This window comes from Mycobacterium sp. GA-1841, from assembly GCF_001954135.1.
Taxonomy (GTDB): Bacteria; Actinomycetota; Actinomycetes; order Mycobacteriales; family Mycobacteriaceae; genus Mycobacterium.
The window spans coordinates 1-57164 of the sequence record NZ_MBEQ01000099.1 but is presented as its reverse complement, the minus strand read 5'-3'; the positions used below and the strand labels follow the sequence as shown (position 1 = coordinate 57164).

52 protein-coding genes, 1 pseudogene and 2 riboswitches (1 of these 55 running past the window's edge) are annotated in these 57164 nt (G+C 66.7%); of the genes and pseudogenes, 30 read left to right on the top strand and 23 right to left on the bottom strand.

Annotated features, from left to right (window positions below; genetic code table 11):
- A protein-coding gene (locus A5740_RS23405; protein ID WP_076198086.1) for a universal stress protein crosses the window boundary here: on the top strand, positions 1 to 293 show its final stretch. The gene continues 598 nt to the left of window position 1, outside the view; 293 of the gene's 891 nt are visible here — the last part of the coding sequence; its start codon lies off the left edge, out of view; its stop codon occupies positions 291 to 293.
- Positions 290 to 1846, top strand: a complete 1557-nt coding sequence (locus tag A5740_RS23400; protein WP_076198064.1) for an APC family permease — start codon at positions 290 to 292, stop codon at positions 1844 to 1846. Before A5740_RS23405 ends, A5740_RS23400 begins: the two co-directional genes overlap by 4 nt.
- Before the next feature lie 130 nt (positions 1847 to 1976).
- On the opposite strand, the gene A5740_RS23395 is transcribed toward A5740_RS23400, so the two are convergent.
- Positions 1977 to 3017, bottom strand: a complete 1041-nt coding sequence (locus A5740_RS23395; protein WP_076198063.1) for a hypothetical protein — start codon at positions 3015 to 3017, stop codon at positions 1977 to 1979.
- 140 nt (positions 3018 to 3157) lie between these two features.
- On the opposite strand from A5740_RS23395, the gene A5740_RS23390 reads away from it, so the two are divergent.
- Positions 3158 to 6445, top strand: coding sequence for an error-prone DNA polymerase (locus tag A5740_RS23390; protein ID WP_076198062.1), 3288 nt, complete (start codon positions 3158 to 3160; stop codon positions 6443 to 6445).
- Here the strand turns inward: A5740_RS23390 and A5740_RS23385 are convergent.
- Positions 6405 to 7409 carry a hypothetical protein gene (locus A5740_RS23385; protein WP_254849312.1) on the bottom strand — a complete coding sequence of 335 codons (1005 nt, stop codon included), beginning with the start codon at positions 7407 to 7409 and terminating at the stop codon, positions 6405 to 6407. The two genes, A5740_RS23390 and A5740_RS23385, sit on opposite strands and share 41 nt — an antisense overlap.
- Before the next feature lie 205 nt (positions 7410 to 7614).
- Between A5740_RS23385 and A5740_RS23380 the strand changes: the two genes are divergently transcribed.
- Both A5740_RS23380 and A5740_RS23375 read left to right on the top strand, forming a co-directional pair.
- Positions 7615 to 8187, top strand: a complete 573-nt coding sequence (locus A5740_RS23380; protein WP_076198061.1) for a forkhead-associated protein — start codon at positions 7615 to 7617, stop codon at positions 8185 to 8187.
- Between the two features lie 149 nt (positions 8188 to 8336).
- Positions 8337 to 8990: a nitroreductase family protein gene (locus A5740_RS23375; RefSeq protein ID WP_076198060.1), complete on the top strand. Its 654-nt coding sequence runs from the start codon at positions 8337 to 8339 to the stop codon at positions 8988 to 8990.
- 114 nt (positions 8991 to 9104) lie between these two features.
- Here A5740_RS23375 and A5740_RS23370 read toward each other — a convergent pair whose 3' ends face one another.
- Complete coding sequence (locus A5740_RS23370; RefSeq protein ID WP_076198059.1) at positions 9105 to 9569, bottom strand: tRNA (cytidine(34)-2'-O)-methyltransferase; 465 nt, start codon at positions 9567 to 9569, stop codon at positions 9105 to 9107.
- 332 nt (positions 9570 to 9901) lie between these two features.
- Between A5740_RS23370 and A5740_RS23365 the strand changes: the two genes are divergently transcribed.
- The 5 genes from A5740_RS23365 to A5740_RS23345 all read left to right on the top strand — a co-directional run bounded on the left by A5740_RS23365 (position 9902) and on the right by A5740_RS23345 (position 14921).
- Positions 9902 to 12898 (top strand): sensor histidine kinase, encoded by a 2997-nt coding sequence (locus A5740_RS23365; RefSeq protein WP_076198058.1) that lies wholly within the window; start codon positions 9902 to 9904, stop codon positions 12896 to 12898.
- Positions 12895 to 13302 carry a roadblock/LC7 domain-containing protein gene (locus A5740_RS23360; RefSeq protein ID WP_076198056.1) on the top strand — a complete coding sequence of 136 codons (408 nt, stop codon included), beginning with the start codon at positions 12895 to 12897 and terminating at the stop codon, positions 13300 to 13302. The genes A5740_RS23365 and A5740_RS23360 overlap by 4 nt, the downstream gene beginning before the upstream one ends.
- 34 nt (positions 13303 to 13336) lie before the next feature.
- Positions 13337 to 13702, top strand: coding sequence for a DUF742 domain-containing protein (locus tag A5740_RS23355; protein WP_067767682.1), 366 nt, complete (start codon positions 13337 to 13339; stop codon positions 13700 to 13702).
- Positions 13703 to 13817: 115 nt separating this feature from the next.
- Complete coding sequence (locus tag A5740_RS23350; RefSeq protein WP_076198084.1) at positions 13818 to 14354, top strand: ATP/GTP-binding protein; 537 nt, start codon at positions 13818 to 13820, stop codon at positions 14352 to 14354.
- Between the two features lie 3 nt (positions 14355 to 14357).
- The gene (locus tag A5740_RS23345; RefSeq protein WP_076198054.1) at positions 14358 to 14921 is read left to right on the top strand and encodes a pentapeptide repeat-containing protein; all 564 of its coding nucleotides are present in this window, start codon (positions 14358 to 14360) and stop codon (positions 14919 to 14921) included.
- A 1-nt stretch (position 14922) separates the two neighbouring features.
- On the opposite strand, the gene A5740_RS23340 is transcribed toward A5740_RS23345, so the two are convergent.
- A complete protein-coding gene (locus A5740_RS23340) occupies positions 14923 to 17565 on the bottom strand; it encodes an FHA domain-containing protein (protein ID WP_076198052.1) in 2643 nt (880 codons plus the stop codon).
- A gap of 76 nt (positions 17566 to 17641) precedes the next feature.
- Between A5740_RS23340 and A5740_RS23335 the strand changes: the two genes are divergently transcribed.
- On the top strand, positions 17642 to 19393 hold the full coding sequence (locus A5740_RS23335) for a PQQ-binding-like beta-propeller repeat protein (RefSeq protein ID WP_076198050.1): 1752 nt from the start codon (positions 17642 to 17644) through the stop codon (positions 19391 to 19393).
- Here A5740_RS23335 and A5740_RS23330 read toward each other — a convergent pair.
- Together A5740_RS23330 and A5740_RS23325 are read right to left on the bottom strand one after the other, a co-directional pair.
- Complete coding sequence (locus tag A5740_RS23330; RefSeq protein WP_076198048.1) at positions 19390 to 20298, bottom strand: diphosphate--fructose-6-phosphate 1-phosphotransferase; 909 nt, start codon at positions 20296 to 20298, stop codon at positions 19390 to 19392. The genes A5740_RS23335 and A5740_RS23330 overlap by 4 nt on opposite strands.
- 24 nt (positions 20299 to 20322) lie before the next feature.
- The gene (locus tag A5740_RS23325) at positions 20323 to 21546 is read right to left on the bottom strand and encodes an NADH:flavin oxidoreductase (protein WP_076198046.1); all 1224 of its coding nucleotides are present in this window, start codon (positions 21544 to 21546) and stop codon (positions 20323 to 20325) included.
- A 38-nt stretch (positions 21547 to 21584) separates the two neighbouring features.
- Here A5740_RS23325 and A5740_RS23320 point away from each other — a divergent pair, with 38 nt between their 5' ends.
- The 4 genes from A5740_RS23320 to A5740_RS23305 all read left to right on the top strand — a co-directional run bounded on the left by A5740_RS23320 (position 21585) and on the right by A5740_RS23305 (position 25034).
- Positions 21585 to 22436 (top strand): bifunctional methylenetetrahydrofolate dehydrogenase/methenyltetrahydrofolate cyclohydrolase, encoded by an 852-nt coding sequence (locus A5740_RS23320; RefSeq protein WP_076198082.1) that lies wholly within the window; start codon positions 21585 to 21587, stop codon positions 22434 to 22436.
- Positions 22433 to 22726, top strand: a complete 294-nt coding sequence (locus A5740_RS23315; protein ID WP_067767664.1) for a DUF3017 domain-containing protein — start codon at positions 22433 to 22435, stop codon at positions 22724 to 22726. Before A5740_RS23320 ends, A5740_RS23315 begins: the two co-directional genes overlap by 4 nt.
- A gap of 74 nt (positions 22727 to 22800) precedes the next feature.
- On the top strand, positions 22801 to 23430 hold the full coding sequence (locus A5740_RS23310; protein WP_076198044.1) for a TetR/AcrR family transcriptional regulator: 630 nt from the start codon (positions 22801 to 22803) through the stop codon (positions 23428 to 23430).
- Between the two features lie 68 nt (positions 23431 to 23498).
- The gene (locus A5740_RS23305; RefSeq protein WP_076198042.1) at positions 23499 to 25034 is read left to right on the top strand and encodes an FAD-dependent monooxygenase; all 1536 of its coding nucleotides are present in this window, start codon (positions 23499 to 23501) and stop codon (positions 25032 to 25034) included.
- Between the two features lie 18 nt (positions 25035 to 25052).
- On the opposite strand, the gene A5740_RS23300 is transcribed toward A5740_RS23305, so the two are convergent.
- Genes A5740_RS23300 through A5740_RS23290 form a run of 3 tightly spaced genes read right to left on the bottom strand, consistent with a single transcriptional unit; the run spans position 25053 to position 28253 of the window.
- On the bottom strand, positions 25053 to 25781 hold the full coding sequence (locus A5740_RS23300; RefSeq protein WP_076198040.1) for a class I SAM-dependent methyltransferase: 729 nt from the start codon (positions 25779 to 25781) through the stop codon (positions 25053 to 25055).
- A complete protein-coding gene (locus tag A5740_RS23295) occupies positions 25778 to 26908 on the bottom strand; it encodes a homoserine O-acetyltransferase (RefSeq protein WP_076198038.1) in 1131 nt (376 codons plus the stop codon). Before A5740_RS23295 ends, A5740_RS23300 begins: the two co-directional genes overlap by 4 nt.
- A gap of 19 nt (positions 26909 to 26927) precedes the next feature.
- A complete protein-coding gene (locus tag A5740_RS23290) occupies positions 26928 to 28253 on the bottom strand; it encodes a bifunctional o-acetylhomoserine/o-acetylserine sulfhydrylase (RefSeq protein WP_076198036.1) in 1326 nt (441 codons plus the stop codon).
- 164 nt (positions 28254 to 28417) lie between these two features.
- Positions 28418 to 28537, bottom strand: a riboswitch (SAM riboswitch).
- A gap of 277 nt (positions 28538 to 28814) precedes the next feature.
- Between A5740_RS23290 and A5740_RS23285 the strand changes: the two genes are divergently transcribed.
- Entirely contained in the window at positions 28815 to 31055 is a 2241-nt protein-coding gene (locus tag A5740_RS23285; RefSeq protein WP_076198034.1) for an NADP-dependent isocitrate dehydrogenase, read from the top strand.
- Between the two features lie 25 nt (positions 31056 to 31080).
- On the opposite strand, the gene A5740_RS23280 is transcribed toward A5740_RS23285, so the two are convergent.
- On the bottom strand, positions 31081 to 31908 hold the full coding sequence (locus A5740_RS23280; RefSeq protein WP_076198080.1) for an alpha/beta fold hydrolase: 828 nt from the start codon (positions 31906 to 31908) through the stop codon (positions 31081 to 31083).
- 71 nt (positions 31909 to 31979) lie between these two features.
- On the opposite strand from A5740_RS23280, the gene A5740_RS23275 reads away from it, so the two are divergent.
- Together A5740_RS23275 and A5740_RS23270 are read left to right on the top strand one after the other, a co-directional pair.
- Positions 31980 to 32789, top strand: coding sequence for an exodeoxyribonuclease III (locus tag A5740_RS23275; RefSeq protein ID WP_254849311.1), 810 nt, complete (start codon positions 31980 to 31982; stop codon positions 32787 to 32789).
- A gap of 344 nt (positions 32790 to 33133) precedes the next feature.
- Positions 33134 to 33370 (top strand): DUF86 domain-containing protein, encoded by a 237-nt coding sequence (locus A5740_RS23270; protein WP_217696709.1) that lies wholly within the window; start codon positions 33134 to 33136, stop codon positions 33368 to 33370.
- Between the two features lie 64 nt (positions 33371 to 33434).
- On the opposite strand, the gene A5740_RS23265 is transcribed toward A5740_RS23270, so the two are convergent.
- The gene (locus A5740_RS23265) at positions 33435 to 34052 is read right to left on the bottom strand and encodes a TIGR03086 family metal-binding protein (RefSeq protein ID WP_371454793.1); all 618 of its coding nucleotides are present in this window, start codon (positions 34050 to 34052) and stop codon (positions 33435 to 33437) included.
- A gap of 78 nt (positions 34053 to 34130) precedes the next feature.
- Between A5740_RS23265 and A5740_RS23260 the strand changes: the two genes are divergently transcribed.
- Genes A5740_RS23260 through yhjD form a run of 3 tightly spaced genes read left to right on the top strand, consistent with a single transcriptional unit; the run spans position 34131 to position 36605 of the window.
- A complete protein-coding gene (locus A5740_RS23260; RefSeq protein WP_076198028.1) occupies positions 34131 to 34526 on the top strand; it encodes a MarR family winged helix-turn-helix transcriptional regulator in 396 nt (131 codons plus the stop codon).
- A 24-nt stretch (positions 34527 to 34550) separates the two neighbouring features.
- The gene (gene trpS / locus A5740_RS23255; RefSeq protein ID WP_076198026.1) at positions 34551 to 35567 is read left to right on the top strand and encodes a tryptophan--tRNA ligase; all 1017 of its coding nucleotides are present in this window, start codon (positions 34551 to 34553) and stop codon (positions 35565 to 35567) included.
- Between the two features lie 21 nt (positions 35568 to 35588).
- Complete coding sequence (gene yhjD / locus A5740_RS23250) at positions 35589 to 36605, top strand: inner membrane protein YhjD (protein ID WP_076198024.1); 1017 nt, start codon at positions 35589 to 35591, stop codon at positions 36603 to 36605.
- Here yhjD and A5740_RS23245 read toward each other — a convergent pair.
- Positions 36602 to 36919: a multidrug efflux SMR transporter gene (locus A5740_RS23245; RefSeq protein WP_076198022.1), complete on the bottom strand. Its 318-nt coding sequence runs from the start codon at positions 36917 to 36919 to the stop codon at positions 36602 to 36604. The two genes, yhjD and A5740_RS23245, sit on opposite strands and share 4 nt — an antisense overlap.
- A 12-nt stretch (positions 36920 to 36931) precedes the next feature.
- Positions 36932 to 36997: riboswitch (guanidine-III (ykkC-III) riboswitch) on the bottom strand.
- Positions 36998 to 37026: 29 nt separating this feature from the next.
- Here A5740_RS23245 and A5740_RS23240 point away from each other — a divergent pair.
- The gene (locus A5740_RS23240; RefSeq protein WP_076198020.1) at positions 37027 to 37875 is read left to right on the top strand and encodes a nitronate monooxygenase; all 849 of its coding nucleotides are present in this window, start codon (positions 37027 to 37029) and stop codon (positions 37873 to 37875) included.
- Positions 37876 to 38010: 135 nt separating this feature from the next.
- Here the strand turns inward: A5740_RS23240 and A5740_RS23235 are convergent, their stop codons facing one another.
- The 4 genes from A5740_RS23235 to A5740_RS23220 form a co-directional block, all read right to left on the bottom strand.
- Complete coding sequence (locus A5740_RS23235) at positions 38011 to 39228, bottom strand: D-alanyl-D-alanine carboxypeptidase family protein (RefSeq protein WP_076198018.1); 1218 nt, start codon at positions 39226 to 39228, stop codon at positions 38011 to 38013.
- Positions 39229 to 39296: 68 nt separating this feature from the next.
- On the bottom strand, positions 39297 to 40301 hold the full coding sequence (locus tag A5740_RS23230; protein ID WP_254849310.1) for an SMP-30/gluconolactonase/LRE family protein: 1005 nt from the start codon (positions 40299 to 40301) through the stop codon (positions 39297 to 39299).
- Positions 40302 to 40340: 39 nt separating this feature from the next.
- Positions 40341 to 41711, bottom strand: coding sequence for an aspartate aminotransferase family protein (locus A5740_RS23225; protein ID WP_076198014.1), 1371 nt, complete (start codon positions 41709 to 41711; stop codon positions 40341 to 40343).
- Entirely contained in the window at positions 41708 to 42220 is a 513-nt protein-coding gene (locus A5740_RS23220) for an Lrp/AsnC family transcriptional regulator (RefSeq protein WP_067769578.1), read from the bottom strand. Before A5740_RS23220 ends, A5740_RS23225 begins: the two co-directional genes overlap by 4 nt.
- A 123-nt stretch (positions 42221 to 42343) precedes the next feature.
- On the opposite strand from A5740_RS23220, the gene A5740_RS23215 reads away from it, so the two are divergent.
- The 3 genes from A5740_RS23215 (at position 42344) to A5740_RS23205 (ending at position 45374) form a co-directional block, all read left to right on the top strand.
- Positions 42344 to 43831: a gamma-aminobutyraldehyde dehydrogenase gene (locus A5740_RS23215; protein WP_076198012.1), complete on the top strand. Its 1488-nt coding sequence runs from the start codon at positions 42344 to 42346 to the stop codon at positions 43829 to 43831.
- A 98-nt stretch (positions 43832 to 43929) separates the two neighbouring features.
- Complete coding sequence (locus A5740_RS23210; RefSeq protein ID WP_076198010.1) at positions 43930 to 44838, top strand: sigma-70 family RNA polymerase sigma factor; 909 nt, start codon at positions 43930 to 43932, stop codon at positions 44836 to 44838.
- Positions 44838 to 45374: a PPOX class F420-dependent oxidoreductase gene (locus A5740_RS23205; RefSeq protein ID WP_076198008.1), complete on the top strand. Its 537-nt coding sequence runs from the start codon at positions 44838 to 44840 to the stop codon at positions 45372 to 45374. Before A5740_RS23210 ends, A5740_RS23205 begins: the two co-directional genes overlap by 1 nt.
- Here the strand turns inward: A5740_RS23205 and A5740_RS23200 are convergent.
- Positions 45322 to 45930 (bottom strand): annotated as a pseudogene (locus tag A5740_RS23200) (carboxymuconolactone decarboxylase family protein); the annotation flags it as partial. The gene A5740_RS23205 and the pseudogene A5740_RS23200 sit on opposite strands and share 53 nt — an antisense overlap.
- 227 nt (positions 45931 to 46157) lie before the next feature.
- On the opposite strand from A5740_RS23200, the gene A5740_RS23195 reads away from it, so the two are divergent.
- Complete coding sequence (locus tag A5740_RS23195) at positions 46158 to 46913, top strand: hypothetical protein (protein ID WP_371454792.1); 756 nt, start codon at positions 46158 to 46160, stop codon at positions 46911 to 46913.
- Positions 46914 to 46983: 70 nt separating this feature from the next.
- Here A5740_RS23195 and A5740_RS23190 read toward each other — a convergent pair whose 3' ends face one another.
- Genes A5740_RS23190 through sdhC form a run of 4 tightly spaced genes read right to left on the bottom strand, consistent with a single transcriptional unit; the run spans position 46984 to position 50416 of the window.
- Positions 46984 to 47769: a succinate dehydrogenase iron-sulfur subunit gene (locus tag A5740_RS23190; RefSeq protein WP_076198004.1), complete on the bottom strand. Its 786-nt coding sequence runs from the start codon at positions 47767 to 47769 to the stop codon at positions 46984 to 46986.
- Positions 47770 to 47771: 2 nt separating this feature from the next.
- Positions 47772 to 49526 (bottom strand): succinate dehydrogenase flavoprotein subunit, encoded by a 1755-nt coding sequence (sdhA, locus tag A5740_RS23185; RefSeq protein ID WP_076198002.1) that lies wholly within the window; start codon positions 49524 to 49526, stop codon positions 47772 to 47774.
- A gap of 3 nt (positions 49527 to 49529) precedes the next feature.
- Positions 49530 to 49952, bottom strand: coding sequence for a succinate dehydrogenase hydrophobic membrane anchor subunit (locus A5740_RS23180; protein WP_175616338.1), 423 nt, complete (start codon positions 49950 to 49952; stop codon positions 49530 to 49532).
- Positions 49953 to 49999: 47 nt separating this feature from the next.
- The gene (gene sdhC, locus A5740_RS23175; protein ID WP_076198078.1) at positions 50000 to 50416 is read right to left on the bottom strand and encodes a succinate dehydrogenase, cytochrome b556 subunit; all 417 of its coding nucleotides are present in this window, start codon (positions 50414 to 50416) and stop codon (positions 50000 to 50002) included.
- A gap of 214 nt (positions 50417 to 50630) precedes the next feature.
- Here sdhC and A5740_RS23170 point away from each other — a divergent pair, with 214 nt between their 5' ends.
- The 4 genes from A5740_RS23170 to A5740_RS23155 all read left to right on the top strand — a co-directional run bounded on the left by A5740_RS23170 (position 50631) and on the right by A5740_RS23155 (position 55217).
- Positions 50631 to 51029, top strand: a complete 399-nt coding sequence (locus A5740_RS23170; RefSeq protein ID WP_076197998.1) for a cytidine deaminase — start codon at positions 50631 to 50633, stop codon at positions 51027 to 51029.
- A gap of 48 nt (positions 51030 to 51077) precedes the next feature.
- Entirely contained in the window at positions 51078 to 52370 is a 1293-nt protein-coding gene (locus A5740_RS23165) for a thymidine phosphorylase (protein WP_076197996.1), read from the top strand.
- Positions 52371 to 52388: 18 nt separating this feature from the next.
- A complete protein-coding gene (locus A5740_RS23160; RefSeq protein WP_076197994.1) occupies positions 52389 to 53477 on the top strand; it encodes an adenosine deaminase in 1089 nt (362 codons plus the stop codon).
- Positions 53478 to 53648: 171 nt separating this feature from the next.
- The gene (locus A5740_RS23155; RefSeq protein ID WP_175616337.1) at positions 53649 to 55217 is read left to right on the top strand and encodes a PQQ-binding-like beta-propeller repeat protein; all 1569 of its coding nucleotides are present in this window, start codon (positions 53649 to 53651) and stop codon (positions 55215 to 55217) included.
- 3 nt (positions 55218 to 55220) lie between these two features.
- Here A5740_RS23155 and A5740_RS23150 read toward each other — a convergent pair whose 3' ends face one another.
- Positions 55221 to 56492, bottom strand: coding sequence for a primosomal protein (locus A5740_RS23150; RefSeq protein WP_076197990.1), 1272 nt, complete (start codon positions 56490 to 56492; stop codon positions 55221 to 55223).
- Between the two features lie 45 nt (positions 56493 to 56537).
- Positions 56538 to 57164 (bottom strand): C40 family peptidase (locus A5740_RS23145; RefSeq protein ID WP_139335311.1); only part of this gene is annotated, 627 nt, incomplete at its 5' end.

Below are 57164 nucleotides of genomic sequence, written 5' to 3'. Positions count from 1 at the left end.
CGGTTCGTGAACATGCGGTCGCGCACGCCCAGCACACCGTGGAGGCCGCCAGAAGTGAGCTTCCCGAGGACTTTCCGGTGACCTCCACGATCGTGAACGGTCCCACGGTCGAGGCGGCGGTGGAGCAGCTGAGTTGGCAGGACGGGGACATCATCATGGTCGGATCCAGCCGGCTCAGCGCGCCCCGACGGATCTTTCTCGGGTCGACGGCAGCCAAGATGTTGAGGGTGTTGGACGTGCCGATGGTGGTCGTACCTCGGGACGAACTGAAAGACGGCGAGGGCCACGCATGACCGAGTCGGCAGCGGAATCCGCGTCCCACCATGAGCTCGAGGCCGCCGAACAGTCCAGCGGCCTGGTCTCCAAGGGTCTGGCTGCCGGCAAGGTCGGCACCTTATCGGGTGCGATTCTTGGGATCTCGTGCGTGGCACCCGGTTACACGCTGACTGCCAGCATCGGGCTGATCGTCGCGGCCGTCGGCCTCAAGATGCCTGCCATCTTCATCGCCGGATTCATCCCGATGTTCCTGACCGCCTACGCCTACCGCGAACTGAACTCACGCGCGCCCGACTGCGGAGCGTCGTTCACCTGGTCCACCAAGGCATTCGGGCCGTACGTCGGCTGGATGTGTGGATGGGGCATGGTGATGGCGTCGATCATCGTGCTGTCCAACCTCGCCGCCATCGCCGTGGAGTTCTTCTACCTGTTCATCGCCCGCATCAGCAACAATCCCTCGATCGCGGACCTGGCCGACAACAAGGCCATCAACATCGTCACCACACTGGTGTTCTTGGCCCTGGCCACCGCGATCGCGAGCCGCGGCATCACCACCAGCGAACGGGTGCAGTACGTCCTGGTGGGTTTCCAGATGATCGTGTTGCTGGCGTTCGCCGTGATGGCATTCGTGCACGTGGGCCGCGGCGACGCACCGGTCGGGTTGTCATTCGACCTGGACTGGTTCAACCCGTTCAGCGGACTTGCGTTGAGTGCGTTCGTGGTTGGCGTGACGGGCTCGATCTTCGCGTTCTGGGGCTGGGACACCTGTCTGACATTGGGGGAGGAGTCCAAGGATCCGACAAAGGTGCCGGGCCGAGCCGGTCTGCTGTGCGTGCTGTCGATCCTGGCCACATATCTGCTCATCGCCGTCGCGGTGATGATGTACGCCGGGGTGGGCGAAACCGACCTGGGCCTGGGTAATCCGGACAATGCCGAGAACGTGTTCGCGGCACTGGCGGACCCGATCATGGGCCACTGGGCCGGACCGTTCCTTTTCCTGGCGATCTTGGCCTCGTCGGTGGCCAGCCTGCAGACCACGTTCCTGCCGGCGGCCCGGGCGATGCTGGCGATGGGCGCCTACAAGGCCTTCCCGGCCCGGTTCGCCGAGGTCAGCCCCCGCTATCTGGTGCCGAGTTTCGCGACCATCACCGCGGGCGTGGTCACCGGCGTGTTCTACACCGTGGTGAGCCTGCTGTCCGAGAGTGCCCTGCTGGATACCATTGCCGCTCTTGGCATCATGATCTGCTGGTACTACGGCATCACCGCGTTCGCCTGTGTCTGGTACTTCCGGCGCGAGTTGTTCGCCAACGCCCGCAACGTGGTGTTCAAGTTCCTGTTCCCGTTGCTCGGCGGGATCGTGCTGGCCGCGGTGTTCGTGATCGCCATCGGAGAGAGCATGAACCCGGAGAACGGCAGCGGCGCCGAGATCGGCGGCATCGGCCTGGTGTTCTTCATGGGCTTCGGCATCCTGTTGCTCGGGGCCGTGCTCATGTTGGTGTGGCGGTCGGTCAACCCGGCGTTCTTCCGCGGGGAGACGCTGCGGCACGACACCCCGTCGCTCGTGGAGTAGGTGGGTGAGGGTGCCGAGGAGTCAGTGAAATGACGGACGGCACAAGTCGTTTACGCCCCCTGGTATTCCGCGTTTGTAACCTGGTGGCGTAAAAGCCGCTGAGAAATCGCCACCACGTTACGTGCGCGGACTATCCGGCTGCGTTACCGATCCCGGACTGACCCTTGTTGTGGGCCAACTGGAACGGGTCGAGCAGATCCCACACCGTGGCGACGGCCGTGACCTTGAGGTCGGCAGCCGGCTCTTCCAGATTGATCAAGTCGGCGATGATGTCATACCCGTAGTACACCGCCGAGCCGGGCGGTGTGGTCTTGATCAGCTCCATGATGATGGTCTGCCGGGCATCGAGGGCTGCCTCGTCATTCCCCAGCGCGGGCGCGAGGCGGGGCAGGATCTTGCTGACCGGGATCACCGCGTTGACCCACGGCACGATCTGGCTGGCCCGGTAGATCTGCTCGGTGGCTTCCCGGACAAATGGGTCGAGCTCATCCGGTGACGCGGTGAGCAGCGCCTCCCGCAGATTCATGATCGCCTCGGGGAAATCCGTCGGATCCGGGTCATCAGCCCGGAACGGGTTGGGACTCCAGGGCGTATCCGCCTGGGTGTCGATGGCGTCGGACTGCGTCTGCACTGCACTGAGTTTGGAGGTGGCCGGCTCGGTATCGGTCTTGCTCTCCGGCTTCGCGACAGGCTCCGGGGTCGGAGCCGCCGCCTGCTTCGGCGTGAACAAGCTCTTGAGCTTGGTGACCTGCTCGGCCTCGAATTCTTCGGCGCTCGGCTTGACCTTGGGCGTGACGGTCACCGACTTCGCGGGGGTGACGGCTTTGGTCAGCGAGTCGGTGATCGTCTTGGAGACGGCGTTCGCGGACTTGCCGGCCTGCGCCGCGGCCTTCTCGAGCTTGTCGGTCTGCTTGTGGACGGCATCTTTGAACTTCGCCACGGGCTTGGTCCGTTTGGTGGCGCCGGCCTTGGAATTCGCAGCATCCGTGCGTTTGGGTCCGGCCTTGACGTGCTGTGATGCGCTGCTGGTCGATGCCTTGGCCGCGCCGTCGCCGGAATCGGCATGGGCGGTGCCCTGTCCGGCTACGGCGATCGCCGCACCCACTCCCGCCGCTACCGCGACCCCACCGACATAGCCGATGTACTTTGTTGACCCTGACGTCGACGCCATTGCCCGTCCTCTCACAGCCGATCCCCAGCCCAGAGGGATCGTAGGGGTACGGGCCGTGATCGGCATCTCAAGGTGGTCACCACGTACACCCTGTGATGCCCCCACTGGGGTATCGAACAACTGTTCGATATGCTGGCGGGGTGGGCTGGCATAACGGGCCGCCGAGCTGGTCGGAGATGGAGCGGGTGCTTACAGGCAAACCCCGCCGCTCCGGCCTGCCGTTGGAGCCCGGCGGCGATGGTGGGGACAGCCCGGCGTGGTCCCGTAAACGCGGCGCGTATCAACTACCCGACATCGCCCGTATCGGCGGTTCGGTGCGGTATGCCGAGCTGCACGCGCACAGTGCCTACAGCTTTCTCGACGGCGCGAGCACGCCGGAGGAGTTGGTGGAGGAGGCGGCCCGGCTGAACCTGCGGGCGATCGCACTGACCGATCACGACGGGCTCTACGGGGTGGTCCGGTTCGCCGAGGCGGCCAGGGAGTTGGACGTGGCCACGGTCTTCGGTGCCGAGTTGTCGCTGGGGAATGTCCCCCGGACCGAGGATCCCGACCCGCCCGGTCCGCACCTGCTGGTGTTGGCCCGCGGGCCGGAGGGCTACCGGCGGTTGTCCCGAGAGATCGCCGGCGCGCATCTGGCCGGGGGCGAGAAGGGCAAGCCGCGTTATGACTTCGACGCGCTGTCCGAGGCGGCCGGTGGGCACTGGCAGATCCTCACCGGTTGTCGCAAAGGCCATGTCCGTCAGGCGCTTTCCCAAGGTGGACCAGAGGCTGCCGCCGTCGCACTGGCCGATCTGGTGGACCGGTTCGGCGCCGACCGGGTCAGCGTCGAGCTCTCCCATCACGGCCATCCGGATGACGATGAGCGCAACGCGGTCCTGGCCGGATTGGCCCCGCGATTCGGAGTCGGTGTGGTGGCCACCACCGGCGCGCACTTCGCCGTACCCGACCGGGGTCGGCTGGCGATGGCGATGGCCGCGATCCGGGCTCGCAACTCGATGGACGCCGCCGCGGGCTGGTTGGCCCCACTCGGTGGTGCCCACCTGCGCTCGGGGGAGGAGATGGCCCGGCTCTTCGGTACCGAGATCGTCGAGGCGGCAGCGGATCTCGGTGAGCAGTGTGCTTTCGGTCTGGCGCTGATCGCCCCGCAACTGCCACCGTTCCCAGATGTACCGTCCGGTGAAACCGAGGACAGTTGGCTGCGACAGTTGGTGATGGCCGGTGCGGCCGAGCGGTACGGGCCACCGGGCACCGCGGGTAAGGCCTACGCACAGATCGAACATGAACTGACGATCATCGAGCAGTTGGAGTTCCCCGGGTATTTCCTGGTGGTACACGACATCGTCCGGTTCTGCCGGGACAACGACATCCTGTGTCAGGGCAGGGGGTCGGCGGCCAACTCGGCGGTCTGTTACGCGCTCAAGGTCACCAACGTCGATCCGATCGCCAACGACCTGTTGTTCGAACGGTTCCTGTCCCCGGCCCGCGACGGCCCACCCGACATCGACATCGACATCGAATCGGACCTGCGCGAGAAGGTCATCCAGTACGTCTACGAGCGCTACGGTCGCAACTATGCCGCCCAGGTGGCCAACGTCATCACCTACCGCGGTCGCAGCGCCGTGCGTGACATGGCCCGGGCGCTGGGGTTCTCGCAGGGCCAGCAGGACGCCTGGAGCAAGCACCTCAGCCGGTGGGACGGCCGTCCCGACTCACCCGAGGCCGCGGAGATCCCGCAACCGGTGATCGAGTTGGCCACCCAGATCGCCAACTTGCCGCGCCATCTCGGCATCCACTCGGGCGGCATGGTGATCTGTGACCGCCCGATCGCCGACGTGTGCCCGGTGGAGTGGGCACGTATGGCTGACCGCAGCGTGCTGCAGTGGGACAAAGACGACTGTGCGGCAATCGGTTTGGTGAAGTTCGATCTGCTCGGCCTCGGCATGCTCTCGGCCCTGCACTACGCCATCGACCTGCTGGCCGAACACAAGGGCATCACCGTCGACCTGGCCAAGCTGGACCTGTCCGAACCGGCGGTCTACGAGATGCTGCAGAGAGCCGATTCGGTCGGGGTGTTCCAGGTGGAGTCCCGCGCGCAGATGGCCACCTTGCCCCGGCTCAAGCCGCGGGAGTTCTACGACTTGGTGGTCGAGGTGGCGCTGATCCGGCCGGGCCCGATCCAGGGCGGCTCGGTTCATCCGTACATCAAGCGCCGCAACGGGATAGAGGCCGTCACCTACGACCATCCGTCGATGGAGCCGGCGCTCCGGAAAACCCTGGGGGTGCCGCTGTTCCAGGAACAGCTCATGCAATTGGCGGTCGACTGCGCGGGTTTCACCCCGGCCGAGGCCGACCAGTTGCGCCGGGCGATGGGCTCCAAACGTTCCACCGAGAAGATGCGGCAGCTGCGCAACCGGTTCTACGACGGTATGAGAGAGCTCCACGGCATCACCGGCGAGGTGGCCGAGCGGATCTACGAGAAGCTGGAAGCTTTCGCCAATTTCGGTTTCCCGGAAAGTCATTCGCTGAGCTTCGCATCGCTGGTGTTCTATTCGTCGTGGTTCAAACTGCATCATCCGGCGGTGTTCTGCGCGGCACTGCTGCGGGCCCAGCCGATGGGGTTCTACTCACCACAATCCCTGGTGGCCGACGCACGCAGACATGGCGTGACGGTGCACGGTCCTGATGTCAACGCCTCGCTGGCCCATGCCACCTGCGAGAACCACGGCCTTGATGTGCGGCTGGGTTTGGGCAGCGTCCGTCACATCGGTGACGAGTTGGCGGGGCGCCTGGTCGACGAGCGAGAAGCCCACGGGGGATTCACCTCTCTGATCGATCTGACCAACCGGGTGCAGCTGTCGGTACCCCAGACCGAGGCGCTGGCCACCGCCGGTGCGCTGGGTTGTTTCGGGACCACCCGACGTGAGGCGCTGTGGGCGGCGGGCGCGGCGGCCACCCAGCGGCCGGACCGGTTGCCGGGGGTGGGCTCTTCCTCCCACGTCCCGCCGCTGCCCGGGATGAGTGCGTTGGAGCTGGCCGCCGCCGACGTGTGGGCCACCGGCGTCTCCCCGGACAGCTATCCCACCCAGTACCTGCGCGCCGACCTCGACGCGCTGGGAGTGATCCCCAACGACAAGTTGCTGGACGTCGTCGACGGAACCCGAATCCTGGTTGCCGGGGCGGTGACTCACCGGCAGCGCCCCGCGACCGCGCAGGGAGTGACGTTTTTGAACCTGGAAGATGAAACCGGGATGGTCAACGTGCTGTGCGCACCGGGAGTGTGGGCGCGCTACCGCAAGCTGGCGCAGACCGCGCCGGCTCTGGTCGTCCGCGGCATCGTGCAGAACGCCACCGGGGCGGTCACCGTGATCGCCGACCGGATGGGGCCGGTCAAGCTCCGGGTCGGGTCTCGGTCCCGGGATTTCCGCTGAGTGCGTCAGTGCCGTCCTCAAGGCCGTCCTCAAGGCCGTCCGCAAGTCCGGTCCGCAACAGCGACCAGGCCAGCCGTCGCGCGGCGGTGGCCCGTTCGTGCAGCAGGCGCTGGACGGCCGGGATCGGGTTGGTTTCCGGGGCGCGTCCCTCGATGACGTCGGCGTGCAGTTCCTCGGCCACCTGTATCGCCATCAGCACCGCATCGTTGATGTGGTTGAGCGCATCCTGCACGCGGTCGTCCTGACTGAGCAGGTGGGCGTTGTCGAGCTCGACCGAAACGTCGTTCACCACTTGGCTGATCTGCCCGAAGATCACGTTCATGGCGGCTTCCCGCTCATTGCGTTCCGGATTGCGCAGTTGCGTGGCTGCTTCGCTCCACAACGTCGCGAGCATTCGCGTGTGTGCGCCCACGGCGCGCGACACCTCGACCATCGCCTGCTTCTGCAGTTGCTCGAGCAGGTTGTTGCGTTCGATGCGGGCCAGTTCTCGTTGGGCCACCAGCTCCGCGCGGTGCAGTTTCTGTTGGGCCTGGATCTCGGCCCGGTGCCACTTCTGGGTCAGGGCGAGTTCGGCTGCCGAGCGCTCGTCGGCCGCCGCCAGCTCTCGGCGCAGCCGCTCGCCGGCCTGGGCGATGTCGTGGCGCGCCTGGCGTTGGACGGTGAGCGTCAGCCACATCGTCACCATCACGACGACGAAGATGACAGCACCGAAGAACCACTCGGCCTTGCTTCCGCGCTCACCCGGGCTGAACACCAGAAACCAGACAATGGCCAGGCTGCCGAGACCGCCGCCGACCAGCCAGCCGATATCGGTCTTACCTTCGACTGCAGGTGTCGCGGGGGCCGCCTCCCGATCCGCGACGGGCACCCGGATCGGCTGGGTGGTATCGCTCGTGTCGCCGTCCTCCGGCGGGGTCCCCTCTGAAAACTCAGCGGCCCTTGTCGATTCAGTTAGTCCGGCCATGTCGACCTCCCGTCGGCCAAGCCTGCCACCGTGCCGGCGTTCAGAGTAGGGCCACGGGCAGCGGGGTGCGCCACCGGCCGGCGCATCGGCATCCGCATAGCCTGTCTCTCGTCATTCTTCAAGTGCCCCTAGCGATGACGTGCTGCGCGCAGACCGCTAATGTCATCGGCGTCTATTGATCCGCTCGCTGCAGAATTGAGGCCCCATGGGACAAAAAGCGACACTGGAAGGTGATTCGGCGGTCATCGTCAGTCTGTCGGAAGCGGCGATGCACATGTACTCCGCCGCGATCGACGCACTGCCGTTCCCCGAGGACAAGAAATTCCACAAGCGTGCCGACGTCGTCCTGTCCGGTCTGCGCAAGCTGCGCGCGTCGCTGACCGAAGCGGCCAGTAGCGACCGGCCTTCCCCCGCGGTCATCGTGGCGCTCAGCGGGGTCCGTCAGCGCTACGACTCGCTGATGGCCCATGCCGCCGCGGCGCCGGGTTCCTCTCTGGGACAGCAGATCTACGTCACGCGCATCCATGCCAAGCTGTCGGCCCAGGAAGTGGCCAACGGCGCCGGTCTGCGCGACGGCCTGCTCGACGAACTCGAGGCCGGCGCAACGCCCACCGACGGCGAGGCGACCAAGATCCGCGAAACCATCGCCGCTCTCGGCGGGTTGCCCGGCGACGATCACGGTATCCATGCCGTGCCCACGCCGGCCGACTTCGGCGCGCCGGAAGAATCCGACGTCAACGGCTGGGACCCCGTGCTGGTCTCCGAGAACGCCGGCTGATCGTCCCGCGCGCCGTCGTCACCCCGGCGACGGCGCGCAACCTTCAGCTGTTAGCTGAGTTGTACTGCGGCACATGATGTTCGGTCGGTACTCAGCAAACGCCTGCGCGAGTCGCCGCGGCGACTCGCGCGCGTCTGTAGTCTCGCGGCATGACAGCCGAACCGACTCTGAACTTGTCCGTCGACGAACTCCTCACCACCACCCGCTCGGTGCGCAAACGCCTCGACTTCGAAAAGCCGGTGTCGCGTGAGGTGATCATGGAATGCCTCGACCTGGCGCTACAGGCCCCGACCGGCTCGAATGCACAAGGCTGGCAATGGGTTTTCGTCGAGGACCCGGCAAAGAAGAAGGCGCTGGCCGACATCTACCGGTCGAACGCCAACCCGTACCTGGACCTGCCCAATCAGGAGCGCGGCGACATCCGCGATCAGCAGCAGGATGCGGTGAAGAGCTCCGCACGGTATCTCACCGACAACTTCGAGAAGGCGCCGGTGCTGTTGATTCCGTGCCTGGAAGGCCGCCCCGATGGCGCGCCGGCGGGAATGTCTGCCTCATTCTGGGGATCATTGCTGCCCGCCGTCTGGAGTTTCATGCTGGCGTTGCGCTCTCGTGGCCTCGGCTCGGCCTGGACCACGCTGCACCTGCTCGGTGACGGCGAGAAGCAGGCCGCCGAACTGCTCGGGATTCCGTTCGACCGGTATTCCCAGGCCGGCCTGTTCCCGATCGCCTACACGGTGGGCACCGACTTCAAGAAGGCCAAGCGACTGCCGGCCGAGCAGTTCTCGCACTGGGACAGTTGGTGAGCTCGGGGCCGGCGCTGGGACGCCTGAGGCCCACGATGATTTTGTGAAGCATGGATATGAACACTCTGTGGAATTCGGGCGTGGACTGCTTGCCGGTCCACGCCCGAGGCGTAACTAGACGCCGCCGGCGAACCCGTGCTGACGCCACGCCTCATAAGCGGCAACGGCGGCCGCGTTGGACAAATTCAGTGACCGTCTGCCCGCGAGCATCGGAATACGTAGCTGTGCGGTGATATTCGGATCGGCCAGCGTTTGTGCATCCAGTCCGGTGGGTTCGGGGCCGAACATCAATACGTCGCCCGGTTGGTAGGCGACGTCGGTGAACGAGGTCGACGCGTGCGCGGTGAAGGCGTAGACGCGAGCCGGCAGCAGGGCGCGCCACGCCGCGGCCAGATCGCTGTGCACCGTGACCGATGCCAGGTCGTGGTAGTCCAGGCCGGCCCGGCGCAGCTTGGGTTCGGACAGGTCGAAACCCAGCGGTTCGACAAGGTGCAGCTCGCACCCCGTGCCCGCCACCATCCTGATCGCATTGCCGGTGTTGGGTGCGATGCGCGGACTGAAGAACAACACCCGGAACATTCGACGATCCTCGTACGAACCCGCATCCCATGACGAATCGGCAGCCAAATGCGGTGACGAATACCGCCGAAAATGTCGGAGGCAAATCCGGGCGTGCACGGGCAAGGATTCACCTGTTTGCTCGATTACCACACAACTGCGCTACAGCTCGGTCACGAACTCTGTCTGTTCAGTAAGAATTGTGGAAACGCTCGCGCGCGGCTGTCATACTCGTGCAATTGCCAAGGCGTTTGACGCCCGCCCCAGCGTGGGCGGAAACAGCAGGAAGTTCTGATGAATCACGCCCCACGAGTGAAATGCGGCCACGCAGCCGGTAGTGCGGTTGGGCGCCGATGACTGCCTTTACGCAGCTGAAACAGGCTGACGGCACCCTTGTCGAATTCACCCCGAACCCAACCCCGACCGCTGCGGCCAAGCGTCCTTCGCGTTGGTCTCCGGCCAACTGGCCGGTCAGCCGGAAAGTCCTGGCGATCGTCGTCGTGCCGTTGATCTTGGCCGCGACGTTCGGTGGTTTGCGTATCTATGCCAGTGCCACCGCCGCCGGGGATCTGCGGCTGGCTGCCGATCGCGCCGAAATGGTCCCGGACATCAATGCCTACATGGCCGCGATGGAGGGCGTGCTCATTGCCGCTACCGAGGGTGGCGACGGGCAGGCTGCGATGGCCACCTTCAAGGACAAGAAATCCGACCTCCAGCAACGTCTGGAAGCCACCGATGTGCTCGAGGACGTCGGCCAGGCCGTGGGCAGCCTGCTCAGCAAGGGCCAAGAAATCGTCGACGCGGTGATGTCGAATTCGATCGACCTGCGTCAGCGCATCATCGACTACGGTCCGCTGCTGCTCACCGGTGAAGCCGCGATCACCGGTTCGGTGCACAGCAACCAGCAGGCGGTTCAGGCCCAGGTCGAGGCGTTGGCCCGGGCGGTCGGGGCCCGCGGACAGATGGCCATCCAGCAGATGATGGTCAACGCCGGGGGAGCCGAGCCCGAACCGTTGCTGCGTACCTCGATGATCACGATGGCCGGTACCGAACCGTCGACCGTCGCGGCGCTGACGAAGGTGCTCGGCGGTGCCTCCGAAGGGGCGGCGACACTGCGCGCCGAGATGGTCAAGCGGATGGCGATGATGTCCAACCCCGGGGTGCCGCTGGTCGGAAATCCGGATCTGCTGGCCTCGTTGCAGACCACCAACGAAATCGCCGGGCAGATCATCTCCGACACCACCTCGGCCATCCCCGCCGCGGTGGAGGCGCAGGCCAACGATGCCCGCAACGACGCGATCCGCGATGCCATCCTGGTCGCCACCGCGATCGTCAGCGCGCTCGTCATCGTGTTGTTGGTGGCCCGCTCGCTGGTGCGTCCACTGCGCACGCTGCGCGACAGCGCCCTCAAGGTGGCGCACGAAGATCTGGCCAAGGAGATCGAACGGGTCCGTTCCGGCGGTGAGTTGGTGCCGGTCACTCCGCTTCCGGTGCAGACCACCGAGGAGATCGGCCAGGTCGCCCACGCCGTCGACGAGTTGCACGAGCAGGCGGTGTTCCTCGCCGGCGAGCAGGCACAGCTGCAGTTGCAGGTGTCGGACATGTTCGAGACGCTGTCGCGGCGCAGCCGCTCCCTGGTCGATCAACAGTTGTCGCTCATCGATCAGCTCGAACGCAACGAGGACGACCCGGAGCGTCTGGAGAGCCTCTTCCGGCTCGATCACCTGGCGGCCCGCATGCGCCGCAACGGCGCCAACCTGTTGGTGCTGTCGGGGTCGAAGTTGGCGCGGGAGCACAGTCGCCCGGTGCCGCTGGCGACGGTGATCAACGCCGCGGCCTCAGAGGTGGAGGACTACACCCGGGTGGTCACCGCCTCGGTGGCCGACGTCGAGGTGACCGGCGCGGTGGCCGGTGACCTCATCCACCTGCTGGCCGAACTGCTCGACAATGCCTTGCGGTACTCGCCGCCGATCTCGCAGGTGCGGGTGTCGGCCGTGATCGCAGCCAAGGGCGCGTTGGTGATCGAGGTGAGCGACGTCGGCCTCGGCATGACGGAAGCCGATCTTCGGGTCGCCAACACCCGCCTGCAGTCCGGCGGTGAGGTCAACCCCTACACCGCACGCCACATGGGTCTGTTCGTGGTCGGACGGCTGGCCACCCAGCACGGTCTGGTGGTGCGGTTGCGCAGCACCGTCGCCGAGGAACCGAGCTCGGGCACGACGGCCGGGGTGTACGTGCCGGCCGCGTTGCTGGCCCGCGATGATTCGGCGCAGGCCCAGCCGGGGGACGACGCCGCCTACGGCGTGCCCGTGGACGCCCAGGCCGGGATCGCCACGGCCCTGTCGCTGGACGTCGACCCCGCCGGCACCTCGGCTTTCGGAGCCGCCCCGGACGAACCCCACGTCAACGGCGCCGATGTGTCGTTCGACCTGTTGCCGCAACGCAATCCGGGGGCCAGTGGTATCTCGGAGCTGCCGGGCACGCTCGCCCCGCAGCCCGAACCCGCGGCCGAGGAACCGGTGGCGGAGTCTCCGGAGGAGGCTGAGGAACCGGTCGGGGAGTGGCCGCAGCAGTGGCCGGTGCACACCGAGGAAAGCGCAGCCGCCGCCAAGGGGCAGACCAGGTCAGACCTCGGCCCCGCGACGCCGACGAACACGTCGTCGTTCTTCGCCTCGCGCGGCCAGGTGGCCGGCGCCGGGGTCAACGGCGCCGAGGACGTCAACGGTGTCGAGGCCGTCAACGGCGTCGGTGTCCCGGACGGGCTGGGCGGCTATACCGGCCTGAACGGCCACAGTGGGCTCAACGGTCTCAACGGCCACGCGCTCAACGGTGCGGCTGCCGCGCCGGCGGCCGGCGAACCCGTCGAATCCGCGGCTGTCGAGCCGCCCGAGACCCCCGAGGTCGAGGGGGACTCGATCTATCAGTCGATGGTCTCGGAATTCGAGATCGATCCGGCCACGCACGTTCGCAGCGCCGACCTGGACTGGAAGACGGTGTGGGAGAAAGGCTGGTCGGTGGCCGCCGCGGCGCAGGATGCGCCCGTCGAGCAACACACCGAGGAAGGCCTGCCGATGCGTACGCCGGGCGCCCGCCTGGTGCCCGGTGGCGTGGCCGAAGCTGTCGGCGCCGTCCCCGGCGAGGCCAACGGCCGTCACCGCAACGGTGGAGCACACCGTAACGACGACAGCTTCGAGGCGGTAGCATCGGCAGACGAACCTGACAGCAGCATGTTCGGGGCGTTCAAACCACGTGATCCCGAGGCTGTCCGCGCGAGCACCAGCAACCTTTTCGGGGGCGTGCACGCCGGGCGATCGCATGCCCGAGAGACCAGAGGAACCGATAGCGAATGACCCGTCCGACCCAGCGTGATTCCCTGGACTGGCTGGTGTCCAAGTTCGCCCGTGAGGTATCCGGGGTGTCCCACGCGGTGCTGGTCTCGGCCGACGGGCTACTGATGGCCGCCAGCGAACAAATGCCGATCGAGCGGGCCGATCAACTCGCCGCCGTCGCCTCCGGTCTGGCGAGCCTCGCCACCGGCGCCTCCCAGTTGTTCAACGGCGGTCACGTGATGCAGTCGGTCGTCGAGATGGAGAACGGCTACCTCCTGCTGATGCGGGTGGGCGACGGCTCCAACCTCGCCACGCTGACCGCCCCGTCGTGCGACATCGGCCAGGTCGGCTACGAGATGGCCATCCTCGTCGAACGTGTCGGTGCGGTGGTGCAGTCGTCGCGCCGCACGCCGCAACCGTCCTGAATCTCTGTCCCCTTCTGCCCTTCGCGAGGTGTCTGTGGACGAATCGGAACCCACCGATCGACCGAGTTTGGTGCGGCCGTACACGCTGACGGCCGGCCGCACCGACTCGCGTGTGCACCTTCCGCTGGAAGCGCCGGTCCAGAAGCTCGACACGCCGCGCGAACCACGCTGGGCTGGCAGCGATGTGCGCGCACAGATCGTAGAGTTGTGCACCGGCAGCCCTTCGGTAGCCGAGATCTCCGCACATCTGTCTCTCCCGCTCGGCGTGGCGCGCGTGCTGATCGGGGACTTGGTGACGCAGGGTTATCTACGGGTGGAAGCCACCCTCGACGACTCGGCTAGCTTCGACGAACGCCGCGAACTGATTGGAAGGACCCTGCGTGGCCTACGAGCCCTCTGAACCCCGCTCGGCCTCCGGCGGCGGCGCCCCCCGACGCGGGGCAGCCGAGACAGGGTCTTCGCGCAAGCGTTCATCCGAGACAGAGTCTTCGCGCAAGCGCTCATCCTCGACGAAGATCGTCATTTCCGGCGGGTTCGGCGCCGGGAAGACAACCTTCGTGGGCGCGGTGTCCGAGATCATGCCGTTGCGCACCGAAGCGTTGGTCACCAACGTGTCCGAAGGCGTCGACGCGTTGGACGGCACCCCGGACAAGCGCACCACCACGGTCGCGATGGACTTCGGCCGCATCACCCTGGCCGAGGATCTGGTGCTGTACCTGTTCGGTACGCCGGGGCAGCGACGGTTCTGGTTCATGTGGGACGACCTGGTGCGCGGCGCGATCGGTGCGATCATCCTGGTCGACGTGCGACGCCTGCAGGACAGCTTCGCCGCGGTGGACTTCTTCGAGGCCCGCAAGTTGCCGTTCATCGTCGCGGTCAATGAATTCGACGACGCACCAAAGCATCCCACCCAGGCGGTGCGCAAGGCGCTGGCCCTGCCCGACCACATCCCGGTGGTGGCCGTCGACGCGCGCGATCGCAACTCGGCCAAGGCCGCGCTCATCGCCGTCACCGAGTACTCGTTGAGCACGCTTTCCGCGCTGCCCGGCTGACACGTGGTGGCCGACGAAACCGTCTGGGCGGACCGCGAATTCACCGGCGAAGACTTCCGCGATCAGGATCTGAGCCGGTTGCGCACCGAGCGGGTGGTGTTCACTGAATGCGATTTCAGCGGTGTGGACATGTCCGAGTCACAGCATGCCGGCTCGGCGTTCCGCAACTGCACGTTCCGCCGCGCCACGCTCTGGCACAGCACGTTCACCAATTGCAGTCTGCTGGGTTCGGTGTTCACCGAGTGCCGGCTGCGCCCGATCACGCTGAAGGAATCCGACCTCACTCTGGCTGTGCTGGGCGGCTGCGATCTGCGCAGCGTCGACCTGTCGGACTGCCGGCTCCGGGAGACCAGCCTCGTCGGTGTGGATCTACGCAAGGCCGTGCTGCGGCAGGCAGACCTGAGCGGTGCGCGGGTGCAGGACGCCAAGTTCGACGAGGCCGATCTGCGGGGCGCCCGCGTCGACGCCACGTTCTGGACCACAGCCAAGCTGCGGGGCGCCAAGATCGACATCACCCAGGCACTGTCCTACGCCGTCGCCCACGGCCTCGACGTCAGCGGCGGGTGACTCAGCCGGCCTTGAGCCGGATCTTCCAGCGCACGAAGCTGACATAGAACAGCGACAGCGCCGCCAGCATGGCCATGTCGAACAGCCAGGTGCCGGTGGTGTGCTCCCAATGTGAGTCCTTGGGGGTCAGCGGCCCGGGCACCAGCCGGATCAGATCGACCGTCGACGCCGACGCGGCAAAACCCCAGCGGGCCGGCGTGATCCACGAGAGTTGATCCAGCCCGACGCGGCCGGTCACCGGGATCATGCCGCCGGAGAACACCAGCTGGCTCATGATCGCGACCACGAGCAGCGGCATGATCTGCTCGTTGGATTTCGCCAGGGCCGACAGCGCCAGGCCCACCATGGCGGCGGTGACGGTGGTGGCGGCCATGCTGACGAACAACTCCAGGGACCGGTTCGGCAGGAACACGCCGCGGTCCACCGCGCCCTCACCCCAGCCCTTGCCCATGATCGTGATGGTCGTGACGATTGCCGACTGCACGATGGCGAACACCGAGTACACGCAGACCTTGGCCAGCAGGTAAGCGGTGGTGGACAGCCCGACGGCCTGCTCGCGGCGGAAGATCGCCCGTTCGCCGATCAGGTCGCGGATGGTCAGGGCGGTGCCCATGAAGATTGCGCCGACGTTGAGCAGCACCAGGATCTGGCCCGGCTCGTTGGGGGCGTCGCCCATCGGGTTCGGCACACCGAAGCCGACGGTGCCCGGCACCGACAGCGACAGCACACCCATGATGAACGGCAGCAGCGCCAGGAAGATGAAGTAGCCGCGGTCGGAGATGATCAGTCGCATCTGCCGGCGGGCGATCGTGGAGAACTGGCGCAGCAGGCTCGTCTTCGCCGGCGCGCCGAGATCTCCGGGCTGCTCCGAGGACGCCGCGGCGGCCGGCGCAGGCCCCGTGCGGGCGAGGTAGCGCCGATTCGCCTCGGCCGGATCGCTCGCCACGGTGCTGAAGATGTCGGCCCAGTTGGTGGTGCCGAGCTCCGGACCGATCTGGTCGGGCGGCCCGCAGAACGCGGTTTTGCCACCGGGGGCCAGCAGCAGTACCTGGTCGCACACATCGAGATAGGTCAGTGAGTGCGTGACGACCAGCACCACGCGGCCGGCGTCGGCCAACTGGCGCAGCATGGTCATCACCTGGCGGTCGAGCGCCGGGTCCAGACCCGAGGTGGGCTCGTCGAGGATCAGCAGTGACGGGCCGGTCAGCAGTTCGAGGGCGACCGAGGCGCGCTTGCGTTGCCCGCCGGACAGCTTGTCGACGCGGGTGTCGAGGTGCTTGGTCATCTCGAGTTCCTCGAGAACCTGCATGACGACCTGTTCGCGGTCGGCGGTCGTGGTGTCCGGCGGCAGCCGCAGTTCGGCGGCATACATCAGCGCCTGCCGCACGGTGAGCTGACCGTGCACCACGTCGTCCTGCGGAACCATGCCGATCCGGGAACGCAGCGAGGCGTACTCGGCGTGGACGTCGTGGCCCTCGAAGGTGATCGTGCCGCTGGTCGGATGGGTGTAGCCGGCGACCTGCTTGGCGAACGTCGACTTTCCGGCGCCCGAGGGTCCGATCACCGCGGTCAGCGTGCCGGGCCGGGCATCCAGGGAGATGTTGTCGAGCAGCGTCTTGTTGCCCTCGATCGTCCACGTCAGGCCGCGCACTTCGAGTCCGCCGGTGCGGGTGTCGGCCTCGGTCTCGCTGCGGCGCACCAAGGTACCGCCGCTGAACACCAGGTCGACGTTGCCGATGGTGACCACGTCGTCGTCGTGCAGGATCGCGCTGTCCACCCGGGCACCGTTGACGAACGTGCCGTTGATGCTGCGTTCATCGCGGATCTCGGTGCCGCCGGGCAGCGGGATCAACGTGGCGTGATGCCGTGAGGCCAACACGTCGGGAATCACGATGTCGTTGTCGGTGGCGCGGCCGATCTTCACCGCATTTGCCGGCGCCGACGTGCTACGCCCGGGCCGCAAGATCTTCATCATGCTGGTCGCGATGTTGCCGCCGGCCTCGCTGCCGCCGCGGGCCGAGGCGGCCGGGCCCATCGTGGTCGGTGCCTGCGCCGGATTCGCGGGGGCCGGGGCCGGGGTGCGAACCGGTTGCGACTGATACTGCTGCGGGCCACTGGGATATCCGGTTTGCGGTCCGCTGGGGTAACCGCCCTGGGGACCGCTGGGATATCCGGTCGGCGCGGTCGGGTAGCGCGGCTGCGGGCCGGACGAATAGCCCGGGCGCGGAGGTGCGGGCGGCTGGCCGTACGGCTGCCGGGGAGCGGTGGGTGCCTGGGTGGGCCAGCCGCCGCTCGGCCGGCTCGCGATCGGCACCGCCGCGGTCGGGGTTCGGCCCACGGCCCCTTCGTGGCGGCCGATGTCGAAGGTCAGTTGCGGGCCGTCCGGGTTACCGATGTTGACGATCTGGCCGTCGCGCAGGTCGACCGAGGGCACCCGCCGGCCGTTGACGTACATGCCGTTGAGGCTGCCGTTGTCGATGGCGACCCACCGGCCTTGGTCGAAGCGCAGCACGAGGTGGGCGCGGGAGATCAGGGGGTGGGCGATGCGGACGTCGGCGCGGAGATCCCGGCCGATGACGACATCGTTGCCCGGGGCGAAGGTACGGGTCGATCCGTCGTAACGAACGGTCAGCGCAGGACTCATCGGGCTCAACTCTATCGGTAGTTCTCACCGGGGCTGGTCCGTTGCGGTGGTGTGGCGGCGTGTGACGATGGCCCCTATGGGTTCTGAAGGGGCGCAGAAGATGGCTGACCGGGTGCTTGGCGTGCTGCGTCCGGTGGGCACGGTGCTGGTCGGTACGGCGGCGGTCTTGCTGGTGTGGGCCGCCGTGTTGGCGGCGTGGGCACGCCTGCTGGCGCCGCGCAGCGCAGGCGAGAGCGCCTGGTATGCCGTCAGCGTGCACCGTTGGGGTGAGGCCTTGCCGAACCGGATGGGGCTGGCGGTGGTGATCATCGCGGTGGTCGTGATCGCGGCGATGGCCTACTGCGTGTGGCGCGGCCACACCGGTCGTGACTTGCCTGCGACCGCAGCCGGGGCAGCGGCCGTGATGGCCGTGCTGTTCATCGCCTACATCAGCCAGGGCATCCCCACCTTCTACAGCAGGGTGATGGACGGCGCACCGGTCACCGCGGCACTGCCGGCGGTCATGGCCTCATGGTGGTTGTGCCTGGCGGGCGCGGCGGTGACGCTGGTGGCCGTGCGCGCCGTCCCGCGGTTGGAGCGCAGCTCGGTGAAGTTGCTGGCGCTCGGTGCAGTGATCGCCGTTGCGGTTGCCGCAGCGGTCACCGTCGGGGCGTTTCGGGCCGGCGACGACGGACGTTACCTCGACGCGACGACGGCCGCAGCTACCGATTTGCCGGCAGTGCCCACCACGTTGGGCAAGCACACCTTCACGGTGTCGCTGCCGGATGCGTACGCGGGGGACGAGCATCAGCCCACCCGTGACATCGCGGCTGCGGGTGCAGGTTTCGTGGTGTACGGCGACCATCGCATCACCGCCTACGGCGCCGACGGGCAGGAACGCTGGCATTTCGCGCGAACCGGACCGGGCAGTGTGGTGGTCACCGGCATGCGGGTGTTCGACAACGGGGCCACCGTCGTGGCCTTCCTCGACAAGGGACTGGTGGGCCTCGACGCCGCCACCGGAAAGCAGCTGTGGCAGAACGCCGACGAGCGGATGATGTACGCATTGTCGGAGGTGCCCGGCTACAACCGGGACGCGCCGTTCGTGGTGTACCGCGACGATCGGGTGTGGGTGCGCTTCGACACGCGGACCGGCAACCCGATGTGGACAGTGCCTGCGCCCCATGCTGATTGCGTCTTCCCGACGCGTACGGTGGACACCCGATCATGGTTGGTGTCGGTGGTGCAGTGCTCGTCCGAGCAAGGTAGCGGCATCCGGGTGCTCGCCGTCGACCCCGGCAGCGGCGCGACCGTGTGGGACAACGAAGTGTTCAAGGGCCAGGCGGACGCGGGAGCGATCGCCACCCCGGCGAACTCGGTGGGCATCTTCATGCAGTTCGCCGGTGCCGGTGCGCCACCCGGGATCACCTACGTCAACGTGGTGGACAAGACCCTCACCCCGATTCCGGATCGGGGCACCGCCGAACCGTCCTTGGGTCCGGCTGACAACTTCCTGTTCTCCAGCCGCGAAGGCGGCCGACAACTCGTGTTGTTCGGTCCGGACGGCAAGCGCAGATGTGTTGGCGCCCAAGGGGTCCGCGGCGCCAATGCCCGAGCGCTCGGCCAGGGCAGCGGTCTCGCCTACCTGTCCTTCGACGACCATTTCGTCATCGCCGACAACGGGGGCCCGGGTGTCCCTGGTTCGCTTCGCACGTTCGACGCCGCCACGTGCACGCAGACTGCGACGGTGCCGGCTGGATCGGTCGAGGGTTTCGTGCCGGCACCCGGCGCGGTGCTGGTGTTACGGCGTGACGGCCAGACGTTGCAGATCGACGGCTACACCAGTTAGCGCTCGGCGTTGGCGAGGGTCGGTACCGCCTCTTCGGGGTAGCGATCCTCGGCGTCCCACACGTCCCAGGTCTGCACCGCCCAAAACACTGCGAACAGCACGGTGAGGGTGAGCTCGACGGCGATCACGCCGAAGGGCCAGCCCACGGTCAACAGCACCAACGCGGCCACCACCGTCGCGAGCATGAGTGCGGCGATGGTGGCATAGAAGCGGGCCAGGTGCCGGCGCACAGCCGCCCGGGCGTAGCACGCGTGGTACACCGCGACCAGAGTGATGGCCAGGAACATCGCCACGGCGGCGATCACGTGCGCGTGCTCGGCGAACCAGTCCCACAGCAGCAGCGGCGCCCCGGCGATCGCGATGACCAACAGTGCTGCGGGCAGCCGCTTTTCGACCGTCAGGAGCGCCGTGGCGATGGTCTTCCACAGGGTGGCGGCCTCGGCGCAGGACGGGGCCGAGGCCACCGGCGGTTGTTGCGGGCGGCGCCACCGCTGCAGCGCCAGATACATCGCCGTGCCGGCCGCGACGGCGACGAACAACGATGCGATGTTGTTGGCGACGGCGCCGTACGGGTCGCTCACGCTCGGTAGCCACGGCTGGCACAGCTCGACCGGGCCGGTGGGCACCAGGGCCACGATGAAGGCCATGAACCCGGCGAAGTTCAGCAGTGCGTCTTCACCGATCCGGCTGCCCTTGTACGCGATCAGGCAGATACCGATCGCACACAGCGCGGCCAGGAACACCGCGTGGGTGCGCGTGTAGAAGAACGCGCTGATCGACCCCTGTGGGCAACTGTGCGCCCAGGTCAACCCCAACGAACACAACAGGAACACCACCAGCGCCACCAGGCCCACCCGCACGTAGCGGTAGGTGACCATGGTGTCGCTGGGGTGGTTACCGACCATGGGGCTATTAGCTCACGGTGAGTCTCAGCTCACGAGTGAATCGGGGGCTCCCGTCACCACACAGTGGGTGTGGCTGTAGATCGTGGGCATGCAGCTGTTGCAGTGCGTGCACAGCGATTTGACAGAACCCTTTTCGCCTTCGGCCTTGATCCGGTTGAGCAGGTCCGGCTCGGCCAGCAGGGCCCGGCCCATCGCGACGAACTCGAAGCCCGCGGCCATCGCCCGGTCCATGGTCTCGCGGTTCGTGATGCCGCCCAGCAGGATGATCGGCATCGTCAGCTCGGCGCGGAACTTCTCGGCGTCGCGCATCAGATACGCCTCGTGGTAGGGGTATTCGCGGAAGAACTTGTTGCCGCTCATCCGAATGCCCCAGCTGATCGGCGGCTTGAAGTTCGCGGCGAACTCCTTGACCGGGGCGCCTCCGCGGAACAAGTACATCGGGTTGACCAGTGAGCTGCCGGCGGTGAGCTCGATGGCGTCCAGGCCGCCGTCCTCCTCGAGCCACTTGGCGGTCTGCAGGGACTCGTCGAGAGGGATGCCGCCGCGGATGCCGTCGCTCATGTTGAGTTTCGCGATCACGGCGATCTTCTTGCCACCGTGCTTGTCGACGGCGTCGCGTACCGCGCGGACCACACCGCGGGCCACCTTCGCCCGGTTCTCCAGCGATCCGCCGAACTCATCGGTGCGCCGGTTGATCAGTGGCGACAGGAACGAGCTGGCCAGATAGTTGTGGCCGAGATGCACCTCGACCGCGTCGAATCCGGAGTCGATGGCCAGCCGGGCAGCGTTGGCATGGGCGGCGGTGACGTCACGGATGTCGTCGATGCTGGCTTTCTTGGCGAACCGCATCGACAGTGGGTTGAAGAACCGCACCGGCGCCAGTGCCTGGGCCTTGTTGGTGCGCGAGTTGGCCACCGGCCCGGCGTGGCCGATCTGGGCGCTGATGGCCGCGCCCTCGGCGTGGATGGTCTCGGTGAGTTTGGTGAGTCCGGGTACTGCCTCTGGCCGCATCCAGATCTGCCAGCCGTCGGTGCGGCCACCGGGGGCCACCGCGCAGTAGGCGACGGTGGTCATGCCGACCCCGCCGGCCGCGGGCAACCGGTGGTAGTTGATCAGATCTTCGGTGACCAGCGCATCAGGCGTGGACGCTTCGAAGGTGGCGGCCTTGATGATGCGGTTGCGCAGCGTCACCGGGCCGAGTTTGGCCTCACTGAAAACATCAGTGAACACATTGGGCTGAGTGTTCATAGATGGAGCTTGCCACGCGACCTGACACAATGGCACCCGTGGGTGCGATTGTTCTGGACGGTAAGGCCACGCGCGACGAAATCTTCGTCGATCTCAAGGCGCGCGTCGCGAAATTGACCGAAGCGGGCCGGACGCCCGGCCTGGGCACGGTGCTGGTCGGTGAGGACCCCGGTTCCCAGGCTTACGTGCGCGGCAAGCACGCCGACTGCGCCAAGGTCGGGATCAACTCGATCCGCCGGGACCTGTCCGCCGACATCACGCAGGCCCAACTCGACGAGACGATCGACGAACTCAATGCCAACCCGGACTGCACGGGCTACATCGTGCAGCTGCCGCTGCCCAAGCATCTCGACGAGAACGCCGCGCTGGAGCGCATCGACCCGGACAAAGACGCCGACGGTCTGCACCCGACCAACCTGGGCCGGCTGGTGTTGGGGAAACAGGCCCCCCTGCCTTGTACTCCGCGCGGCATCGTGCATCTGCTGCGCCGGTTCGACGTCCCGATCGCCGGGGCACACGTGGTGGTGATCGGCCGCGGTGTCACCGTGGGCCGCCCGATCGGGCTGCTGCTCACCCGTCGCTCCGAGAACGCCACCGTCACCCTCTGCCACACCGGCACTCGCGATCTGCCCGCCCTGACCCGGCAGGCCGACATCATCATCGCCGCGGTCGGTGTTCCGCACATGGTGACCGCGGACATGGTCAAGCCCGGGGCGGCCGTCGTCGACGTCGGGGTCAGCCGCGTCGACGGCAAGCTCACCGGGGATGTCGCGCCGGACGTCTGGGACGTGGCCGGGCACGTCTCGCCCAACCCGGGCGGCGTGGGGCCGTTGACCCGGGCATTCCTGCTGACCAATGTCGTCGAGCTCGAAGAGTCGAAACTGGCGTGACGGCAAAGGAGTTCGTCCGCAAGGTGATTGCCGGACAGTGGCCGATCCTGGTGGTCGGGCTGTTCTTTGTCGCGGCCTTCATCTTGGTGGTGGCGGGCTACTGGCGTCGTGGCGCACTGGTCATCGGGATCGGGGTGGGTGCGGCGGCGGCGTTGCGGCTGGCCTTGGCCGATGACCGTGCCGGTCTCCTCGTGGTGCGGTCACGAACCATCGATTTCGCCACCACCGCCACGGTGAGCGCCGCGGTGCTCTACATCGCCTGGACCATCGACCCGTTGGGCACCAGCTGAGTCGGCGACGCCGGACCAATATTGCCTGAAGGGCAATATTGCCCATTGGGCAATATTTGGCTACCGTGGTTCCCATGACGGGATTACGGGAGCGCAAGAAGCTCACCACGCGACGCGCGCTCAGTGACGCCGCGCTGTCGCTGGTGTTCGAGCGTGGCCTGGACAACGTCACCCGTGAAGACATCGCCACCAAGGCCGGCGTTTCGCTGCGGACCTTCACCAACTACTTCGCCGGCAAGTACGACGCGTTGGCCTACCGGCAGGTGGAACGCCTCCAGCAGAGCATCGAGATGCTGCGTGCTCGTCCGGCCGAGGAGCCACTGTGGACCGCGATCACCGAATCGGTGCTGGCGCCGCTGGCGGCGGACTTCGATGACGTGTACGGCGCGGAGCGCGCGTTGCCGACGCGGGCGCAGTTGGCCGAGGTACGGAAGCTGCTGATGATCCCCGAGATCCGGGACGCCTCGTTCCGAAAGTTGTCCGACGACTGGGTCGCCGCGATCGCTGAGCGCACCGGTACCGATCCGGTTCGCGACACGTATCCGCGGTTGGTGGCCGCGGTGATCGGTGCAGTCGGCGATGTGGCGATGGATGCCTACGCCTCGGCCGATCAGCCGATTTCGATAATCCAATTGATTCGTGAGGGTTTCGCGGCGGTGGCCGCGGGCCTGCCAGAGCCTGGCCGTGCGCCGAGTTCTACCTGAGGGTTGCTTCGGCCGCCGGTCAGCAGCCCTGGTGCAGAAAGCGGCGCAAACACACTTGGAGGAAATCCATGAACAACATCGACGTCGTCATCTCCGGCGCCGGACCCAACGGCCTGTTGGTCGCCGGCGAGTTGGCACTGGCCGGAGTTCGCCCGGTGGTGTTGGAGCAATTGCCCGAACCCAGCCCCGAACTCAAGGCCAACGGCATTGTCGGACAGGCCAATCGCGTCCTCGATCTGCGCGGCCTGTATCAGGAGCTCAGCGGCACGGACAGCCCACCGGAGCCGATGGGCGGTTACATTTTCGCAGGTATGCAGGTGCCGTTCGCCGATGTCGTCGGCAATCCGATGTACGGCATGCTGATCCAGCAGCCACGCGTCGTGCGCCAGTTGGGCGACTGGGTACAGGGCCTCGACGTCGAGATCCGCTGGGGGCATGAACTCGTCGGTCTTGAGCACGGGCACGATGGTGTCACCGTCGATGTGGCCGCGCCCTCGGGCGACTACCGCCTGCCGGCCACCTATCTCGTGGGAGCCGACGGAGGCCGCAGCCCGGTCAGGAAGAAGGCCGGTATCGAGTTTCCGGGCCTGACCACCGAGGTGGTCGCCCGCGTGGCCCACATCAGCCTGCCGGATGAGCTGCGCACCGGCTACGGTGCGCTCAATGTGCCGGGTGTCGGGCGAATACCGTTCGGACACAATCGTTTCGACGGCGGCGTGTTGATCTATGCGGAATTCCAGCCGGGACGCTCCATGGTCGGCACCATCGAGTACGGTTCGGTGCTGCCCGACGACGCGCCGGAGATGACCCTCGACGAACTGCGGGCGAGCGTGAACCGGGTGGTCGGCGCCGACGTACCGATCGCACCACCGGACTGGTCGGGCCCACATGCCCTGCGCCGGATCAACGGCCAGAACACCCGTCAGGCCGAGCAATACCGGGCGGGCAACGTCTTCCTGGTGGGCGATGCGGCCCACGTACATTCGGCCATGGGTGGGCCCGGATTGAACCTCGGATTGCAGGACGCCGTGAACCTGGGCTGGAAACTCGCCGCCGCAGTGCAGGGTTGGGCCCCAGGTGGGCTGCTGGACAGCTACCACAGCGAACGCTGGCCGGCCGGGCAGCGGGTGATGATGCACTCTATGGCCCAGGCCGCTCTGATGGCCGCCGGTCCCGAGGTGTCGGCGCTGCGAACCCTTTTCGGGGAACTACTGGCCACACCGGACGGTGCCTCGCACATCGCCGGGTTGCTCTCCGGTTCCGATATTCGCTATGACGTCGGCGACACACACCGACTGTCCGGGTACTTCGTCCCCGATCTCGTCCTGGACGACGGTCGCCGAGTGGCCGAGTTGCTGCGCTCCGGCCGGTCGATGCTGCTCGATCTGTCGGGCGGCGCCCACGTCGACGTGGCGACCCGGTGGCGTGACCGGGTAGACGTCGAAGTTGCCACGATGGTCGATCGGCCTGCGGCGGCGCTGCTGATCCGGCCTGACGGCTACATCGCCTGGGCCACAGACGAATTCGACGGTGAAGGCCTGCGCGCTTCCCTGGCGCGATGGCTCGGCGCTGAGACTGAAGTCGCCGCGGAACTCAGCGCCTAGCGAGCCCACGTTCGGCACTCAGGCCAGCGTGGCCCGGATGGACACCGTGACATACGGCAACGCCAGGCCGGTGGAATTTGCCAGCGCAGGATGGGTGGCCAGCAGTTCACGCACCTGTCCCAGAGTCTTCTTGCGGACCTGCTCGGGCGAGGTGATGCAGTAACTGCGGGAGGCCACCAGATCGATGAGTGCCTGCGGTGTCAGGTAACTCGTCCACTCCACCTGATGTCGTTCGGTCTCTCCGAACGGTTCTGCGAGTGTCACCTCGTTGGTGAACGGGTCGTGTTCCGGTCCGATGATGTGGCCGAGATCCTTGACCCAGCCCATCCGCTCGTCGCGGGTGTTCCACACCAGGCCCAGACGACCTCCCGGCCGCAGCACCCGGCTGATCTCCTTGGCTGCCCGCACCGGGTCGAACCAATGCCACGCCTGCGCCACCAGCACGGCATCGACGCTGTTGTCCGCCAGTGGGATCTCCTCGGCGGTACCGAGCAGTGCCGGGGTGTCCGGCAGCGAGTTCGACAGCAGTTCAAGCATTTCCGGGATGGGGTCGACGGCAATCACGTCCAGCCCGCGTTCGACCAGCCGGGTGGTCAGCTTGCCCGTGCCGGCACCGAGGTCGAGGACGTCGTGGGCGCCGTCGGGAAGCAGCCAGTCGATCGCCTCCGGCGGATACGACGGCCGGCCACGTTCGTATGCCGCGGCTTCCGAGCCGAAGGACAGGGAACGCTGCTTGGGCGAATTCACCGTTGTGCCAGCTCCAGTGTTCGGCGGATCAACTTGCCCACCACTTCCGTCTCCACCAGGAAGCCGTCGTGTCCATAGGCCGAGTCGACGACGTCGAGGCCGTCACACCCGGGCAACAGCTCGGCCAGTTCCTGTTGTAACCGGATGGGGTAGAGCCGATCGGAGGTGATCCCGCCGACGATGACGGGCACCGGACAGCTGCGTAGCGCCGCCTCGACGCCGCCGCGGCCACGGCCCACGTCGTGCGTGGACAATGCGTCGGACAGCGCCACATAGGTGCCTGGGTCAAACCGGCGGGCCAGCTTGCCGCCCTGATATTCGAGATAGCTCTGCACGCCGTAGCGCCCGCCGGTGGTCGGGTCCTCGTCGCCCTGGGCGTCGTTGGCGAACCGCTCGTCGAGTTCCTCTTCGCCGCGGTAGGTCAGGTGTGCGAAGCGTCGGGCGATCTCCATGCCGGCCATCGGGGCGCGGTCGGTGCCGTAGTAGTCCCCGCCCTGCCAGTCCGGGTCTGCCTTGATCGCGGCCACCTGGGTGCTCTGGGTGCCGATCTGATCGGCGGTGGCGCGAGCACCGACGGCCAGCACCAGAGCGGCCCGCACCTCGTCGGGGTGGCCGATGATCCATTCCAGGCCACGGGCCCCGCCCATCGACCCGCCGACGACGGCGGCCACCTCGGTGATGCCGAAGGCCGCCAGCGCGGCCCGGTCGGCCTCGACCTGGTCACGGATGGTGATCTGGGGAAATCTTGAGCCCCAAGGTTTTCCGTCGGGCGCAAGTGACCCCGGTCCGGTGGAACCCTGGCAGCCGCCCAGTACGTTGGTCGAGATCGCGCACCACCGGTCGGTGTCGATCGGGGCGCCGGAACCGGCCACCCCGTCCCACCAGCCCGCGGTCGGATGGCCGTCGCCGGCCGGCCCCGTGACGTGGGAATCGCCGGTAAGCGCATGCAGCACCATCACCACGTTGTCGCGCTCGGGGGACAGTTCGCCCCAGCGCTGCACGGCGATGCGGACGTCGGGAAGGACGGTGCCGTTCTCCAGGGTCAGCGAACCGATGTCGACCACGGCGATCTCGCCTTCGGCAGGCAAACCCACGGTGGACACGGCTGGTTCTTCGGTGATCGTCATACCGGTGTTCTCTCGCTGCCTACACCGTCGCCGCAGTCTGCGGCACCCCGCTGAACGGCCGGGCGGCGGCGAAGCCCTGCTCCAGGTCCGCCAGGATGTCGTCGATTCCCTCGATACCGACGGCCAGCCGTACCAGGCCGGGGGTGACACCGCTGGCGAGTTGCTCTTCGGTGCTGAGCTGCTGATGCGTCGTGGATGCGGGATGGATGACCAGCGAACGCACGTCGCCGATGTTGGCGACGTGACTGTGCAGGGTCAACGCGTCGACGAAAGCCTTGCCGGCCTCCACTCCGCCGGCCAGTTCGAACGACAGCACCGCGCCGGTGCCCTTGGGGGCGAGTGTGCGGCCCAGCTCGTACCACGGCGAGGTGGGAAGTCCGGCGTAGTTCACCGAGGTCACCCCGTCATGGCCGGCCAGGTGTTCGGCGACCTTCTGTGCGTTGGCCACGTGCCGTTCAACACGCAGCGACAGCGTCTCTAATCCCTGCGCGATCAGGAAGGCGTTGAAAGGTGCGAGGGCGCTCCCCAAGTCACGCAGCAACTGCACCCGGGCCTTGAGTGCATAGGCCGGTGCGCCCAGCTCGGCGAACACCACGCCGTGGTAACTGGGATCGGGGCTGGTGAACCCGGGGAACCGTCCGCTTGCCGCCCAGTCGAAGGTGCCGCCGTCGACGATGACGCCCGCGATGGCCGACCCGTGTCCGCCGAGGTACTTGGTCGCCGAGTGCACGACGATGTCGGCACCGTGGGTGATCGGCTGGATCAGATACGGGGTGGCGATCGTGTTGTCGACGATCAGCGGGACACCGGTGTCGTGGGCGACCGCGGCGACGCCGGGGATGTCGAGGATGTCGATCTGCGGGTTGGAGATGGTCTCGCCGAAGAACGCCTTGGTGTTCGGCCGGGCCGCGGCGCGCCACGAATCGAGGTCGTCGGGGTGCTCCACGAAGCTCACCTCGATGCCGAGCTTGGCGAGGGTGTAGTGGAACAGGTTGTAGGTGCCGCCGTAGAGCCGCGGTGAAGACACGATGTGATCGCCGGCCCCGGCGATGTTCAGCAGGGCAAACGTCGACGCGGCCTGCCCCGAGGACAGGAACAGTGCCGCCACGCCTCCCTCAAGGGCTGCGATGCGCTGTTCGACCACATCGGTGGTCGGGTTCATGATGCGGGTGTAGATGTTGCCGGGCTGTTCCAGACCGAACAGTGCCGCCGCGTGGGCGGTGTCGTTGAAGGTGTAGGACGTGGTCTGGTAGATCGGCAACGCCCGGGCATTGGTCGCGCTGTCTGGGGTCTGACCGGCGTGAATCTGCTTGGTCTCGAAGGACCAGTTTTCGGCGTTGGCCATGGTGGGTTCGTCTCCTCCGCGGAAGGGGATGAGGAAGGTGGGGTCGTCTACCGGGCGTCTGGCCCGCCGTCACAGACGGCGCGCGGACGGCAACAGGTCACGGACAACAACACATGGGTGGCCTCCATCAGGTTTCCCTGTCTCTCTGGGGGCCCGATCCGACGGACCCGCGCTTGCCTTACAGCCGCATACAGCTGCTCAACCTGGTCATCACCCGGGGCACCCCACCGCGGTTGGAGGGTTGCCGGCCAGCAAGCCGGGGCTTGTCGCTGGCGCTCATGACCGGCTTGCAGCTTATCGCAATGCGTCGAGGCGGTGCCAGTCGGTTCTTCCGGGTGTTTGCCACGGCCGCGGGACCCGGACTGGAACACGTTCACTTCGAAGGGGGCGCCGGGGTTTCCGGACGCCTTGACGTAACCCAAAGTTACTGGTCGGTAATAAAAGCTGCTCCTTCGCGGCGGTTCGCGCCCTTGTAGTCTGGCCCGCGATACGACAGCAGCGAAAAGCCACGGGTGAAACGAGTGATCCTCGTCGAGCCGAACTGACGCCGGGAGACCAACCATGACTGCCCAGCAGCCGACCATCATCTACACGCTGACCGACGAGGCGCCGCTGCTTGCGACGTACTCTTTCCTGCCGATCATCCGCGCCTTTGCGGAACCGGCCGGGATCGACATCCAGACCAGTGACATCTCGGTCGCGGCCCGCATCCTGGCCGAGTTCGGCGATTACCTCACCGAAGAACAGCGTGTCCCGGACAACCTCGGCGAGCTGGGCCGTCTCACCCAACTGCCCGAAACCAACATCATCAAGCTGCCCAACATCAGTGCCTCCGTCCCGCAGCTCATGGCTGCGATCAAGGAGCTGCAGGGCAAGGGCTACGCGCTCCCCGATTACCCGGGGGAAGCCAAGACCGACGAGGAAAAGGCGCTCAAGGACCGTTACGCCAAGATCCTCGGCAGCGCGGTGAATCCGGTGCTGCGGGAAGGGAACTCGGACCGCCGTGCCCCCAAGGCGGTCAAGGAGTACGCGCGCAAGCACCCGCACAGCATGGGTGAGTGGTCGCAGGCCTCCCGGACTCACGTGGCCACCATGAAGACCGGCGACTTCTACCACGGTGAGAAGTCGATGACGCTGGACAAGGCCCGCAACGTACGCATGGAGCTGGAAACCAAGGGTGGCGAGACGATCGTTCTCAAGCCCGAGGTCAAGCTCGACGAGGGCGACGTCATCGACTCCATGTACATGAGCAAGAAGGCGCTCATCCAGTTCTACGAAGAGCAGATCGAAGACGCCTACAAGACCGGCGTGATGTTCTCGCTGCACGTGAAGGCGACCATGATGAAGGTCAGCCACCCGATCGTGTTCGGCCACGCGGTCAAGGTGTTCTACAAGGACGCCTTCGCCAAGCACGAGAAGCTGTTCGACGAGCTCGGTGTCAACGTCAACAACGGTCTGTCGGATCTCTACAGCAAGATCGAGGCGCTGCCGGCCTCGCAGCGTGAAGAGATCATCGAGGACCTGCACCGCTGCCACGAGCACCGGCCCGAGTTGGCCATGGTGGATTCGGCCAAGGGCATCTCGAACTTCCACTCGCCCAGCGATGTCATCGTCGATGCGTCGATGCCGGCGATGATCCGGCTCGGCGGCAAGATGTACGGCGCCGACGGCCGCACCAAGGACACCAAGGCGGTCAACCCGGAGTCCACGTTCTCCCGGATCTACCAGGAGATGATCAACTTCTGTAAGACCCACGGTCAGTTCGATCCGACCACGATGGGCACGGTGCCCAACGTCGGTCTGATGGCGCAGAAGGCCGAGGAGTACGGCAGCCACGACAAGACCTTCGAGATCTCCGAGGCCGGTGTCACCAAGATCGTCGACATCGACACCGGCGAGGTGCTGCTGAGCCAGGAGGTCGAAGAGGGCGACATCTGGCGCATGCCGATCGTCAAGGACGCCCCGATCCGGGACTGGGTCAAGCTGGCCGTCAACCGGGCGCGGCTGTCGGGCATGACGTGTGTGTTCTGGCTCGACGACGAGCGCCCGCACGAGAACGAGCTGCGCAAGAAGGTCAAGGCGTACCTCAAGGAAGAGGACACCGAAGGCCTGGACATCACGATCCTGCCGCAGGTGTGGGCCATGCGGTACACGCTGGAACGCGTCATCCGGGGCCAGGACACCATCGCCGCGACCGGCAACATCCTGCGCGACTACCTGACCGACCTGTTCCCGATCCTGGAGCTCGGCACCAGCGCCAAGATGCTCTCGATCGTGCCGTTGATGGCCGGTGGCGGGCTGTACGAGACCGGTGCCGGTGGGTCGGCGCCCAAGCACGTGCATCAGCTGGTCGAGGAGAACCACCTGCGCTGGGATTCGCTGGGCGAGTTCCTCGCGCTGGGGGCCAGCCTCGAGGATCTGGGCAACAAGCTGGACAACGACAAGGCCAAGGTGCTGGCGACCGCGCTGGACACCGCGACCGGAGAGTTGTTGAACGAGAACAAGTCCCCGTCACGTAAGACCGGTGAGCTGGACAACCGTGGCAGCCAGTTCTACCTCGCGCTGTACTGGGCGCAGGCGCTGGCCGAGCAGACCGAGGACAAGGAACTCGCCGCGCACTTCGCGCCGCTGGCCAAGGCGCTCGGCGAGCACGAGCAGGCGATCGTGTCCGAACTCAATGCCGCACAGGGCAAGCCGGCCGACATCGGTGGCTACTACTACCCGGATCGGGAGAAGACCGCCGAGGTGATGCGGCCGAGCAAGACCTTCAACGAGGTGTTGGCCGCCGCCGAGAAGGCTTGAGTTCGCGTCGGTCCCGGCCGCGCCGCTAACCCGTGGCGCGGGCCGGGTCGATGTGACGGTCCACGAACTCGGTGATCACCCGGGTGATGGTGTCGGGCGCCTCGAACATCGGCACGTGGCCGACGCCGTTCAGCGTCTTGACCACGGCATCTGGGGCCAGGCTGTTGGTGAAGTGCCGGGTGAATCGCGGTGCCGGCAGGACGCGGTCCTTTTCGCAGATCACCAGCTGTGTCGGGGTGCGCGAGTTCTTGATCTCCATCAGGCCGGCGGTGGTCAATGCCTTGACCATGAGTTTGAAGTAGGCCGGGCAGTGCGCCAGGTCGTCGATCAGATCCTGGCGGTCGCTGTCGTTGAGCACATCGGGCGTCGCGCTCACGGCCACGTAGGAAATCTGCTTCGTCAGTGGCAGTTTCAACAACTGTCGGCGCAACACCGCAGTGGTCAGGACCACCGGAAGAGCGGCCATGAACTTCGCGATGATCTCGTACTTGGCCGGCGTGAACCGTGACCAGCCGCCGGCCGGAGCGATGCCGGTCAACGTGCGGGCCCGGCCGCGCCGCTCCAGCTCGAAGGCCACCCAGCCGCCCAGAGAATTGCCGACGATGTGCGCGGTGCACCAGCCCAGTTCGTCGAGCCGGCGTTCGACGTCGTCGGCCAGTGTCGCGACGTCGAGGAGCAGTGGGGCGTGCGGGCCGCCGTGGTGGCCGGCCATGGTCGGGGCGAACACCTCGTAGCGCCCGGTCGCGGCGAGCTGCGGTGCGACGTATTTCCACACGCTCTGCGACAACAGGAACGGGTGCAGCAGCAGGATCGGTTCGCCCGATCCCAGGTGGATGGGAGCACGTTCAGCCATGTCGCCAGACATTAAGGTGATACCGCCGGTACCGCAAGGGCCTTGTCGGTGTGGGTCGGTAGGGTCTGGGCGTGGCATCTCCGGCACCTTTGACCGTCAGCACCATCAACGTCAACGGTATTCGCGCCGCGGTCAAGCAGCGCTCCACCGACAATCTCGGCCTCCTGGCCTGGCTCAAGGAGACCGAGGCCGATGTGGTCTGTCTGCAGGAGACGCGCGCCGATGACGAGCAGCTCAACGACGCGCTCGCGCCGGCATTGGCCGACGGCTGGAACCTGGCCTCAGCCGTTCCGCATGTGAAGGGGCGCAACGGCGTTGCGGTCCTGTCGCGGCATCCGATCGAGGCGGCACGGCTATTGGTGTCCGATGAATTCGAGGCCCACGGGCGCTACCTCGAGGTGGACACCGCCGGGGTGACGGTGGCCAGCGTGTACGTGCCGACGGGGGAGGCCGAGACGGACCGTCAGCTGGAGAAGGAACGGTTCATGGCCACCCTCGCGGCGCGGATGTCCGAACTTCATACCCACGACGCGGTCCTCTGCGGCGATTGGAACATCGCTCATACCGAGAACGACATCAAGAACTGGAAGGGCAACCTCAAGAAGGCCGGCTTCCTGCCCAGCGAACGGGCCTGGCTCACCGAGTTGCTGGGCGCCGGCTGGGTGGACGTGGTGCGGGCGCTGCATCCCGATGTGGCCGGGCCGTACAGCTGGTGGTCGTGGCGGGGCAAGGCGTTCGACAACGACGCCGGCTGGCGCATCGACTACCACCTGGCCAGCCCGACGCTGGCAGTCCGGGCCACCTCGGCGCGGGTGGACCGGGCCGAGCTGTACGCACTGCGGTGGTCGGATCACTCACCGGTGACGGTCTGCTACGGCTGACGGGTCGGCACCAGAAGCTGCACATTCGCCACAGTGCGCTGCGCCGCAGAGACCCCTGGTCGGGATAGGCATAGGAGTGCTTGTGCTGAGGATTGCGGTCAGTATGTGGCTGTAATCCTCAGCTTAGTTTTCGGCGCAGGACACCGATACCGATGTTGCGAGAGACGGGCCAAGGTGGCCGTTCTCTCTGAAGGAAGGCCTCGAGCGGATTTTTCGGCGCTCGGTCGATGTTGTGACGGTGTCGAGCATCAAAAATCCTTACTTCAAACAACATGTCATGCAGACACGGGAAGCGCTGTATGCCGCGTGACGCAAGGAAGTACCTTTGGGATGCTCGGTAGGCGGTGACGCTGGCTCGCCAGTTCAGTGATCGGAAGGCCTTCGCCGATTACCAGGCCGATGCGTTGCTCCGCTCTGCGGTCGAACGTCAGCTTGAGGTCGTTGGTGAAGCTCTCAATCAACTATCCAAGGTGGACAAGAAATTGTCAGCGCAGATTCCAGAGCTTGCGCGGATTGTGGCCTTTCGCAACATCCTGATTCACGGATACGCGGCGTCGATGATGTGGTGGTTTGGCAGGTGATCACGGACAAGCTTCCTGAATTGGAGCTCGTGCTTCGCGATCTTCTTCACGAGTGAGCGGCGGCTTACATCTGACGCCACTGCGGCGTACGGCCCAGATGCAATAGGACCTTCTCGAAATCCGTTGCGGCCGAAGCGTCGATCGCACGACCGAACGGGGCGGCCGGGCTACCGCGGAAATCGCCGTCGGGAATCGCCAACACGAGCGGCAGCACGGCGGCAACGACATCGGCCGGCAGGTGGTAGTGCGTGCCGAGGCTGGCGGCGACGTCCCAGCCGTGCACGGCGTAGTCCACGAAATGGAACCCGATCGCCAACGCGCCGGGGAAGGTCGCGTTCGGCCCGAACTCGGGCAGCGCGAACGTGGCGTCGGTGACGCCGTCGGCGGCGAAGGCGTCGAGCACGTCGTGAGCGGCCGCGGCATACGTACCGGCCGGATCGGCACGCACCGCGTCGGCCACAGATTCGACGTTCCAGACTGCCTCGTCGTCGCCATGTCCGCGGGCCGCAGCGGCGAACCCACGGTGCTGCACCGTCATGTGGGCCAGGAGGTCGGACAACAACCAGCCCGCACAGGGGGTTGGGCGGTCCAGATCGGAAAGGCCGACCCCATCGACGAGGTCGACGGAGCACAGGACCGCAACGCGATGGAGGGGACGGAGATCGGTGTCAATAGTAGGCATACGCATACGATAGGCGCATGCACATAATATGGCAACGCCTACGCTGGGTCGGTGCCGAAGCGCCCCGACCTCGCGGCCATGCTCGCGCCGTTGCTGCGTGAGCTGATCGCCGCCGAACAGCCGGTGTTGGACGCCCATGGTGTAACCATGTGGGGATATGTGGTGTTGTCGGCGCTGGACCGGTCGGCAGTGCGCACTCAGGCGGCACTGGCCGAGGCCATCGGCGCCGACAAGACCCGGATCATCCGCACCCTCGATGACCTGCAGCAGCAAGGCTTCATCGAACGTGAAGCCGACCCCGACGACCGGCGGGTCCGGCTGCTGGCCATCACCGAAGCGGGCCGTGCGGTCAAGGACGCGGTGCAGCGGGAGATTCAGCGCGGCGAGGAGCGTTGGCTGGGCGAGCTCTCCGCTGACGATCGCAGAGTGTTCTTGCGCGTGCTGCAGCAGCTGACCCGCGAAGAATCCGGATGACACCAGTGCGAAAATCAAAAGATCATGAGTAGCGGAAGCAAACAGGTCGTGTTCTCGGGCGCTCAGCCCACCTCCGACTCCCTGCACCTCGGCAATGCGCTGGGCGCCGTCACGCACTGGGCGCAGCTGCAGGACGGTTACGAGGCGTTTTTCTGCGTCGTCGACCAGCACGCCATCACCGTGCCGCAGGACCCCGCGACGTTGCGCCGGCGCACCCTGGTAACTGCTGCGCAGTATCTGGCCCTTGGTATCGACCCGACGCGTAGCACCGTGTTCGTCCAGAGCCACGTACCCGAACACAGCCAATTGGCTTGGGTGCTCGGCTGTTTCACCGGCTTCGGCCAGGCATCCCGGATGACGCAGTTCAAGGACAAGTCACAGAAGCAGGGCGCGGACGCCACTACGGTGGGTCTGTTCACCTATCCGGTGCTGATGGCCGCCGACGTGCTGCTGTACGACACCGATCTCGTCCCGGTCGGGGAAGACCAGCGTCAGCACCTGGAGCTGGCCCGCGACCTGGCGCAGCGGTTCAACGCCCGGTTCCCGGACACCTTCGTGGTGCCCGAGGCGATGATCCCCAAGGCCACGGCCAAGATCTACGACCTTCAGGACCCCTCGGCGAAGATGAGCAAATCGGCGGTCAGCGACGCCGGGCTGATCAGCCTGCTCGACGATCCGAAGGCGACCGCGAAGAAGATCCGGTCAGCGGTGACCGACAGTGAGCGCGAGATCCGGTTCGACACCGAGGCCAAGCCCGGCATCTCGAACCTGTTGACCATCCAGTCCGCAGTGACCGGTGCCGACATCGACAAGCTGGTCGAAGGCTATGCCGGCCGCGGCTACGGCGATCTGAAGAAGGAGACCGCCGAGGCCGTCGTCGAGTTCGTCACGCCGATCAAGACCCGAGTCGACGAATTGCTGGCTGATCCCGCCGAACTCCAGTCGGTTCTGGCGGCCGGGGCGGAACACGCCCGAGAGGTCGCCGGCAATACCCTCGCGCGGGTTTACGACAGGATAGGGTTTCTCCAGCAAACGCCATAAGCGCCAGGGGAGGGGTCGGCGGTGGACGAGCCGGAGAAGCCCGGATTGCTGGCCCGGGTGCGTGCGCGCTTTCGCTGGTTCGACCATGTCATGCGGGCGCAGGAGCGCTACAACGACTGCAACGGCAACTTCTATGCCGCCGGCATCACGTATTTCACGATCTTCGCGCTGTTCCCGCTGCTGATGGTCGGCTTCGCTGCCGGCGGCTTCCTGCTGTCGCGGCGACCCGACCTGCTCGACGAAATCGAGGATCGGATTCGTGATGCGGTGTCGGGCGATCTCGGTCAGCAGCTGGTGACGCTGATGGATTCGGCGATCGCATCGCGCGGCACGGTCGGTGTGATCGGTCTGGCGACGGCGGTCTGGGCCGGGTTGGGATGGATGGCCAACCTGCGCGAGGCACTCAGCCAGATGTGGCAGCAACACGCCGAGTCGAACTTCGTCGGCAACAAGCTCTCGGACCTTTTCGCCTTGGTATCAGCATTTCTGGCGATGGTGATCACCGTCGGGCTGACCGTGCTCGGCGATCCGGCGTTGATGCGAAAAGTGTTGCGATGGCTGGGCCTTCACGACGGCGTCGTGCTCGGCGGCGGATTGCGCGTCATCTCGATCGCGGTATCGGTCTCGATCTCGTGGCTGTTGTTCACCTGGATCATCTCGCGGTTGCCCCGCGAGCCGGTGCCTTTTCGCCGGTCGATCCGGGCGGGGTTGCTGGCGGCGGTGGGCTTCGAGATCTTCAAGCAGGTGGCGTCGATCTACCTGCAGTCCGTGCTCAATGGGCCGGCTGGAGCGACGTTCGGCCCGGTGCTCGGGTTGATGGTGTTCGCCTACGTCACCGCGCGGCTCATCCTCTTCGCAACCGCCTGGGCGGCGACGTCGACAGAGAGCCTGGCCGAGGCGCCGGTACCGCCGCCGGACCCTGCGCAGATCGTCACTCGCGTGCAGATCCGCGAAGGGCTCGGCGTCTCCGGCGCTCTGGCTGCCGCGGCGGCGGGAGCGATTGGTGCGCTGGGTCTTTCGCGGTTGCTGCGGCGTTAGTGGCTGACGACCTTGAGGCCCACGATGCAGCCGACGACGCCCAGCATGAGCAACACCTTGACCACCGATGCGGACTCGGCACCGGTGAGCATCGCGAATCCGACGGTGAGCACCGCGCCGATGCCCACCCACACCGCATAGCTGGTGCCGGGAGGCAGACTGCGCATCGCGATGGCCAGCCCGATCATCGAGAACACCAGTGCCACACCGAATACGACCGATGGAACGAGCCGGCTGAAGCCCTCGGTCTTGCTCAACGCGGTCGCCCAGACCGCTTCCAGGACGCCGGAGAACACGAGAATCACCCAGGCCATGACACACCTCCAAACATCCCGTCTTGTCGCTGTCCGGGTACGGGTGTGCCTCGTCCGGTGCCGTGTGCCGGCATCCCCAGTGTAACAACGACGTAACATTGCAGGCTGTGAGCTTGGCAACCACGTGGTCGCAGTCAATGGGCATCGACGTTCCGATCGTCAACGCGCCGATGGGCGGTGCGGCCGGAGGGCGGCTGGCGGCCGCGGTCTGCGTGGCGGGCGGTCTCGGCATGGTCGGGATGGGCAGTTCGGCCACCGCCGACCAGCTGAAGCCCGAGCTCGTCCACCTCGAAGGGTTCCGGTTCGGAATCGGGTTGGTGCACTGGGTCGTTCAGGATCGGCCGGACCTGTTCGACGTCGCGGTGGCGGCCCGGCCGGCTCTGCTGAGCGTGAGCTTCGGCGACGACTGGGAGTGGGTCCGTCGGGCCCACGACGCGGACCTGACGGTGACCACCCAGGTGGCCACGGTCGACGCGGCACGGCGCGCGGTCGACGCCGGCGTCGACGTGTTGGTGGCGCGGGGCGCCGAAGGCGGCGGACATGGCGAGCCGACGGTGGGCACCCTGCCGCTGCTGGCCGATGTGCTCGACGCCGTCGATGTGCCGGTGCTGGCTGCCGGCGGGGTTTCCTCGGCCCGGGCGGTGGCCGCGGTGTTGGCTGCCGGTGCCGCGGCTGCCTGGGTCGGCACGGCGTTCGCCGCCTGTGCCGAGGCACTCACCCCGGCTCCGGCGCGGGAGGCCCTCATTGCCGCCGACGGCGACGCTACCGAGTTGACCAGCGAATACGATTTCGCCTACGGATATCGCTGGCCGGCTCATATCCCCGAGCGGGTACTGGTCGGATCGCCGGTCAACGCGGGGCAGGGGGTCGGCGCCGTCCGACGCGCTGAAACTGCTGATCAGATCGTGAAGTCGCTGTCAGACGGCGCAGCCGAGCTGCTCGGCCGCTGGCGTTGATGGGCCTGCCAAACCGTCGAGAGCGGCGGCGGCCTGGCAGGCTCAAGGAGTATTCAACTCCAGCGGCAATTAGTTGTCAGCCGAATCGGCAAATTCATGATCAGTTGCTGGTGCTGGTATCGAGCAGGCTGGAAGTCACCGGATCGTGCGGCGATTCAGCGACCGCGCGCCCATCATCAACATGAACACGATCAGTGCCCCGACCACCGCGACGCCGACTCGCACCGGCAGGGCATCCGCGGGCGGCAGCACCGATGCGGCCTGTGCCGCGGCGGCATCGGGTTCGGCCGGCTTGGGCTTGAGCGACGCGTCCGGGTCGACGAGGGTGCCGACCTTGGTTCCCGGCGGGGTGGCGAAACCGTAGTCGAGCAGATGGGCGGCCTGCTCCCACGGCGCGATCGGCACCCGGGTGCCTTTCATGAGGATCGCCACCAGCCGACGGCCGTCGCGTTCGGCTGCGCCGACGAAGGTCTGGCCGGCGTCATCGGTGTACCCGGTCTTGCCGCCGAGCGCGCCCGGGTAGTTGTACAGCAGCTTGTTGTCGTTCTCGACGGGGTAGGACGGATTGCCGTCGCGGCCGGGGAAATCGTAGCTCTGGGTGTGCACGATGTCGGCGAAGACCGGATTCTGCCAGGCGTAGCGGTAGAACAGTCCGATGTCGTAGGCCGAGGTGCTCATGCCCGGGCCGTCCAGACCCGACGGCGTGGCGGCCCGGGTATCTCGGCCACCGAGCTTGCCGGCCAAGATGTTGAGCTTCTGCAACGCCGGGTCCATCCCACCCAACTGCGCGGCCAGTGCATGCGCGGCGTCGTTGCCGGAGTGCATCAGCAGACCGTGCAGCAGATCGTTGATCGTGTACTGGCCGCCGGGGCCGACGCCGACACGGGTGCCCTCGGAGTTGGCATCCTCCTGGGTCCCGGCGACCAACTTGTTGAGGTTGAGCTCGTTGAGCGCGGCGGTGGCCACCAGCACCTTGATGATGCTGGCCGGACGATGCCGGCCGTGCGGGTCTCGGGCGGCGATGATGTCGCCGGTGTCCAGATCGGCGACCAGCCAGGCTTCGGCCGACACGTCGTTGGGCAGCGGGGGAGTATCCGGTGCAGTGATCACGCCACAGCTCGACAGCGCCTCACCGCCGATGGTCTTGGTGGGCACGGGTAGCGGGCCGGGAGTCGGATCGCCCGGCTTGGGAACCTCGGAGGCGTCCACAGCCGGAGGGGTCGTCACCCGGTACGGGCAGTCCGCGGCCGGGTCGGCATTGGCCACACCGGCCGTCATCAGGGGTGCCGTCAGCATCGCCAGTGCCGCGAACGCGGACGCTGCGCGCTGGGTCGTCTTCCGCAAGGTCGCCATCGTGTCCGAAGATTAGGACACGGCGCGGCCGTTTTCGGTTTGCCACGCTGTGGCTGGTGTGACTGGAGTTAAAACTGGGTACAGCCGCCCGGTTCGGCGTAAGCCAGCGCCGGGAAGGCGATCGTCGACATCCACAGCCGACCCGCGGATTCCACGACGCCGGTGACCGTGCCGAAGTCCGGGCGGGTGGTCTGGATCCCGGCGATCGCCTCGCCGGAGTCGGCGTCGAACGCCAGCACCCACACGTGCGGGCGGATCTTGGGCTGAAGACGATCCGGCAACTGCCACAGGAGCTTCCGGATCACCGGCGCCCGCGGTGCGAGTGCCTCGGCGGCGACGTTCGGCGGGGACACCATCGCGACCCAGATCCGTCCGTCGGCGCCGGTGGAGATGTTGTCGGGATAGCCCGGCAGGTGCGCCGCCAGGGGCGCCACGGTCCCGGCCTGCGGCCCGCGCAGCCAGTATTTCGACAGCCGCCGGCCCTGGGTCTCGGCGAACACCAGCGCCGATTCGTCGGCGGTGGTGGTCAGGCCGTTGGCGAAGTACAAGCCGTCCAGCACCGTGGTGACCGAGCCGTCGGTGCCGAGCCGGAACAAGCTGCCCCGCCCGCGAGCCTCCATGACCGCACCGGCGAAGTGCTCGAAATGGAACTTGCTCGTCGACTCGGTGAAATAGATTGTGCCGTCAGCAGTTTCGGTGACATTCGAGCAGAATCGCAACGGTCGGCCGTCGATGTCGCGAACCAGGACATCCAACGCGCCGGAGCTCGGATCCAACGCCAGGAGCCCGCGGTGGCTGTCGCAGATCAAAACCCGACCGTCGCGGGCGACGTGCAGTCCGAGTGGCCGGCCGCCGGTGTCGGCGACGACGTCGGCGACACCCTGGGGGGAGACCCGGACGATGCGACCGTCGACCAGACCGGTCCACAGCTGCCCGGAGGAGTCGACGACGACGTCTTCGGGTCCGTCCCCGGGCATCGGCACGATGGTGAGCTCGGCCGGCCCGAAATCGGGCAGTGGGTCGACGGGAGGCGGCGTCCAGCGGACCGGGTCGATCGGCGGTTTGCGTGGCACGCAGCCAGTCTGCCGCCAAAACGGCATTCCGGCGGGTGATCAGAGCAGCTTGCCTGCCTCGGTCAGCACGCCGTGCAGGATCTCGTAGATCGCGTCGAACTCGGCCTGCCCGCTGATCAGCGGCGGGGCCAGCTGGATCACCGGGTCTCCGCGGTCGTCGGCGCGGCAGTACAGTCCGGCCTCCCACAGCGCCGGGGTGAGGAAGCCGCGCAGCAGCCGCTCGGACTCCTCGTCGTTGAAGGTCTCCTTGGTCGCCTTGTCCTTGACCAACTCGATGCCGTAGAAGAAGCCCTCGCCGCGGACGTCACCGACGATCGGCAGGTCGTAGAGTTTCTCCAGGGTGGACCGGAACGCCGGAGCGTTTTCCTTGACGTGGTCGTTGAGCCCCTCGCGCTCGAAAATGTCGAGGTTGGCCATCGCCACCGCGGCCGAAACAGGATGTCCGCCAAAGGTATAGCCGTGGCCGAACACCGTCTTGCCGTCGTTGAACGGCTCGAACAACCGGTCACTGGCGACCATCGCGCCCAGCGGCGAGTAACCCGATGTCAGGCCCTTGGCGCTGGTGATGATGTCCGGCACGTAGCCGAAGTCGTCGCACGCGAACATCGAACCGATCCGGCCATATGCACAGATCACCTCGTCGGACACCAAGAGCACGTCGTAGGTGTCGCAGATCTCGCGGACCCGCTCGAAGTACCCGGGCGGGGGCGGGAAGCAGCCGCCGGCGTTCTGCACCGGCTCCAGAAACACCGCAGCCACCGTGTCGGGGCCTTCGAACTCGATCGCCTCGGCAATCCGGTCGGCACAGTAGCGACCGAAAACCTTTTCGTCATGGGCATATTCGGCCGGTGCCCGGTAGAAGTTCGTGTTGGGGGCCCGAAACCCGCCGGGGGTCAGCGGCTCGAACGGCGCCTTGAAGGCCGGGATGCCGGTGATCGCCAACGCGCCCTGCGGCGTGCCGTGGTAGGCGATCGCGCGTGAGACCACCTTGTGCTTACCGGGTTTGCCGGTCAGCTTGAAGTACTGCTTGGCCAGCTTCCAGGCGCTCTCCACGGCCTCACCGCCGCCGGTGGTGAAGAACACCCGGTTCAGGTCACCGGGCGCGTAGTTGGCGACGCGTTCGGCCAGCTCGATGGCCGGCGGGGTGGCGTAAGACCACAGTGGGAAGAACGACAACTTCTCGGCTTGCTTGGCCGCAGCCTCGGCCAACTCGGCCCGGCCGTGGCCGACCTGCACGACGAACAGGCCGCTCAGCCCGTCGATGTAGCTCTTGCCCGTGTCGTCGAAGATGCGCACGCCCTCGCCGCGGGTGATGATGGGCGGGGTGATGCCCGCGCCGTGCCGGGCGAAGTGACCCCACAGGTGGCGGTTGGCCTTGGCGCCCAGATCGGTTGTCTCCGTGGTGCTCATCGGGTTCCCCAGTTGTATTGCTGTTTGACGAGTTTGAGGTATACGAGGGTTTCGGTGGTGATGACCCCGGGCAGCGAGCGGATCTCGGTGTTGAGGAGTTCGAGCAGGCTGTCGTCGTCCTCACACACCACCTCGACGATCGCGTCGAAGGATCCGGCCGTCAGCACGACGTAGTCCACGGCTTCGAGGGCCGAGAGCTTTTCGGCCAACTTGAGGGTGTCGCCGGTGCAGCGGATGCCGATCATGGCCTGGCGGGCGAAGCCGAGTTGCAGCGGATCGGTCACCGCGACGATCTGCATGACGCCGGCGTCGACCATGCGTTGCACCCGCTGGCGCACCGCGGCCTCGGACAGGCCCACGGCCTTACCGATTCCGGCGTACGAGCGGCGGCCGTCGGCTTGCAGCTTCTCGATGATCGCCTTCGACAGATCGTCGAGCTGAAAGGCGGTGCGAGAATTGTTCACCCGCAATGGCACGGGCTGAAGGTCGGCACCCTCAGGGTTGGTCATCCACCGATTGTGCACGGAATCCGTTGTTTGCGGCAACTGAATCGATGAAATCCTTCGTTGCAACCCGGGTCCGACGCGGGATTGCGTAGAGAAGGATCACGTCTTCGGTTACCGTGGGGCCCCATGAGTGTGGCAGTGAATGTGACGAGCAGTTGGATCGACGGTGCACCGGTGGCGACGGCCGGACCCCTCCACCAGATCATCGACCCGGCCTCGGGCCAGGGGATCGGTGATTATTCCTTGGCCACCGAGGCCGACGTGGACGCCGCCGTCGCCTCCGCACGCAACGCGTTCCCGGGCTGGGCGACGGCCGCCCCGGCCGAACGGTCGGCGGTCCTGGCCAAACTCGCCAAGCTCGCCGACGAACACGCTGATCAGCTGGTCGCCGAGGAGGTCAGCCAGACCGGGAAGCCGGTCCGGCTGGCACGAGAGTTCGACGTGCCCGGCAGCATCGACAACATCGACTTCTTCGCCGGCGCCGCTCGCCGCCTGGAAGGCAAGGCCACCGCTGAATACTCGGGTGAGCACACCTCCAGCATCCGGCGCGAGGCCGTCGGCGTCGTCGCGACCATCACCCCCTGGAACTACCCACTGCAGATGGCGGTGTGGAAGGTCATCCCGGCCCTGGCGGCCGGCTGTTCGGTGGTGATCAAGCCGGCCGAGATCACCCCGCTGACCACCCTGACCCTGGCCCGGCTGGCCACCGAGGCCGGCCTGCCCGACGGGGTGTTCAACGTGGTCACCGGTGGTGGCGCCGACGTGGGAACCGCCCTGGCCGCACACCGTGACGTCGACGTCGTGACCTTCACCGGATCGACCGCCGTCGGCCGCAAGGTGATGGCCGCCGCGGCCACCCACGGTCACCGCACCCAACTGGAACTGGGCGGCAAGGCGCCGTTCGTGGTGTTCGACGACGCCGATCTGGACGCTGTCATCCAGGGCGCCGTGGCCGCCTCCCTGATCAACACGGGCCAGGACTGCACCGCGGCCACCAGGGCGATCGTGGCTCGTGACCTCTACGACGACTTCGTCGCCGGGGTGGCAGAGGTGATGAGCAAGATCGTCGTCGGCGACCCGCACGACCCCGACACCGACCTCGGCCCGCTGATTTCCTTCGCGCACCGCGACAAGGTCGCTCAGATGGTGGCCCGGGCACCCCAGCAGGGCGGCCGGGTCGTCACCGGCGGCGTTGTTCCGGATCTGCCCGGCGCGTTCTACCGACCCACCCTGATCGCCGACGTCGCGGAGACCTCCGAGGTGTATCGCGACGAGATCTTCGGTCCGGTGTTGACGGTGCGGGCGTTCACCGACGATGACGACGCGATCCGGCAGGCCAACGACACCGAATACGGTCTGGCCGCCTCGGCCTGGACTCGTGACCTGTACCGGGCGCAGCGGGCGTCGCGCGAGATCAACGCCGGGTGCGTGTGGATCAACGACCACATCCCGATCATCAGCGAGATGCCGCACGGCGGTGTGGGCGCCTCGGGCTTTGGCAAGGACATGAGCGACTACTCGTTCGAGGAGTACCTCACCATCAAGCATGTGATGAGCGACATCACCGGAGTTGCCGAAAAGGGCTGGCACCGCACGATATTCACGAAGCGCTGATCTCAGTTTGTCGCCGTCGCCCTCGAATGTCACGCTGGAGTGGCGCTCGAGGGCGACAACCACTCTGGCGTGACGCTCGACGCGGCTAGTCTGGGTTCGTGACCACTGCGGCGCGCACCGACGAGTTCGAGGCGCTGCGGCCGCACCTGCTGGCGGTCGCCTATCGGTTGACGGGTACCTATGCCGATGCCGAAGACATCGTGCAGGACGCCTGGTTGCGCTGGCACGACAACCAGACGACCATTGCCGACCTGCGGGCCTGGCTGACCACCGTGGTGAGCCGGTTGGGGCTGGACCGGCTGCGTTCTGCTGCTCATCGACGCGAGGCCTATTACGGCGAATGGCTGCCCGAACCCGTCGTCACCGGGCTCGACACGAACGATCCGCTCAACGCCGTGGTGGCCGGGGAGGACGCCCGATTCGCCGCGATGGTGGTGTTGGAGCGGCTCACCCCCGATCAACGGGTGGCCTTCGTGCTGCACGACGGGTTCGGACTGCCCTTCAGCGAAATCGCGGGTGTGCTCGGAGTCAGCGACGCCTCGGCCCGGCAGTTGGCCTCGCGGGCCCGCCGCGCGGTCTCCGACAACCCACCGCCGTCGTCGCCCGACGATCTGCACAACCAGGTCGCAGGGGAACTCATGGCCGCCCTGGCGTCGGGAGAGCTCGACGCCGTCGTCCGGTTGCTTCATCCGGAGGTCACGTTCACCGGTGATTCGAACCGGCGCGCCCCGACCGCTGCCCGCGTCATCCACGGACCGGACAAGGTGGCCCGGTTCATCCTCGGCCTGGCGAAGCGGTACGGACCGAACTGGTTGGCAGGCAGTCAATTTGCCCTCGTCAATGGCCAGTTGGGCGTCTACACCACAGGCGCACCTGCCGGTGATGGCTACCCCGAGATGATGCCGCGGGTCACGATCTTCACCGTCCGCGACGGCTTGGTCTGCGCGGTATGGGACATCGCCAACCCGGACAAGTTCACCGGATCCCCGTTGAGAGGTGCCCAGTGATGCCGAACGAGCCCGGAACCCTGGCCCAGACCTTCAGCCGGTTGTTGTTCCGCGGCATGGACAAGATGCGTCACCGTGACGCCTTCGACGTCGGCGCACCGACCGGATCGGACTTCACCGGGTTCGAGAACTACCGCCAGATCGTGTTGGTGACGTACCGGCGTTCGGGGGAGGCGGTGCCCAGCCCGATCAACCACGGCGTCGACCCCGCCGGTGCGGGCAAACTCTACGTCCGCACGGACGCGTCGACCGCCAAGGTCACACGTATTCGCAACAACCCCAACGTGCTCGCTGTCGGATGCAATCTGCGCGGCAAGCCAAGCGGCCCGGTGGTGGCCGGTGTGGCGCGCATCCTCGACGAATCAGAACACGCGCACGCCGACGCGGTGATCGCGGCCAACTGGAGCCTGCCGATGAAGTTGTTCGAGCGGAGCCTGGATGCCGGGAGTCGAACTCTCGGTGTGCCAATGGCTTACATCGAGATCACGCCTGCTCGTCAGCCGCCCACGGCACCCGGCACGCATCCCCGGAGTTGAACCCCTGCTCGGTGATCCCGAGCGCCGAGTACATCCGGGCCCGCATGTTCTCCACCCCGATCTGGTAGGTCAACTCGATCACGCCATCCTCACCGAAGCGGCGTTGCAGATCGGCCACCTGCTCGTCGGTGACGGCGTGCGGATCGGTGGTCATCGCGTTCGCGTAGGCGATCGCGGCCCGCTCGTCATCGGTGAACAGCGGCGAGGTGGCGTAGTCGTCGATCGACTTGAGCCGCTCCATGTCGAGGTTGTCCAACCGCATCAGCATGGAGCCGAAGTCCACGCACCACGAGCAGCCGACGGTCCGGGCCGTCCAGAACACCGCGAGCTCGCGGACGCCGGCCGGCAGCTTCTTCGAGCCGCTCTTCAACAGCATTTCGTGCACCCCGTTGGCGACCATCAACCGCGGGTGGTGTGCCGCCACGGTGAACGGTTCGGGCACCTCACCGAACTGACGCTTGGCGAACCAGTACATCGCCCGGGTCAGCAGGCCGGCTTGTTTGGGGGTGACGGGGGAAATTCGTGTCTTTGTCTCGGTCATGCCAGTTAGACGAGACAGCCCCTGAGTGTGTGACGCCGCCTCGTCGAATGTGAAGAAGATGGCCAGATTCTCTGAAAATCTCGCGATTTTGTTCACCTTCGGCGCAGGTGGAACCCTGGTGACCTGCGCGGCGTCCTATTTGTCATGTCACTGGCGTTTCTGGGCGCTGAGGCGTTGGCCGCGGGCAAGTCAACCGGGATCAGCTGACCACCAACTACGACCTGCTCCACCGGAATGTGTACGTGCCACGTGGATCGGTGCTCACCCCCATCGACCGGGCGGTCGCGGCCTGGCTGTGGTCGGGCCGGCGCGCTGTCGCGGCGGGCATGTCAGCTTCCGCGCTGCACGGCTCTCGGTGGATCGACGCGCAACTGCCCGCTGAGCTGATCCACTCCAGCCGCCACAAGACCGGCGGGATCGTCATGCACAGCGACACCCTGGCCGACGGGGAAGTCGGCCGGGTGCGCGGAATCCAGACAACGACCCCGGCCAGGACCGCATTCGACCTGGGCCGCCGGCCGGGGTTATCGGTCGCCGTCGAGCGGGTCGACGCCCTGCTGCAGGCTTGCGATCTGAAACTTGTTGAGGTTCAAGCACTTATCGAAAATCACCGCGGCGTGCGCGGGCTCGTGCAGTTGCGGAAGGTGTTGGATCTTGCCGACTATGGCGCCGAGTCGCCGCAGGAAACCCGGCTCCGACTGGTGTACACGAAAGCGGGCATGCGCCCGACCAAGACCCAGATCAACGTGTTCGACGGATATACGTGGGTCGGCCGCATTGACATGGGTTGGCCGGAATGGAAGGTCGGCGTGCAGTACGACGGCATTCAACACTGGACCGATCCGCGACAGCGCACCAAGGACATCGATCAGGATGCCCAGTACCGCGAACTCGGTTGGCGCATCGTTCGCGTCGGCGCTGATCTGCTACGTCACCGCCAACGCATCATCATCGACCGCACCCGCCAAGCCCTCCGGGACGCCGGCGCTCCCTTCTGATGCCCAACGTGAAGAAGATCGCGAGATTTTCGAAAAATCTCGCGATCTTCTTCACACTCGGCACAAAGATCTAACGCGCGAACATCAACGCGCGCTTGACCTCCTGGATCGCCTGGGTCACCTGGATGCCACGCGGGCAGGCCTCGGTGCAGTTGAACGTGGTGCGGCAGCGCCACACACCGTCGACCTCGTTGAGGATGTCCAACCGCTCGGCGGCGGCCTCGTCACGCGAGTCGAAGATGAACCGGTGCGCGTTGACGATCGCGGCGGGGCCGAAGTACGACCCTTCGCTCCAGTACACCGGGCACGACGTCGTGCAGCAGGCACACAGGATGCACTTGGTGGTGTCGTCGTAGCGGGCCCGGTCGGTGGCGCTCTGGATGCGCTCCTTCGTGGGCGGGTTTCCGCTGGTGATCAGGAACGGCTTGACGGCGCGGTAGGCGTCGAAGAACGGCTCCATGTCCACCACGAGGTCCTTCTCCACGGGCAGGCCGCGGATCGGCTCGATGGTGATGGTCAGCTGCTTCGAAGCCTTCTTCGGCAGCATGTCGCGCATCAGCACCTTGCAGGCCAGCCGGTTCACCCCGTTGATCCGCATGGCGTCGCTACCGCACACGCCGTGCGCGCAGGACCGGCGGAACGTCAGCGTGCCGTCCAGGTAGCCCTTCACGTACAGCAGCAGGTTGAGCAGCCGGTCCGAGGGCAGGCAGGGCACGCGGAAGCTCTGCCAGCCGGCGGCGTCGGGGTTTTCGGGGTCGAACCGGGCGATCTTGAGGGTCACCATGACCGCACCCTCGGGGACCGGGGGCAGCGGCGGATCGCCGGCTTCGGGCTTATCGATGACAGGTGCACTCACGGTCAGTACTTCCTTTCCATCGGCTCGTACCGGGTCTGGACCACGGGCTTGTAGTCCAGCCGGATGTCGGAAAGCAGCTCCGAGCCTTCCTTGTAAGCCATGGTGTGGCGCAGGTAGTTGGTGTCGTCGCGGTTCGGGTAATCCTCACGCGCGTGCCCGCCGCGGGACTCCTTGCGGTTGAGCGCACCGACGACGGTCACCTCGGCCAGCTCCAGCAGGAAGCCCAGCTCGATGGCTTCGAGCAGGTCGCTGTTGTAGCGCTTGCCCTTGTCGTGCACGGTGATTCGGGCGTAGCGCTCCTTGAGGGCGTGGATGTCGGTCAGCGCCTGCTTGAGCGTTTCCTCGGTGCGGAACACCGCGGCGTTGTTGTCCATCGACTGCTGCAGCGCGGTGCGGATGTCGGCGACGCGCTCGTTGCCGTGCTCGGAGAGGATGTCGCCCACCCAGCCGACCACCATGTCGGCCGGGTTCTCCGGCAGGTCGACGTGGTTGTGGTTGGCGGCGTACTCGGCGGCGGCGATGCCGGCGCGACGGCCGAACACGTTGATGTCCAGCAGCGAGTTGGTGCCCAGGCGGTTGGCGCCGTGCACCGACACGCACGCACACTCACCGGCGGCGTAGAGGCCGGGGATGACGTTCGTGTTGTCGCGCAGCACCTGGCCGTGGACCGTGGTTGGGATGCCGCCCATGACGTAGTGGCAGGTCGGGTAGACCGGCACCAGTTCGGTGACCGGGTCCACGCCCAGGTAGGTGCGGGCGAACTCGGTGATGTCGGGAAGCTTGGCCTCCAGCACGTCCTCGCCGAGGTGGCGCACGTCGATGTAGACGTAGTCCTTGTTCGGTCCGGCGCCGCGGCCTTCGAGCACTTCGAGCACCATCGACCGGGCGACGATGTCACGCGGCGCGAGGTCGACGATCGTCGGCGCGTAGCGCTCCATGAACCGCTCGCCCTCGCCGTTGAGCAACCGGCCACCCTCACCGCGCACGGCCTCGGAGATCAGGATGCCCAGGCCGGCCAGACCTGTCGGGTGGAACTGGTGGAACTCCATGTCCTCCAAGGGAAGTCCCTTGCGGAAGATGATGCCCAGGCCGTCACCGGTCAGCGTGTGGGCATTGGAGGTGGTCTTGTACATCCGGCCGCTGCCGCCGGTGGCGAACACGATCGCCTTGGCGTGGAAGACGTGGATGTCACCGGTCGCCAACTCGTAGGCGATGACGCCGGTGGCCACCGGGCCGGCCGGGGTCTCGGTCAGCGCGATGTCCAGCGCGTAGAACTCGTTGAAGAACTCCACGTCGTGCTTGACGCAGTTTTGGTACAGCGTCTGCAGGATCATGTGGCCGGTGCGGTCGGCGGCGTAACAGGCGCGGCGCACCGGGGCCTTGCCGTGGTCGCGGGTGTGTCCGCCGAAGCGGCGCTGGTCGATGCGGCCCTCGGGCGTCCGGTTGAACGGCATGCCCATCTTCTCGAGGTCCAGCACCGCGTCGATGGCCTCTTTGGCCATGATCTCGACGGCGTCCTGGTCAGCGAGGTAGTCGCCGCCCTTGACGGTGTCGAAGGTGTGCCATTCCCAGTTGTCCTCTTCGACGTTGGCCAGCGCGGCGCACATGCCGCCCTGGGCCGCGCCGGTGTGCGAACGCGTCGGGTACAGCTTGGTCAGCACGGCGGTACGGACGCGCGGACCGGCCTCGACGGCTGCGCGCATGCCGGCGCCGCCCGCGCCGACGATGACGACGTCGTAGCGATGTTCCTGAATCATGGGTTAGCTCCCAATATTCGGGTCGAAGGTGACCAAGACGTAGGTGCCCAGAACCAGGGTGAACCCTGTCGCCAGCAGCAGCAGCGAATTCAGCCAGAACTTCGTGGTGTTCTTACGGGCGTAGTCGCCGATGATGGTCCGCAGGCCGTTGGCCCCGTGGATCATCGCCAGCCACAGCAGGGCCATGTCCCAGATCTGCCAGAACGGGGAGGCCCACCGCTGCGCGACGTAGTTGAAGTCGATGCGGTACACACCGTCCTGCCACATCAGCATGATGAACAGGTGGCCCAGCGCCAGAAACACCAGGGCGACACCCGAGAACCGCATGAACAACCACGCGTACTTCTCGAAGTAGGGGATGCCGCGGGGACGACGGGGCGCGCGCGGATGGTCCAGCGCGGCCGGCCGGTCGTGCTCACGTTCCATCACCGGCGCGGGGCGGCCGAGCCGCGACTCGCCTGCTCCAGGCGCGCTCACAGGAACCGCTCCGTCATGTGCATACCGAGAACTCCTAGGGCTGCGATGAGAACCACGGCAAAGACACCGACGGCGATCGCGAGCATCTGCCGCTGGTAGCGGGGACCCTGCTGCCAGAAGTCGATGAGGATGACGCGGATGCCGTTGAGTGCGTGGAACAGCACGGCGGCGACCAGGCCCATCTCCATCAATCCGACGATGGGTGTCTTGTACGTCTCGATGACCTCGTTGTAGGCCTGCGGGCTGACGCGGACCAACGCGGTATCGAGGACATGGACGAACAGGAAGAAGAAAATCGTGGCACCGGTAATACGGTGCAGCACCCAGGACCACATTCCCGGATCACCGCGATAAAGGGTGCGCCGTCGTGCTTTCCTGGGTTGCGGAGCCGGTACCTCCGTCTGAGTACTCATCGGGCCCTCCAACGCCATCGGTGGGACGTCTGGGGCCGGCTGTGAATTAGCCCCAAACCTCGGGGCGACTCTAAACCCATTTGTAGTGGCGAACGAATTACGGTTGAGCTGTTAGACCTGCTGAACACGCAAAAGTTAGGCTTACCTATCTTAATGCGTGGGCCGGGAATTGAGCTTTCGGAATGCATTCAGAACCTATGTTGGAGGCGGCCGCGTGACGACGGATGTCGACTGGAAACTGTTGCGTGACAACGCAATTGACGTTTCAAGGCGCGCGTATGCGCCGTATTCCGGATTTCCGGTGGGTGCCGCCGCCCTCGTCGACGATGGGCGCGTCGTGGCTGGATGCAATGTGGAGAATGTCTCATATGGCCTAGGTCTCTGTGCCGAGTGCGCTGTGGTCTGCGCCCTGCATTCGGGGGGTGGCGGACGGCTCCTCGCGCTGTCGTGTGTGGGCCCGGCCGGCGGCCTGCTGATGCCCTGCGGACGGTGCCGGCAGGTGTTGCTGGAACACGGCGGGCCGGAGATGCTCGTCGACCATCCCGGCGGTGCGCGGCCGCTGGCCGAGCTATTGCCCGACGCCTTCGGTCCGCAGGATCTGCAACGTCGGTAAGGCCAAGTGGTCCAACAACTCCGGTTACCGGCGAGTAGGTTGACGTCCATGCCGCCTCTCGACGCGCCCACTGTCATCCGGACCAAACGTGACGGCGGAGTTCTGTCCGACGCCGCGATCGATTGGGTGATCGACGGCTACACCCACGGACGGGTGGCCGACGAACAGATGTCGGCCCTGTTGATGGCGATCTTCCTCAACGGGATGACGGTGGCCGAGACCACCCGCTGGACCACCGCCATGGTCAATTCCGGAGAGCGGTTCGATTTCACGGACCTGCGCTCCGGCGGAGCACCACTGGCGCTGGTCGACAAGCACTCCACCGGCGGGGTCGGCGACAAGATCACCATTCCGCTACTGCCGGTCGTAATGGCTTGTGGTGGCAGCGTTCCGCAGGCATCCGGCCGCGGGCTCGGTCATACCGGTGGCACGCTCGACAAACTCGAGGCGATCTCGGGATTCACCGCCGAGCTGTCGAAAAGGCAGATCCGGCAACAACTTCAGGGCATCGGCGGAGCGATCTTCGCCGCCGGTGAGCTGGCTCCGGCCGATCGCAAGATCTATGCCCTGCGGGATATCACCTCCACCGTCGACTCGACACCGCTGATCGCCAGTTCGGTGATGAGCAAGAAGCTCGCCGAGGGTGCCCGGTCCTTGGTGCTCGACGTCAAAGTCGGCCGGGGTGCGTTTCTGAAGACCGAGGCCGACGCCCGGGAGCTGGCGCGGATCATGGTCGACCTCGGCAATGCCGACGGGGTGCCGACCCGGGCCCTGCTCACAGACATGAACTGCCCGCTCGGCTGCACCGTCGGCAACTCCGTGGAGGTCACCGAGTCGCTGGAGGTGCTGGCCGGCGGCGGCCCGGCCGACGTGGTGGCCCTGACGTTGGCGTTGGCGGCCGAGATGCTCGACGCGGCCGGCATCGACGGCGCCGATCCGGCCGAGACGCTGCGTGACGGCACCGCGATGGACCGGTTCCGTGCGCTGGTGGCCGCTCAGGGCGGGGACCTGAGCCGCCCGCTGCCGCTCGGGACGGCCACCGAGACCGTGACGGCCCCGCGCGGCGGCATCATGGGCGACATCGACGCCATGGGCGTGGCAATGGCGGCCTGGCGCCTGGGCGCGGGCCGGGCGCAGCCGGGCGAGCCGGTGCAACTCGGCGCCGGGGTGCGGATCCACCGCAGGCCGGGTGAGCCGGTGGCGGCGGACCAGACGCTGTTCACGCTCTACACCGAAACCGCCGAGCGGCTACCCGGCGCGCTCGCCGAACTCGACGGGGCCTGGTCGGTTGACGACTCGGCGCCGGCACGGCGGCCGCTGGTCATCGACCGGATCGTCTGAGGTGGGGATGATGGGGGCATGAGCACCCCGCTGACCCTGGACAAGATCCAGCACGCCCCCAAGGCCCTGCTGCACGACCACCTCGACGGTGGGCTGCGTCCGGCCACCGTGCTCGACCTCGCCGGGCAGCTCGGCTACGACGACCTGCCCGCCACTGAGGTAGACGAGCTGGCCACGTTCTTCCGCACGGCCGCCCACAGCGGCTCGTTGGAGCGGTACCTCGAGCCGTTCGCCCACACCGTCGGCGTGATGCAGACCCCTGAGGCGCTGCATCGGGTGGCCCACGAGTGCGTGGAGGATCTGGCCGCCGACAACGTGGTGTACGCCGAGGTCCGGTTCGCCCCCGAGCTGCACATCGACCGCGGCCTGTCGCTGGACGACGTCGTCGATGCGGTCCTGGCCGGGTTCGCCGACGGGGAGAAGGCAGCCGCGGCCGCAGGGCGCACCATCACCGTGCGCTGTCTGGTCACCGCGATGCGCCACGCGGCCCGGTCTCGTGAGATCGCCGAGCTGGCAATCAGATTTCGCGACAAGGGCGTCGTCGGATTCGACATCGCCGGTGCCGAGGCGGGATATCCGCCCACCCGCCACCTGGATGCCTTCGAGTACATGCGGGGCAACAACGCACGCTTCACCATTCACGCCGGTGAGGCGTTCGGTCTGCCGTCGATCCATGAGGCCATCGCGTTCTGCGGAGCCGACCGCCTGGGCCACGGGGTGCGCATCGTCGACGACATCACCGAATTCGACGACGGCACCCAACACCTGGGCCGGCTGGCATCGCTGTTGCGGGACAAGCGCATCCCGCTGGAGATGTGCCCGAGCAGCAACGTGCAGACCGGGGCCGCGCCCAGCATCGCCGAACACCCCTTCGACCGGCTGGCGCGGCTCCGGTTCCGGGTCACGGTCAACACCGACAACCGGCTGATGAGCGACACCACCATGAGCCAGGAGATGGCGCGCCTGGTCGAGGCGTTCGGCTACGGCTGGACTGATCTGGAGCGATTTACGATCAACGCGATGAAGTCGGCCTTCATCCCCTTCGACCAACGGCTCGCGCTGATCGACGAGGTGATCAAGCCTCGGTACGCGGTGCTGGTCGGCTGAGTTACCGCGACGGGCAAATTCCCCCCGCCGAACCCGCGCGATGCTGTGCGTCTGGTTCCAGTCACGCTTGTGCCGCGGGAACCTCGACGCGTGCGTGGAAAGACTGGTCGATGTAATCATGGGCGTTCTGACCGTCGGCTCACCCCAGGGCCTGTCAAATACACTCCCAACGTGAACCCGTGGGGGAGTTCGCCGTGGGGCGACAACGATGGTCAGCAGGCGTCTGGGACGAGCGGGTCGCCGTTCGATCCACCCGGGGTACAACCAGGGGCACCCCCGTTCTTCGGTGCCTCTCCGGGATTCCCTACGTCGCACGCGCCGCAGGGATGGGGGCAGCAGCCCGGATACGGCGGGTACCCACCACAATTCACTCCGCAGCCCCCGCAGGATCGCCGCCGAAACGCGAAGGTCATCGGAATCGTCGTTGCCGCGGTGATCGCCGTGCTGGTGCTGGTCGTCGGCTCGATCGTGTACTGGACGTTTGGCTCAGGGTCGGAGGCGTTGTCGGAGGCCGATGCCGCTGCTGGAAAGACAGAGATTGCCGGTGCGGAGCGTCCACCGGCCACGGCGAAGCTCTCCTCATTGAGTGCAGCGCCTACCAAGAACCTGTGGAGCTATCCGCTGGGTGGGGGCAGCCCACGTGGGCTTACTAGGGTTGTCGGTGGCGATACCAAGACCGTCCTGGTCAATCTGAACGATTCCTTCACCGCGCTGGATGCCGGCAACGGCTCGCAGAAATGGCTAAAGCCGGGCGTGTTTACGAACTGCGTCTTCAGCACGTCGGGCGCCACCGCCCTCTGCGTTGCCGCTGACAAGAGCGCGGCACTTCTGGATGTGGCCACCGGCGCCACGAAGAACGTGGCACCGAATCAAGGAGGAGGACTGCCACGGACCTACAGCGGTTCCGGCTTGCTCGCGTATTCCAGCCATCAGCAGAGCCTCACCGTATTCGACGACTCGGGACAGCAACTCTGGACCAAGCCGATGCCCGGGCAGGCGTCGGTGTTCCTGGATCAAGGCGTCGTGGCGGAACAAGAGCGGGGCGGTCTGAGTACCAAGTTCTACGACGCCAAAACCGGTGACGAGTTGTTCTCCATCGGGAGCGTCGACAATGTCATCGCTACCAGCCGGGGCATCGCGGTGTCACAGCGGAGCGGCGGGATAATGCCGGCCGGGAAACCGAGGCAGCGCATCGATTTCTACTCATTCACCGGCAAGCTGGCGTGGAGGATCCCGGGGGACCGCGGTTATCGGCTGCCTGACACCAGCGACATGCCCCGTTTCGGCTTCCAAGGCTCGGTGCCGTACACGACATCGGGGGTCACGTCGCCGATCGTGTACAGCCAGGAGAAGGGGGAGATCGCCGGCGTGGACACGCTCACCGGAGAGTTGACGTGGTCGCAGCCGCTCCCGATGTCGTCCGACACCTTGGTCTCTCTCGCTGGTCTCGGCACGCTGTGCGTCGTGTCGTACTCCGAGGTGAGTACGCGTGCCGGTGGGGTGCGGGTGCGGGACTGCAACGACGCGAGTGGTGCGTTCGTCGACGGCGCCCAGCTCTCAGACAGGCTGATCGCCACCGATGGCAAGCAGATCGTGGCGAGCGGAGACGGACCGGTGAGCGCCTACGACACCGCGACCGGCCAACGAACCTGGCAGCTTCCCGGCGATGACCACATCGTCACCTGGGCAGGTGACGGGCTGTACATCGACGGGTACGACGACTTGAAGCGCGTGTCCTGAGAGCTACTCCGCGCGCAGCCGCGACTCCACGAAGCGCTCCAGCGCGTCCCACTGCTCCACGGCCTGGGCGTGCGGTGCGTCGGGCTTGCGGGCGCCCTCGTCGCCGAGCACATAGCTCACGAACTTGCCGAGGGCCTTGGTGTCGGCCAGCGTCTCGTCGACGGTCTTGTCCTCGGAGTAGTCGCTGACGTCGCGCAGCAGTTCGACGGCCAACTCCAACTGGTCGTGGTCGACCGCGTCGGGTCCGTCGGCGATGTCATCGGAGATGCCGGACAGGACGTAGACGTTCTCGTCGGAGACCTCGACCCGCAGGGAACCGTCGGTCGCGGCAGTCCGGATGTCGTCGTAGGTCGCCAGGTCCGACAGGTCGTGGTCGTGCTCGTCGGCCAGGTACCGGGCCAGCGCACGCTCGGAGCTGAACACGCTGATGCGGCCGTTGCGGCCGAGGAAGACCGGCTCGTCGTCGAGGTAGCAGCGCAGGGTGTAGACGGTGCCCGAACCGGTCATGATGCGCACCGGATCGATGCCGACCTTGGCCCAGAAATCCTCGTCGCCGCCCAGGACCGCGGTGTCGGCAGCACTGCGCGCCGGCTCGCCGGCAACCACCTCGTCCTCGTCATCACCGTCGGCGTCTTCGGTGTCGGCCGTGAGCTCGTCGTCGTCCTCTTCGGGAGCGTCCTCGGCCAACTCGGCTTCAGCCTTCTTCACGGCGTCGGCCTCGATGTCCTCGGGAACCGTGACGATCTCGTCGATGGCGTCGAGCACGCCGTCCCAGCCCCGGGCGATCACGGCTTCGATCTCGGCCCAGCGCTTGCGACCGGAGCGGCCGGTGAAGCCCTCCAACCCGCCGCCGACCGTGCCGAGCACCGGGTTGCCGTTGAAGAACTTGCTGATCGCCGCCAGCTCGCACACCGAGCCGAGCGAGGACACCACCACCAGGGTGCGGTGCAGGGTCGCGACAGACTCCTCCGTCGGCTTGTCGGCGACGAGGTCCGGCAGCCCGACAATGTCGTATTCGCGGTCGTCGGCCGGCTGCAGCCGGTGCGCATTGGCCGCGGTCAGCTTGTCCCAGGCCGGGTGGTCGGCCAGATCGTTGTCGGTGTTGGTGCGGACGAATGCGACCAGGTCGGCGACGGATTCGAAGCCGTACAGGGCGTCGCCTTCGCCCAGGAAGGCCTCCCACTCGTCGCCGGCATCACGCCACCGCGGAGCCCAGAGTGTGTAGAGGTCGCCCTTGGTCAGCCCAAGCCGGACCGGCACGATGTCAGCAGCCATGCGGCACAGCCTAATGGGATGGCCTGGACGCCCGGTCAGGTTGGTCTACACCGTGGGCCGCCAGAACCCCTGGAACCCCTGACCGGCATTGGTGGTGCGGATCGGGGACAACTTCACCGGGTCTCCCGCCTCGATCATCGTGCCCTCACCGACGATCATCGCGACGTGGCCGTCCCACACCGCCAGATCACCCGGCCGCAGCGATCCGGCCGACACCGCCTTGCCGATGTCCTGCTCCTGGGCCAGACGTGGAATGTCCAGTCCGGCTTCGTGATACGCCCACTGCGTGAGCCCGCTGCAGTCCAGGCCGACGCCGGGGGTAGTGCCGCCCCACCGGTAGGGCACGCCCAACTGGGTCAGCGCGTGGCGCACGGCGCTGGCGGCCACCGCGTTGGGCGCCACCGCGGTGCTGCCGTCGGGCAGCCGCACGGCCACGCCGTCTCCGAACATGCCGGGGTCGCGCAGACCCACGGCGGCCTCGGGCGGATCGGCAGCCGATGGCAGGTCGAGGCCACGGCTCCAACCGACCGGCGTGGCGCTGCCAGAAGGGGCCGGGGCGAAACCGCCCGCAGCGGCCGGGAGCCCCGCCGAGACCCCGCCCGTGGCCGGGCCGGGGACTGCGCTCGAGAGTGCGCCGGCCTGACCGTCCAGTTCGGCGCGTAGTTCCTCGAC

Excerpts from the sequence above, each read along its gene's own strand:
- A5740_RS23400 (WP_076198064.1), top strand. The coding sequence starts at position 290 with ATGACCGAGTCGGCAGCGGAATCCGCGTCCCACCATGAGCTCGAGGCC.
- A5740_RS23395 (WP_076198063.1), bottom strand. The coding sequence starts at position 3,017 with ATGGCGTCGACGTCAGGGTCAACAAAGTACATCGGCTATGTCGGTGGG.
- A5740_RS23385 (WP_254849312.1), bottom strand. The coding sequence starts at position 7,409 with ATGGCCGGACTAACTGAATCGACAAGGGCCGCTGAGTTTTCAGAGGGG.
- A5740_RS23380 (WP_076198061.1), top strand. The coding sequence starts at position 7,615 with ATGGGACAAAAAGCGACACTGGAAGGTGATTCGGCGGTCATCGTCAGT.
- A5740_RS23375 (WP_076198060.1), top strand. The coding sequence starts at position 8,337 with ATGACAGCCGAACCGACTCTGAACTTGTCCGTCGACGAACTCCTCACC.
- A5740_RS23370 (WP_076198059.1), bottom strand. The coding sequence starts at position 9,569 with ATGTTCCGGGTGTTGTTCTTCAGTCCGCGCATCGCACCCAACACCGGC.
- A5740_RS23365 (WP_076198058.1), top strand. The coding sequence starts at position 9,902 with ATGACTGCCTTTACGCAGCTGAAACAGGCTGACGGCACCCTTGTCGAA.
- A5740_RS23360 (WP_076198056.1), top strand. The coding sequence starts at position 12,895 with ATGACCCGTCCGACCCAGCGTGATTCCCTGGACTGGCTGGTGTCCAAG.
- A5740_RS23340 (WP_076198052.1), bottom strand. The coding sequence starts at position 17,565 with ATGAGTCCTGCGCTGACCGTTCGTTACGACGGATCGACCCGTACCTTC.
- A5740_RS23335 (WP_076198050.1), top strand. The coding sequence starts at position 17,642 with ATGGGTTCTGAAGGGGCGCAGAAGATGGCTGACCGGGTGCTTGGCGTG.
- A5740_RS23330 (WP_076198048.1), bottom strand. The coding sequence starts at position 20,298 with ATGGTCGGTAACCACCCCAGCGACACCATGGTCACCTACCGCTACGTG.
- A5740_RS23325 (WP_076198046.1), bottom strand. The coding sequence starts at position 21,546 with ATGAACACTCAGCCCAATGTGTTCACTGATGTTTTCAGTGAGGCCAAA.
- A5740_RS23310 (WP_076198044.1), top strand. The coding sequence starts at position 22,801 with ATGACGGGATTACGGGAGCGCAAGAAGCTCACCACGCGACGCGCGCTC.
- A5740_RS23305 (WP_076198042.1), top strand. The coding sequence starts at position 23,499 with ATGAACAACATCGACGTCGTCATCTCCGGCGCCGGACCCAACGGCCTG.
- A5740_RS23295 (WP_076198038.1), bottom strand. The coding sequence starts at position 26,908 with ATGACGATCACCGAAGAACCAGCCGTGTCCACCGTGGGTTTGCCTGCC.
- A5740_RS23290 (WP_076198036.1), bottom strand. The coding sequence starts at position 28,253 with ATGGCCAACGCCGAAAACTGGTCCTTCGAGACCAAGCAGATTCACGCC.
- A5740_RS23285 (WP_076198034.1), top strand. The coding sequence starts at position 28,815 with ATGACTGCCCAGCAGCCGACCATCATCTACACGCTGACCGACGAGGCG.
- A5740_RS23280 (WP_076198080.1), bottom strand. The coding sequence starts at position 31,908 with ATGGCTGAACGTGCTCCCATCCACCTGGGATCGGGCGAACCGATCCTG.
- A5740_RS23265 (WP_371454793.1), bottom strand. The coding sequence starts at position 34,052 with ATGCCTACTATTGACACCGATCTCCGTCCCCTCCATCGCGTTGCGGTC.
- A5740_RS23260 (WP_076198028.1), top strand. The coding sequence starts at position 34,131 with ATGCTCGCGCCGTTGCTGCGTGAGCTGATCGCCGCCGAACAGCCGGTG.
- trpS (WP_076198026.1), top strand. The coding sequence starts at position 34,551 with ATGAGTAGCGGAAGCAAACAGGTCGTGTTCTCGGGCGCTCAGCCCACC.
- A5740_RS23245 (WP_076198022.1), bottom strand. The coding sequence starts at position 36,919 with ATGGCCTGGGTGATTCTCGTGTTCTCCGGCGTCCTGGAAGCGGTCTGG.
- A5740_RS23235 (WP_076198018.1), bottom strand. The coding sequence starts at position 39,228 with ATGGCGACCTTGCGGAAGACGACCCAGCGCGCAGCGTCCGCGTTCGCG.
- A5740_RS23225 (WP_076198014.1), bottom strand. The coding sequence starts at position 41,711 with ATGAGCACCACGGAGACAACCGATCTGGGCGCCAAGGCCAACCGCCAC.
- A5740_RS23220 (WP_067769578.1), bottom strand. The coding sequence starts at position 42,220 with ATGACCAACCCTGAGGGTGCCGACCTTCAGCCCGTGCCATTGCGGGTG.
- A5740_RS23215 (WP_076198012.1), top strand. The coding sequence starts at position 42,344 with ATGAGTGTGGCAGTGAATGTGACGAGCAGTTGGATCGACGGTGCACCG.
- A5740_RS23205 (WP_076198008.1), top strand. The coding sequence starts at position 44,838 with ATGCCGAACGAGCCCGGAACCCTGGCCCAGACCTTCAGCCGGTTGTTG.
- sdhA (WP_076198002.1), bottom strand. The coding sequence starts at position 49,526 with ATGATTCAGGAACATCGCTACGACGTCGTCATCGTCGGCGCGGGCGGC.
- A5740_RS23180 (WP_175616338.1), bottom strand. The coding sequence starts at position 49,952 with ATGGAACGTGAGCACGACCGGCCGGCCGCGCTGGACCATCCGCGCGCG.
- sdhC (WP_076198078.1), bottom strand. The coding sequence starts at position 50,416 with ATGAGTACTCAGACGGAGGTACCGGCTCCGCAACCCAGGAAAGCACGA.
- A5740_RS23165 (WP_076197996.1), top strand. The coding sequence starts at position 51,078 with ATGCCGCCTCTCGACGCGCCCACTGTCATCCGGACCAAACGTGACGGC.
- A5740_RS23160 (WP_076197994.1), top strand. The coding sequence starts at position 52,389 with ATGAGCACCCCGCTGACCCTGGACAAGATCCAGCACGCCCCCAAGGCC.
- A5740_RS23150 (WP_076197990.1), bottom strand. The coding sequence starts at position 56,492 with ATGGCTGCTGACATCGTGCCGGTCCGGCTTGGGCTGACCAAGGGCGAC.